The organism is Streptomyces sp. NPDC057694 (assembly GCF_042799415.1).
GTDB lineage: Bacteria > Actinomycetota > Actinomycetes > Streptomycetales > Streptomycetaceae > Streptomyces.
Window position 1 is genome coordinate 83,581 of the sequence record NZ_JBHVIX010000006.1, and the last position, 56,080, is coordinate 139,660.

Sequence of the window (56,080 nt, forward strand, 5' to 3'; positions counted from 1 at the left end):
GAGAAGGGGGGGGGTTTGGGGGGAGAAACAGGCGAACACGAGTGGTGGGGAGGGGGTGTGTTCGAGGGGAAAGGTGGTGTGTTCCGGGGGGGGGGGGGGCCGTCGCACGGGGGGGGTGCGGCGCCCCTCGCCCCGTTCTCAGTCGCGTACGGCAGGATGTGCGGCATGCCCAGTGCAGAGACGACGCGTGTGAACCCGCAGCAGCCGGAGCCCGTACGGCCGACCAGAGAGGACGAGGTCGCCACGGCCGGCAGCGAGTTCATCGGCGGGCCCATCGGGCGGCGAGCGCTGCTCGGCGGCTCCTGGTGGACCCCCGTACGCGTCGTCGTGCTCGTCATGCTCGGCATGTTCGCGCTCGGCATGGTGCAGAAGTTCCCCTGCTACGACGGTGCCTGGTTCTACGGCGCGAGCTCCCAGTACACGCACGCGTGCTACTCGGACATCCCGCACCTCTTCCAGGGGCGCGGCTTCGCCGACGGCCTCGTGCCGTACTTCGACAAGCTGCCCGGCGACATGGACTACCTCGAATACCCGGTCCTCACCGGTGTGTTCATGGAGGTCGCCGCGTGGCTGACGCCCGGCGGCGGCACCATCCAGCACCAGGAGCAGGTGTACTGGATGGTCAACGCCGGGATGCTGATGATCTGCGCGGCGGTCATCGCCGTGTGCGTCGCCAGGACCCACCGCAGGCGCCCCTGGGACGGCCTCCTGGTCGCTCTGGCGCCCGCGTTCGCGCTGACGGCCACCATCAACTGGGATCTCTTCGCAGTGGCCCTCACAGCCGCCGCGATGCTCATGTGGTCGCGCGGCCGTGCGCTCGCCTTCGGCGTGCTGCTGGGACTCGCGACCGCCGCCAAGCTCTATCCCTTCCTGCTCCTGGGACCGCTGCTCGTGCTGTGCTGGCGGGCGGGCAAGTGGCGGGAGTTCGGCGTCGCGACGCTCGGCGCGGTCGTCTCGTGGCTGGTCGTGAACCTGCCGGTGATGATCCTCGCGCCCGAGGGCTGGTCGAAGTTCTACACGTTCAGCCAGGAACGCGGTGTCGACTTCGGTTCGTTCTGGCTGATCCTCTCCCAGCACATGGACACACCGCTCAGCACGGACGTGGTCAACACCCTGGCCACGGCCCTGATGGTGCTGTCCTGCCTCGGTGTCGCGGTCCTGACGCTCACCGCCCCGCGGCGGCCCCGTTTCGCGCAGCTCGCCTTCTTGGTGGTCGCCGCCTTCATCCTCACCAACAAGGTCTACTCGCCGCAGTACGTACTGTGGCTGATCCCGCTCGCCGCCCTGGCGCGGCCCAAGTGGCGCGACTTCCTTATCTGGCAGGCCTGCGAGGTCGCGTACTTCCTCGGGATCTGGCTGTACCTCGCCTACACGACCAGCGGCGACAAGCACCAGGGACTGCCGACCGACGGCTACCAACTGGCCATCGCCGCCCACCTGGTGGGCACGCTGTACCTGTGCGCCGTCATTGTGCGGGACATCTGGCTGCCCGAGCGGGACGTGGTGCGGCGGTCCGGCGACGACGATCCCTCGGGCGGTGTTCTGGACGGCGCGGAGGACGTCTTCGTCCTCGGCTACGCGGCCCATCCCCCGCGGCACGCCGCCCACGACTGGGAGCAGCAGCCCGCGGCGGTGGACTGGGGCAAGAGCCCCGACGGGTCGCACTGACGGAACGGAACACACGGCGGGCCGGGCACTTCGTGAGTGCCCGGCCCGCCGTGTGTCTGTCGCGTACGGAGCGTCCGTCGTGCGCGGATCCGCCTCAGCGGTCCACGATCCGGTCGAACTGCGTGGTGGTGTGCCGCAGATGGGCCACCAGTTCCTCGCCGACCGTCGGCTCGGCCGCGTCCGACGGCACGAAGAGGATCGACACCTGCATGTGCGGCGGCTCGGCGAACCAGCGCTGCTTGCCCGACCAGACGTACGGCGCGAGGTTGCGGTTCACGGTCGCGAGGCCGGCCCGGGCGACGCCCTTGGCGCGCGGCATGACGCCGTGCAGGGCCTTGGGGGCCTCCAGGCCCACACCGTGCGACGTGCCGCCCGCGACGACCACCAGCCAGCCGTCGGAGGCCGCCTTCTGCTGGCGGTAGCCGAACCGGTCGCCCTTGGCGACGCGCGTGACGTCCAGGACGGCGCCGCGGTACTCGGTCGCGTCGTGGTCGCCCAGCCACAGGCGCGTACCGATGCGCGCGCGGAAGCGGGTCTGCGGGAATTGCTGCTGCAGCCGCGCCAGTTCGGCCGCCTTGAGGTGGCTGACGAACATGGTGTGCAGCGGCAGGCGGGCCGCGCGCAGCCGGTCCATCCAGCCGATGACCTCCTCGACGGCATCGGAGCCGTCGGTGCGGTCCAGCGGCAGGTGGATCGCGAAGCCTTCCAGGCGCACGTCCTGGATGGCGTGGGCGAGCTGCGGCAGATCCTGCTCGGTCACACCGTGCCGCTTCATCGAGGACATGACCTCGATGACGACGCGGGCGCCGACCAGGCCGTGCACGCCGTCGACGGAGGAGACGGAGCGGATGACGCGATCGGGCAGCGGAACCGGTTCTTCGCCGCGCCGGAACGGGGTCAGGACCAACAGGTCACCGCTGAACCAGTCCTTTATCCGGGCGGCTTCATAGGTGGTCCCCACAGCGAGGATGTCGGAGCCGAGGCGCGTGGCCTCCTCCGCCAGCCGTTCGTGGCCGAAGCCGTAGCCGTTGCCCTTGCAGACGGGGACGAGCCCCGGAAACTGCTCGAGCACGTGCTTGTGGTGTGCCCGCCAGCGCGCGGTGTCGACGTAGAGCGTGAGCGCCATGGCCGGTCCCGGAACCTTTCTCGTGGCTGCGGTGTAGCAGAGGTATGAAGAAACTTTGGAGCTACATGAATTGTGCCGGGTCCGCCGGGCGGACGGAGCACGAAGTGCCGTACCGGGCCCGTCAGCGGCCTTTTCCGACTCCGGTCAGCGCCGCGACATGTAGATGTCGAGGGCCTTGTGGAGCAGCTTGTTGAGCGGGAAGTCCCACTCTCCGAGGTACTCGGCGGCCTGTCCGCCCGTGCCGACCTTGAACTGGATCAGGCCGAAGAGGTGGTCGGTCTCGTCGAGCGAGTCGGAGATGCCGCGCAGGTCGTAGACGGTGGCACCGAGCGCGTAGGAGTCGCGCAGCATCCGCCACTGCATCGCGTTCGAGGGCCGGACCTCACGGCCGATGTTGTCGGAGGCGCCGTAGGAGTACCAGACGTGCCCGCCGACGACGAGCATCGTCGCGGCCGACAGGTTCACCCCGTTGTGCCGGGCGAAGTACAGCCGCATCCGGTTGGGGTCCTCGGAGTTGAGGGCCGTCCACATGCGCTGGAAGTACGAGAGCGGGCGCGGCCGGAAGTGGTCGCGCTCAGCGGTGATCTCGTACAGGCGCTGCCACTCGGCGAGGTCCTGGTAGCCACCCTGGACGACCTCGACACCGGCCTTCTCGGCCTTCTTGATGTTGCGGCGCCACAGCTGGTTGAAGTTCTTGTGGACCTCTTCGAGGGAGCGATTGGCGAGCGGCACCTGGTACACGTAGCGCGGCTGCACGTCGCCGAAGCCGGCGCCGCCGTCCTCGCCCTGCTGCCAGCCCATGCGGCGCAGCTTGTCGGCCACCTCGAAGGCGCGGGGCTCGATGAAGTCCGCCTCGATGTCGCGCAGGCGCTTCACATCGGGGTCCTGGATGCCCTTCTTGATGGAAGGGGCCTCCCAGCGGCGAATGATCACCGGCGGGCCCATCTTCACGGAGAAGGCGCCCTGCTGCTTCAGATGCGCCAGCATCGGGCGCAGCCACTCTTCGAGGTTCGGTGCGTACCAGTTGATGACCGGGCCCTCGGGCAGGTACGCGAGATAGCGCTTGATCTTGGGCAGCTGGCGGTACAGGACGAGGCCCGCGCCGACCATCTCGCCGTTCCTGTCGTCGAACCAGCCCAGGCTCTCCGAGCGCCATTCAGCCTTCACATCAGCCCAGGCCGGGACCTGCATGTGGCTCGCCGACGGCAGGCTCTGGATGTACGCCAGATGCTGCTCTCGGCTGATGGTCCTCAGGGTCAGGCTCATTCGGGGCGCTCCTCGGGCTGGTGTGTCCCCATGGATACAGGGGCTCCGGCTCTCGCGCCGAAGCCTACTGTGCCCTGTGAGCGCCCCGACTGGCCGTATCGGAGGTAAGTCCTCGCCGGTGGTCCGGCTCAGCCGATGATCCCGCCGAACAGGCCCCCGTGGGCCATGCCGATGAAGAAGCCGACGGCCGACGCTCCGAGGCCGAGGATCAGGCCGAACCGCTCCCGTGTCGTCTCCGAGACGTACTGGCCGTAGGCCCCGGTGAAGATCCCTACGAGCCCGGCCCAGGAGCTGAGGAGATGGAGGTTGCTCCAGATCGACGTGATGAGGGCGAGGATGCCGAGCACCGCGGTCACGTAGAGCAGGGTGTCGGGGAGCGGATGGGGCTTGCCGTCGCTGGCGAAGAGAGAGCCGGCGCTCGTGCTGTTGGGTCGCATTGCTTGTGCCATGAGGCACCTCCTGCGGAAGGTGGCGCGTTGTAGCGCCATACACACCCGATGTGTACAGACTGCGGTCGATCGCTGTCGGATTTCAACCGGAAGCCGGGGTGCGGGTAGTCTGTACCGTCTGCATCAGTGTCTGCCCGTGTCCCGACAAGGGATGGATACCCACTGAACTGCGCGGTTCTCCTTCGGAGGACCGATTGTCAGTGGTGGCCGATACCGTTGCTCACGCATAACAACCCTCCTGCCACGGAACGACCGTGGCCGCTGAGTCCAAAGGAGGTGGGTTCCACATGCGTCACTACGAGGTGATGGTCATCCTCGACCCCGATCTGGAGGAGCGCGCTGTCGCCCCCCTGATCGAGAACTTCCTCTCCGTCGTCCGTGAGGGCAACGGAAAGGTCGAGAAGGTCGACACCTGGGGCCGTCGTCGTCTCTCGTACGAGATCAAGAAGAAGCCCGAGGGCATCTACTCGGTCATCGATCTGCAGGCTGAGCCCGCGATCGTCAAGGAGCTCGACCGCCAGATGAACCTGAACGAGTCGGTCCTCCGGACCAAGGTCCTCCGCCCCGAGACCCACTGAACCTCCCGGTTCAGCCACTCGGGATTCGAGTAGCAGCAAGCAGTCCGCAGCAAACCCGCCGAGAGGTACCCCATGGCAGGCGAGACCGTCATCACGGTCGTCGGCAATCTTGTCGACGACCCCGAGCTGCGCTTCACCCCCTCCGGTGCGGCGGTCGCGAAGTTCCGTGTCGCGTCCACTCCCCGCACCTTCGACCGGCAGACCAATGAGTGGAAGGACGGCGAGAGCCTGTTCCTGACCTGCTCGGTCTGGCGTCAGGCGGCGGAGAACGTCGCGGAGTCGCTCCAGCGAGGCATGCGCGTCATCGTGCAGGGCCGGCTGAAGCAGCGGTCCTACGAGGACCGTGAGGGCGTCAAGCGCACGGTCTACGAGCTGGACGTCGACGAGGTCGGCGCCAGCCTGCGCAGCGCCACGGCCAAGGTCACCAAGACCAGTGGCGGTGGCGGTCGCGGTGGCCAGGGCGGCTACGGCGGCGGTGGCGGCGGCCAGCAGGGCGGCGGCGGTGGCGGCTGGGGCGGAAGCTCCGGCGGCTCCGGCGGCGGCCAGCAGCAGGGTGGCGGCGGCGGTGCTCCCGCCGACGACCCCTGGGCGACCGGTTCGCCCGCAGGCGGCGGCCAGCAGGGCGGCAGCGGTGGCGGCTGGGGCGGAAGCTCCGGCGGCTCCGGCGGCGGCTACTCGGACGAGCCCCCCTTCTAGGGACGCGCCCCTCGGGGCCGGGCTCGCACCCACACTTCTTGATCACACAGGAGAAACACCATGGCGAAGCCGCCTGTGCGCAAGCCTAAGAAGAAGGTCTGCGCTTTCTGCAAGGACAAGGTCACGTACGTGGACTACAAGGACACGAACATGCTGCGGAAGTTCATTTCCGACCGCGGCAAGATCCGTGCCCGCCGCGTGACCGGCAACTGCACGCAGCACCAGCGTGACGTCGCCACGGCCGTCAAGAACAGCCGTGAGATGGCGCTGCTGCCCTACACGTCCACCGCGCGATAAGGGAAGGGTGACCGAATAATGAAGATCATCCTGACCCACGAGGTCTCTGGCCTCGGCACCGCCGGCGACGTCGTCGACGTCAAGGACGGGTACGCCCGCAACTACCTGGTCCCGCGTGGTTTCGCGATCCGCTGGACCAAGGGTGGCGAGCAGGACGTGGCGCAGATCCGCCGCGCCCGCAAGATCCACGAGATCGCGACGATCGAGCAGGCCAACGAGATCAAGGCCAAGCTCGAGGCCGTCAAGGTCCGTCTGGCCGTCCGCTCCGGCGACGCCGGTCGTCTCTTCGGCTCCGTCACCCAGGCCGACGTCGCTTCGGCGATCGAGACCGCGGGTGGCCCGAAGGTCGACAAGCGCCGTGTCGAGCTCGGCTCCGCGATCAAGACGCTGGGCGCCCACGAGGCGACCGTGCGTCTGCACCCCGAGGTGTCCGTCAAGGTCAACGTCGAGGTCGTCGCTGCCTGAGCACTGCCCTGAGCAGCGCTGAAGCGACATGTGGGGCCGCACCCTTCGGGGTGCGGCCCCACATGCTTGTCGTGGTGCGGGCGGCGGGTGGCGGGCTGATGCTGAAGCGTCCCCGTTCGTCGTTCGTCGTTCGCTGATTCGCCGTTTCACGTGAAACGGCGTGCCGCGGTCAGTGCCTTGTGATCAGCGCGTCGCGATCAGCGCGTCGCGCCGGTGACGGCCCAGCGTCCGGAGCGGTAGCGGACCCAGAGCGTCGCCATCCGGACCGCCATCATCAGCGTCATCGCACCCCAGACCGCCGTCAGACCTCCGCCCAGTGCCGGGACCAGGAGCGCGACCGGCGTGAAGACCGCCAGGGTGATCAGCATGGCCCAGGCCAGATACGGGCCGTCGCCGGCGCCCATGAGGACTCCGTCGAGTACGAAGACGATGCCGCAGATCGGCTGGGAGAGCGCGACCACGATGAGGGCGGGCAGCGCCGCGTCCTGGACGATCGGGTCGCTCGTGAACAGCGGGACGAAGAGCGGGCGCGCGACGACGACCAGGATGCCCAGGACGACTCCTGCCGCAATGCCCCACTGGACCATGCGGCGGCAGACGTCGCGGGCCCCGTCGGCGTCGTCGGCCCCGAGATAGCGGCCGATGATGGCCTGACCCGCGATGGCGATGGCGTCGAGGGCGAAGGCCAGCAGGCTCCAGAGGGACAGGATGATCTGGTGGGCGGCGACGTCCGCGTCCCCGAGGCGGGCCGCGACCGCCGTGGCGATCATCAGGACCGCGCGGAGTGCGAGGGTGCGGACGAGGAGCGGGGTGCCTGCCTGGGCGCAGGCGCGTATGCCTGCCAGATCCGGCCGTAGCGAGGCACCGTGCCGACGGGCGCCGCGGACGACGACGATCAGATAGATCGCGGCCATGCCGAACTGGGCGATGACGGTTCCCCAGGCGGAGCCCGCGATGCCGAGTCCGGCGCCGTAGACCAGCGCGACGTTGAGCACGCCGTTGGCGACGAAGCCGGCGACGGCCACGTACAGCGGGGTTCTGGTGTTCTGGAGGCCGCGCAGGACACCGGTGGAGGCCAGGACCACGAGCATCGCGGGGATGCCGAGGGTGGAGATGCGCAGATAGGTGGTCGCGTACGGTGCGGCGGTGTCCGAGGCGCCGAACAGGCTGACGAGACCCGGTGCGGTGGGCAGCACGACCGCGACGACGGCGGCGCCCAGGAGCAGTGCGAGCCAGATGCCGTCCATGCCCTGCTGGATCGCGGACCGGGTGTCGCCCGCTCCGACCCGGCGGGCCACGGCGGCGGTGGTGGCGTAGGCGAGGAAGACGAAGACGCTGACCGCGGTCGTCAGCAGCGCCGAGGCGACGGCGAGCCCTGCCAGCTGGGAGGTGCCGAGGTGGCCGACGATGGCGCTGTCGGCCATGAGGAAGAGCGGCTCCGCGACGAGTGCGCCGAAGGCCGGAACGGCGAGAGCCACGATCTCTCGGTCGTGCCGGCGTCTGGCGGCATGGGGCGTCACGGGAGCCTGTGTCATGGGCACCAATCTAATCTTCCACAGGTAAGAGATGCAATGGCATTGTGACCCTTACTTCGGACTGGTTCGCGGATGGTGTGAAACACCACTCGCAGAGATCTTGGGCCGACTGGGAAAGTTTTTCTCCTGCACAGCCAGTGGATGGGATATGAGCAGGTCAAGTGTGGTGTGTGGGAACGGCTGAGGGCTTGTTCACAGGCCTGTCCACCGAGCCGTGCACAGGTTTTCCCGGGTTCTCCACAGGGAGAGGGCCGTCTTCCACAGGGCCTGTGGATAACCAGATTGGCTGACGGTGCGGACACGCCTACGGTGGAGCGGCGCCCCCTGTGTCCGCCGGCCTCGGAAACCTGCACATATCCGACGCGTCAGAACCGGAATCGGGCCCCTGGATTTGTCAGTGTCGTGCCGTAGGAATGAAGTGCACGGCGAGGTCCGCTCGGCGGACGGGAGGAGGTGGCCCGGTGAGTATCTCCGAGCCGTTGGACGACCCCTGGGCCGACAGCGGTCCCAGCGATCGCCTGCCCCCTTCCAAGCCGCGCCGGAACGGCGGGCGCCAGGGAGACCAGCACGACCGGGGCCGGGAGGACAGCGGCTGGGACGACGGGCCCGCCACGTTCGAGCGCGTACCGCCGCAGGATCTCGACGCCGAGCAGTCCGTGCTCGGTGGCATGCTCCTGTCCAAGGACGCGATCGCGGACGTCGTCGAGGTCCTCAAGGGCGCCGACTTCTACAAGCCCGCCCACGAAATGATCTTCCAGGCGATCCTCGACGTCTACGCCAAGGGCGAGCCGGCCGACCCGATCACCATCGCCGCCGAGCTGACCAAGCGCGGCGAGATCAACAAGGTCGGCGGCGCATCGTATCTGCACACCCTCGTCCAGACGGTCCCGACGGCGGCGAACGCCGAGTACTACGCGGAGATCGTCCATGAGCGGGCCGTCCTGCGCCGCCTCGTCGAGGCGGGTACGCGGATCACGCAGATGGGATACGCGGCCGACGACGACGTCGACGAGATCGTCAACAGGGCGCAGGCCGAGATCTACGCCGTCACCGAGCAGCGCACCAGTGAGGACTACCTCCCGCTCGGCGACATCATGGAGGGCGCGCTCGACGAGATCGAGGCGATCGGCTCGCGCAGCGGCGAGATGACCGGTGTGCCGACCGGCTTCACCGACTTCGACTCGCTCACCAACGGTCTGCACCCGGGCCAGATGATCGTCATCGCCGCCCGCCCCGCCATGGGTAAGTCCACGCTGGCGCTGGACTTCGCGCGCGCGGCGTCCATCAAGAACAACCTGCCCAGCGTCATCTTCTCCCTCGAAATGGGGCGCAACGAGATCGCGATGCGTCTGCTGTCGGCCGAGGCACGCGTGGCTCTGCACCACATGCGTTCCGGCACGATGACCGACGAGGACTGGACGCGGCTCGCGCGCCGGATGCCCGAGGTGTCGGCCGCGCCGCTCTACATCGACGACTCCCCGAACCTGTCGATGATGGAGATCCGGGCCAAGTGCCGCCGCCTCAAGCAGCGCAACGACATCCGGCTCGTGATCATCGACTATCTGCAGCTGATGCAGGCCGGTGGCTCCAAGCGTTCCGAGAGCCGTCAGCAGGAGGTCTCGGACATGTCCCGAAACCTGAAGCTGCTTGCGAAGGAGCTGGAGGTCCCGGTGATCGCGCTCTCGCAGCTGAACCGTGGTCCCGAGCAGCGCACGGACAAGAAGCCGATGGTGTCCGACCTGCGTGAGTCCGGCTCCATCGAGCAGGATGCCGACATGGTCATCCTGCTGCACCGCGAGGACGCCTACGAGAAGGAGTCACCACGCGCGGGAGAGGCCGACATCATCGTCGGCAAGCACCGTAACGGCCCGACGGCCACGATCACGGTCGCCTTCCAGGGCCACTACTCGCGCTTCGTGGACATGGCGCAGACGTGATGCTCCCGCACATTCGGCGCTGACCTCCGGGCCTTAATCAGGTTGACCGGGCAGCAGCGTCATGGGCAGGCTCCAGCACGAGCCGCCTGCCCCTGCTGGGAGACCACGGATGACTTCGCGCCTGCACGCTCTCTGTTTCGACGCGCACGACCCGCACCGCCTCGCGCGCTTCTGGGCGGACTTCCTCCGCTGGGAGACGTACGAGGAATCCTCCGACGGCGTCACGCTGCTGCCCGGCGACGAGACCGGGTTCCGGCTGCGCTTCGCGTCGGTTCAGGAGCCGAAGACCGGCCAGAACCACATGCACTTCGACCTCACGAGCACGTCGCTGGACGACCAGACGCAGGTGGTGGAGAAGGCGCTCGAACTCGGCGCCCGGCACATCGACATCGGTCAACGTCCGGAGGAGGGGCATGTGGTGCTGGCCGACCCCGAGGGCAATGAGTTCTGTGTCATCGAGCCGGGCAACAGCTTCCTCGCCGACTGCGGGTTCATCGGGGCGCTGTCGGGCGACGGTTCGCAGGAGGCCGGGTACTTCTGGAGCCGAGCGCTGGGCTGGCCCCTGGTCTGGGACCAGGACCAGGAGACCGCGATCCGCTCACCGCACGGCGGCCCGAAGGTCACGTGGGGCGGCCCGCCCCTGATGCCGAAGACGGGGAAGGAACGCCTGCACTTCGACCTCGCGCCACCGGCGGGCGGCGACCAGCAGGCGGAGGTCGACCGGCTCCTCTCGCTCGGGGCGACGCCTGTCGACATCGGCCAAGGGGACGTCGATTGGGTGGTGCTGGCCGACCCCGACGGTCACGAGTTCTGCGTGCTGGCGCCTCGGTAGCGTCGGGAGCGGGGCTTTCTCCGTCGGCCCATGACCGTCCCTCAGGCGGTAGCGTGCGGCCATGACGTGGCGGGGGCCGACCTATCGGATGGTGGACGGGGAGCGGATCGATGGGGCCTGGTGCCACATCTGGCGGCGGTATCGACCGGGTGATCCGTACTACGTCGACGATCTGATCGTCTTCGCCGACGGAGCGATCACCTGCGGAGACCGGACGGACCTGGCCGGTCTCAGGAAGATGCTGGAACAGGGCCGGCTGGCAGTGACCGATCCGGCACTGTCGCCGCCTCCCGACGAGCGGTCGAAGTGGTCCTCTCGTAGCGGCGGGCCGCTTACGTCCGATGGGTTTCTCCTGGAAGTCGCCGACCGCATCGAGGCGCTCGCTGAGCGACCCACTGCCGGACAGCGTTGCTGGGACGCGATCCGTCGTTTTCAGCAGGAGCCCTCGGAAGCCCACCGAGAGCTTCTGCGAGCGGCATATCTTGCGGTTCCACCCCATCTTCGGATCTATGTTCTCGGCGACATGGACCGACAGGACCGCCCCCTGCGGATCCTGCTCACGGACATCGGCGAAGCCGTCGACGGCGACGGTCCGGTCGTGACGGCGCAGATGCACCAGAGCGTCCTGGACTACTTCGACGAAGGAGATCAGGGGGTTCAGAGGGAGCAGGAGCGTCGAGCCGTTCAGTTCGCCGACGATCCTGCGGAACCTGGCCGACCGGCACTCGTCTCGCACGAAACCGTCTATCCGCGGGGCTGGCCCGAGGAGCCGGGCCTGTTCGTGCTCCGCAACGACTTCCCGGCACGGATCGTGTTCGCCGGCGAGTCCTACGCATCCGTCCTCCACGGGTACTGGGCGCTGTCGGCAGCCGAAGCCTCCGACAGAGCCGACATCCGGGACGCCGCCTCTGGCCGGGAAGCCCATGATCTGGGCGGCGGGGCAGCGCGCAGGAAGGACTGGCCCGACGTCCGGCTCGCCGTCATGGCGGGGCTCCTCCGAGCGAAATTCGCCCAGTATCCCGAACTCGCGCAGGTCCTGGTCTCCACGGGGGACGCCAGGATCAGCTACACGGGCTTCTCGGACGCGCCCTTCTGGACAGACGCCCCCGACAACCGGGGACGGAACTGGACGGGTCGCCTGCTCGAACTGATCCGCTCCGAGCTTGTCGCCCGGCAATTGCTCCTGCCCGAGAGCCCGAACGCGGTCGGCGCCGACGGTCTCTCCTGATCAGCCGTCGGCTCTCGTGATCAGCCGCTGGTGAAAACGGCTCGACGCGGGTGGGCCCCCGGGGTGGACTGTGCGTATGACGACCCCCTCGGAAGAGCTGTTGCCCAGTACCCGCCGTAGTCTCCTGCACCGCATCGCCGTCACGCAGAGCGAGGGACGTGCGCCCTCTCTCGTCGCCGCGGTGGCCCGGGACGGTGCGCTCGTGTGGAGCGGATCGCGTACCTCGGTGGACGGGCACGGGCCCGATGAGCATGTGCAGTACCGGATCGGATCGATCACCAAGACGTTCACGGCCGTGCTGGTGCTGCGGCTGCGTGACGAGGGGCTGCTCGATCTGGGCGACCCGCTGGAGAAGCACCTTCCCGGGACCGGCGCCGGGGACGTCACCATCGTCGAACTCCTGGCGCACACCGGAGGATTGGCGGCCGAGACGCCGGGTGAGTGGTGGGAGCGGTCGTCCGCCACGCTGCGTCCGACCCTCGCCGACGTCCTCGGCGAGCAGCCCTTCCGGCATCCCGTCGGACGGCGCCACCACTACTCCAATCCCGGCTACACGCTGCTGGGCGCCCTGGTCGAGGCGGTGCGCGGGGTCACCTGGGAGGAGGCCCTGCACAGCGAGGTCCTTGAACCGCTCGGGCTGACCCGCACCGGCGTCCATCCGCAGATGCCGCACGCCGGCGGCTGGGCCGTGCACCCGTACGCCGATGTGCTGCTGCCGGAGCCGAGCGAGGATCTCGGCCTCATGGCGCCGGCCGGTCAACTGTGGTCCACGGCCCGGGACCTGGCGGTCTTCGCGGCCTTCCTCACCACGGGCGACGACCGTGTGCTGAGCGCGGAATCCGTACGGGAGATGCGCACACCGGCCGCGCCGACCCTGCCCGGTGACTGGGAGACGTCGTACGGCCTCGGCATGCAGGTCGTGCGCAGGGACGGGCGGATTCTGGCCGGGCACACCGGCTCGCTGCCCGGGTTCGTGGCGGGCCTGTGGCTGAGCGAGGAGGAAGGGCTCGCAGCCGTCGTCCTGGCCAACTGCACGTCCGGGGTGGCCTCGGGGACCGTTTCCGCCGAACTGCTGGGCATCGTCGCCGACGCCGAGCCGCGCATCCCCGAGCCGTGGCGCCCGCTGCCGGAGGTCGATCCGTCGGTGCTGGAGCTGGCGGGCCCCTGGTACTGGGGCACACAGATCGTGGCGCTGCGCCTGGCGGCGGACGGTGCTGTCGTTCTCGGGCCGGTGTCCGGCGGGGGACGCCGCTCCCGGTTCCGGGCGAACGGGGACGGCACCTGGACCGGCCTCGACGGCTACTACGCGGGGGAGTCGTTGCGAGCAGTGCGGCGGCCCGACGGATCGGTGAGCCACCTGGATCTGGGGTCGTTCGTCTTCACACGGGAGCCGTACGACGCGGACGCGCCGGTGCCCGGCGGTGTGGACCCGGAAGGATGGCGGGGTCTCCCGGGCTGAGACCGCTCGCGGGGCTGTTTCACGTGAAACAGCCCCGCCCCACCACGACAGGCAGCGTCACAGCTGCAGCTTGAACCCCACGTGGGACGCCGTGAAGCCGAGCCGCTCGTAGAAGCGGTGGGCATCTGTGCGGGTGACATCGGAGGTCAGCTGCACCAACTCGCAGCCCAGGCGCCGGGATTCGTCGACGGCCCAGGTGACGAGCTGAGTACCGAGCCCGCTGCCCCGCTCATCGGCGTGAATGCGTACCGCCTCGATGATCGAGCGGGTGGCGCCCTTGCGGGAGAGCCCGGGGAGGACGGTGAGCTGAAGGGTGCCGACGACCCTGCCTTCGCGGACGGCGACGACCGGGTGCTGGTTCGGATCGGCGGCCAGCCGGGCGAACGCGGCCAGGTACGGCGCGAGGTCGTCCGGCGACTCGCGCTGCGCGCCCAGCGCGTCGTCCGCCAGCATCGCCACGATCGCCGGTACGTCCTCGGCCGCGGCCGCTCTTATCTCAAGATCTCCCATGCCCGCACCCTATGACCAGGCGAGGACCACCCGATGGCTAAGCGGGGACGCGCAGCTCCTCGACGGCCCTGACCAGCGGGGCGAGTTCGGGGTTCTCGGCCGCGGCGTCGAGGGCTTCGCGCAGGGCGGTCTGGTTGGTCGGACGGGCCTCGTCCAGGAGCTTCAGGCCGGCCTCGGAGACATTGGTGTAGATCCCGCGCCGGTCGGTGGGGCACAGGTAGCGCTGGAGCAGACCGCGGTCCTCCAGGCGCGTGACCAGACGCGTCGTCGCGCTCTGGCTGAGCACGACGGCGTCGGCGACCTGCTTCATCTGGAGGTGCCCGCCCTCGCCGTCGTGCTGGCGGCTGAGGACGTCGAGCAGTGAGTACTCGCGCACGCTCAGGCCGTGTCCGGCCTGAAGGGCGCGCTCGATGTGCGCCTCGATCCTTCCGTGGAGCAGGGAGAGGGCGCACCAGCCCTGGGAGAGGGCGGTGAGTGCGGGGTCTGTGGCGGTCATGCTCGTGGATCCTCCGTCCCGGAGTGGATGCGTACCAGGGTAGTCGATGGACCGAGATTGCCCGCGCTTGCAATTAACCAGCGTCTGCAATTATTGTGAGGTCTCGTTAAGCGCACCTGCAACAGTCTGGGAAGGTGAACCCCCATGCCTCTCGCGCTTCTGGCTCTCGCGATCGGGGCCTTCGGGATCGGAACCACGGAATTCGTGATCATGGGACTCCTCCCACAGGTCGCGGGTGACTTCGGCGTCTCCATCCCCACGGCAGGCTTCCTGGTGACCGGCTACGCCCTCGGCGTGATGTTCGGCGCCCCGCTGATGACCGTCCTGGGCACCCGTATCCCGCGCAAGCGGATGCTGATGGTGCTGATGGGCTTCTTCATCGTCGGCAATCTGCTCTCCGCCGTGGCGCCCGTCTTCGCCGTCATGCTGATCGGCCGCGTGGTCGCCTCGCTCGCCCACGGCGCGTTCTTCGGCATCGGCTCGGTCGTCGCCGCGGAACTGGTGGCCCCGGCCAAGAAGGCCGGAGCGATCGCCATGATGTTCACGGGCCTGACCGTGGCCAACGTCGTCGGCGTCCCGCTCGGCACCCTCATCGGCCAGTCCGTCGGCTGGCGCGTCACGTTCGCGATCGTCGCCGCGCTCGGCCTGATCGGGCTCGCCGGTATCGCCAAGCTCGTACCGGACCTGCCCAAGCCGGAAGGTGTGCGACTGCGCCACGAGGTGGCCGCCTTCAAGAACGTGCAGGTCCTGCTCGCCATGGCGATGACCGTGCTCGGCTTCGGCGGTGTCTTCGCGGCCATCACCTACATCACGCCGATGATGACCCACGTCGCCGGATTCGCGGAGGGCTCCGTCACCTGGCTGCTCGTCCTCTTCGGGCTCGGCATGGTCGGCGGCAACCTGATCGGCGGCAGGTTCGCCGACCGCGCCCTGATGCCGATGCTCTACGTCTCGCTGGGCGCCCTCGCCCTCGTCCTCGGCCTGTTCACGATGACCGCGCACCACAAGATCCTGGCCGCGATCACCATCGCCCTGATCGGCGCGCTCGGCTTCGCGACGGTGCCGCCGCTGCAGAAGCGGGTCCTGGACCAGGCATCCGGCGCCCCGACGCTCGCCTCGGCCGTCAACATCGGCGCCTTCAACGCCGGCAACGCCCTCGCCGCCTGGCTCGGCGGCCTGGTGATCACCGCCGGGCTCGGCTACACCGCCCCCGACTGGGTCGGTGCCGTCCTCGCGGCGAGCGCCCTCGTGCTCGCGATCCTGTCGGCCTTCCTGGAGCGCCGCACGCCCGCCCCGGGCCCCGCCGCCGCGGCCGCCGAACAGCGGCACGCCGAGCCGGTCCACATCTGACCCCCGGGCCGGCCCACGACCACCCTCCCCGTCCCACGAAGCAATCAGCACCACCTCGCAAGGAGCATCACCTCATGAGCACCCCCACCGCAGTCGCCCCGCTGACCATCGACGACGCGGAGACGCTCGTCTCCGCCGCCCGCCGCGCCGCCGAGGCGGCCGGAGTCACCGTCAGCGTCACCGTCCTCGACGCGGGTGGCCATCTCCTGGCCTTCCGCCGTGACGACCGCGCCGTCCTCATCTCCGGCGAGACCAGCACCCGCAAGGCCTACACCGCGCTCCAGCTGAACGCCCCCACCGCCGACCTCGTCGACCTGGTCAAGCCGGACGGGCCGTTCCACACCCTGCCCACCGCTCTCGACCAGCCGCTGCTGTTCATCGCCGGAGGCGTGCCGGTCCACCGCGACGGCCGTCTCATCGGTGCCGTCGGTGTCGGCGGCGGCGCCCCCGAGCAGGACCACGGGTTCGCCACGGAGGCCGTCGGCACGCTCGCCTGAGCCCCCCCCACAGCCGGATCAGCCCCCAGGCCGTCGCACAGCGGCGGTGCCTGGGGGCTGATCCGTGTCCGGTCCGTGCCGGGGGCCGCGGGCGCCGCCTCAGCCCGCCGCGACCGTGAGCGGGGCGAAGCGGCGGGTCCAGTCGCCGGGCAGGTCCGGCGCGCCGTGGTTCATCACCGCGTTGAAGGCGACGCCTTCGAGGCCGCGCTCCTTCAGCCACGCGAGCAGTTCTTCGTGGCGTACGTCGATGTCGGTGCGCAGCGGCCGGTCCGTGCCCGCCGCGAGAGAGGCGACGAGAGCCTTCGCGGTCTCCGTGTCGCGGGCGATCAGCGGGCCGACGACATGGGTGTCCATGTTGGGCCAGAGCGCCGCGTAGCCGATGAGCCGGCCATCCTCCTCCGCCACGCGCAGCCGGTCCGAGAAGGCCGGAAGGCGGGTGATGACATGCGTGCGGTCGGGGCCGAACACCTCCGCGTCCAGGCGCAGGATCGCCGCGAGGTCCTCGGCGGTGGCCGGGCGGGTGGCGATGCCGGAAGCGGCGCCGCCGGGGGCGAAACGGCCGCGGACCATCTCGGCCCGGCCGGTGACCTTGAACCCCAGCTCCTCGTAGAGCGGCTGTCCGTTCGGTGTCGCGTGCAGGGTCAGCGGAGTCGTGCCCGCCTGCTCGGCGACGTAACTCATCAGACGTCGGCCGACCCCTTGCCGCGCATGGCGTTCGGCGACCAGGACCATGCCGATCGCGCCGAGTTCGGGCCGCTCATGGGGCCCGTACGAGGTCACCACGCAGGCGGCGACGAGTCCGCCGTCGGGGTCGTCGATGCCGTAGCCGGTGCCGGCGGTCAGCAGCAGGCCCCATTTGTGTTCTTCGCGGGGCCAGCCGCGGTCCTCCGAGAGATCGGCGCAGGCGAGGACGTCGCCGCGGGTGAGACGGCGAATGGGCAAATCGGAGAGGGAAGGTGTCGACACGCAGGTCAGGCTGTCGGACTTGCCCCCGTGCCGTCCACCACTTTGCCCGCAGTGACGTGGTGCTTTCGGCCACGTCGAGTGGCCCCGGCCCTGTCCCGGTCGTCGGGAACAGGCCGAAGTTTCACGTGAAACGGGCATCGACGCCCTGCCGCCGAGAAGATGGAGTACTGACTCCGCCTTGTGGAGCGTGCCGCGCATCTCTTGCCGGGCTGCGATCTGCGGAAGACGTGCGAATTGGTGCGGCGCGACCTGGAATTGAGTGAATTGCATTGACCGCGAGATCCGGCAAATCGGTAGTGAGGCCGGGAGGTGCTTGTGGCAGCGGCGGCTGCCGGTAGGGTCGTCCCCGGTTCCTGTCCGGACCGGATGGGCCAAGGCGGGAGCGGTAGGCCGCGGCACACGCAGGCCGACGCAGCCTAACCGCGCGGAGAGATCGAAGACCTGCGCTTTCCTCTTTGCACTCCGTGCAATGAAGTCGGATGGCACGCTGCGAAGAGGGGACTGCGGGCAATGTCACACTCTTGCCTTACTTGTCCGTAGCAGGTCGAAATGCAGTGTTCAATGTGGGCCGCATTGACTAGTCGAACCACACGGGGGAAACCGCAAGGCTTCAGCTCACGAAGCGCTCGGGAGAGCGCCGACGAGCGGGGAAGCACGTAGACCGACCGAATGATGTTCGAGGCGAGGCACAGCATGGACGCTCCGACCACTACGTCGGCCGATTCCGGTTCGGACGGCGGGGGCGGCTGGTTCACCCCGCGCAAAACCCCTGATCCGGAGACCAGCGGTCCCCAGCGACAGGCCGCCGAAGGTCGCCGGGTCGCCCCCGTACGTCCCGTGGGCAGGCCCGAGCCCGACCCCTCCGGGCAACGCGCGGAGGAGGGCCGAATACCCGAGCCCCGCAGCCACCGTGAGCCGCCGCGCACGGCCCCCGCGGCACCCGCTGCCCCCTCCGGTCACGCAGACCCTTCCGGTCACGCAGCTCCTTCCGGCCCCGCCGCGGAACCCCGCCCCCCGCGCTCGCTGCGCGACAACGCCTCGCCCGACGCGATCCTCGTGCGCCGCACGATGGAGGAGGTCGGCCCCGTCGCCGACCAGGTCACCTCGTACTTCTACGCCCTGCTCTTCGTGCGCCACCCGGAACTGCGCCAGCTCTTCCCCGCCGCGATGGACACCCAGCGCGACCGGCTCCTGCGGGCGCTGCTGACCGCCGCCGAGCACGTCGACAACAAACTCGTCCTGGTCCCGTACCTGAAGAACCTGGGCCGCGGCCACCGCAAGTACGGCACGCACGCCGCGCACTACCCGGCCGTCGGCGAATGCCTCATCGCGGCGCTCACCCAGTACGCGACGACCACCTGGAGCGCCGAGGCGGAGGCCGCCTGGGTCCGTACGTACACGACGATCTCCCAGGTGATGATCGACGCGGCGGCCGAGGACGAGCTGAAGGCCCCCGCCTGGTGGCTCGCCGAGGTCGTCTCGCACGATCTGCGCACCCCCGACATCGCTGTCGTCACCGTCCGGCCGGACCAGCCCTACCCGTTCCTGGCCGGGCAGTACACGACGCTGGAGACACCGTGGTGGCCGCGGATCTGGCGGCACTACTCGTTCGCGTCGGCGCCCCGCTCCGACGGACTGCTCTCGTTCCACGTGAAGGCGGTCCCGGCCGGCTGGGTCTCCAACGCGCTGGTGCACCACGCCCGTCCCGGTGACGTCCTGCGGCTCGGTCCGCCCGCCGGCTCGATGACGGTCGACCACAACACCGACAGCGGCATGCTCTGTCTGGGCGGCGGTACCGGCATCGCCCCGATCAAGGCGCTGGTGGAGGATGTCGCCGAGCACGGCCGACGGCGCCCGGTCGAGGTGTTCTACGGCGCCCGTACCGACCACGACCTGTACGACATCGACACCATGCTGCGCCTTCAGCAGAGCCATCACTGGCTCTCGGTCCGCCCGATCATCGACCGGCAGGCTCGTCTCCAGCTGCCGGACGCGGTCCGCGAGTACGGCCCCTGGAACGAGTACGACGCCTATCTCTCGGGCCCGCCCGGCATGATCCGCAGCGGTGTCGACGCGCTGCGCTCCGTCGGCGTACCCGGCGACCGCATCCGGCACGACTCGATCGAGGACCTGGTCGCGACCGCGACCTGATCCCCGTACGACAGCCGTGCCCGGCGCGGCACCCCTGGCGGTGTCAGCCCAGATCGGGCGCGTGCATCGCCCGTACGCCCTCGATGTTGCCGTCCAGGAAGTGGCGCAGCGAGAGCGGCACCAGGTGGACCGAGGCGATGCCGACGCGGGTGAACGGCACCCGCACGATCTCGTACTCGCCGCAGGGCTCGTCGATCTCGGGGCCGTGCCGCTGGCCGAGGTCCATGGATTCCAGACGGCAGACGAAGAAGTGCTGGACCTTCACGCCGGTGGCGCCGCCGTCCTCGCCGATGTGCTCGATGGTGTCCACGAAGCAGGGCACCACGTCGGTGACCTTGGCGCCGAGTTCCTCGTGCACTTCACGGTGCAGGGCGTCCACGACGGTCGTGTCCTCGGGTTCCACCCCGCCGCCGGGGGTCACCCAGTACGGATCCACGCCAGGCTTGGTCCGCTTGATCAGGATCAGGTCGTCGCCGTCGAGCAGAACGGCGCGTGCGGTGCGCTTGACCACGGGTCGGACGGTCATGGGAGAAATGTGGCCCGGTTGGTTCCACGTGAAACATTCCTACCGCTTGCCGCTCCGCTCACGACCAGTCGACGGCAGCGCGCAGCAGCCACTCGTGCGCCCGCGCGATGTGCGGCAGGGCGAACGTGCCGGTGCGTACGACCAGGAAGTACGTACGCAACGGGGGCACCGGAGGATCCAGCAGCGCGACGATCTCGCCCCGGTCCAGGGCCGGGTCGCACAGATAGCGCGGCAGGACGGCCAGCCCGGCCCCCGCGATCACGCACGACAGCACCGCCCGCAGATCGGAGACGACGACCGTGCCGGAGACGGCGGGCCGGGAGTCGAAGACCGCGGACCAGTACCGCGTGATCAACGGCAGCGACTCGTGCACCTCGACCACCGGGAACCGCTCCAGGGAGGGCGCCGCGTCGCGGTGCAGCCGGCCGGAGCCGACGCGGGCGGCCCAGCGCGGAGCGGCGACCAGGACGTGCTCCTCGTCGCAGAGCGGAGTCGCCGTGAGCAGTGTGCCCCGCGGACGGGCCGTCGCGATGGCCAGATCATGATGTCCGGCTGCCAGGCCCTCCAAGGTCTCCTCCGCCGTGCCGAACGTCGCCCGCAGCGCGATGCTCTGTCCGTCGTCCCTGGTCAGCGCGGTAAGAGCGGGGAGAGCGCGCTCCGCCGTGAACTCCGGCGGGCCCGCGAGGTGCAGTGTGCGGACGCTGGACTCCTCGTCGAGCCCGGTCTCGGCGATCTCCACGAGCGCGTCGAGATGCGGCGCCGCCTTGTGCGCCAGCTCGTCGCCGATCGTCGTGGGCGTCACGCCGCGCGCCTGGCGCAGGAACAACGGACGCCCCAACTGCCGCTCCAGCGTGCGTATCTGGGACGTCACAGCCGGCTGCGAGAGACCGAGCAGCGCGGCGGCCCGGGTGAACGACCCAGCGCGATGAACTGTCACGAAGGTGCGCAGCAGGGCGAGATCCATGGCGGTACCCCTTCCCTCCCGGCCGCCGGGCCGCGCCCAACTATAAATAAGTCGATAGCTTTCTGTCGCTACGGTGATTGGACACTGACACAGAGTCAACTAGCCTTGTTTGTGCGGTTCTTGCGCGCAGAACCGGGGGCGGTCCGAGCCACGAGGGGGGAGGCTCGGACCGTCCGTTGTACGTAGCCCGGTACTAGACGGCGGCGCCGTCGGTGTGGACGGATGTCAGTGCGCGCTCTCCTCCAGTGCCCGCAGCACGTCCGCCACCAGGTCCTCGGTGTCCTCGGCGCCCGCCGAAAAGCGGATGAAGCCGTCCGCGACGGCGTCCCCGCCCCAGCGGCCACGGCGCTCGGCGGTCGACCGGACACCGCCGAAGCTCGTCGCGTCGTCGACCAGGTCCAGGGCGTCGAGAAAGCGCTCGGCCCGCGCGCGCGTGGGCAGTTCGAAGGAGACCACGCAGCCGAAGCGCCGCATCTGACGGGCGGCGACGGCATGCGACGGGTCGTCGGGCAGCCCGGGATGGCGCAGGCCCGTGACGCGTCCGCGCAGCGCCTGTGCCACGGCCAGCGCGTTGGCGTTCTGCCGTGCCACCCGCAGCTCCAGCGTGGCCAGCGACCGGTGTGCGAGCCAGGCTTCCATCGGTCCGGGAATCGCCCCGATGATCTTGCGCCAGCGCTTCACGGAAGCGGCCCTCTCGGCGTCCGTGCAGGCGACGTAACCGAGCAACAGGTCCCCGTGCCCGGTGAGCTGCTTGGTGGCGCTGGCCACGGAGAAGTCCGCGCCGAGCTCCAGCGGGCGCTGTCCGAGCGGGGTGGCGAGGGTGTTGTCGACGGCTACCAGTGCTCCGCGCGCGTGGGCGGCGTCGGCGAGCCGGCGGATGTCGCAGACGTCGAGCCCGGGGTTGGACGGCGTCTCCAGCCACAGCAGCCGCGCCCCGTCCAGGACGTCGAGCTGGGCGTCACCGCCGGTCGGCGCGGTGCGCACCTCGATGCCGAAGGCGGTGAGCTGCTCGCGGACGAGCGGGAAGACCTGGTAGCCGTCGGAGGGGAGGACCACCGCGTCGCCCGCGCGCAGCTGCGAGAACAGCACGGCGGAGATCGCCGCCATGCCCGAGGCGAAGGTCAGACACGGGACGGCGGACGGTCCTGGTGCCTCCAACTCGCCGATGGCCCGCTCGAGATGGGTCCAGGTCGGGTTCTCGTCCCGCCCGTACGTGTAGGGCCCTGACACATCGCCGGGCAGGTGGAAGTGTGCGGCGAACACCGGCCCGGGGAGCGTGGGTTCGTTCTTCACCGGCTCGGGCAGGCCCGCTCTGACCGCCCGCGTCCCGTCACCGTGCCCCGTCGGCCGCCCCTGGCGTCCCGGCTGTCCCGTGTCCGTCACGCGGTCCGCCGCCCCTCGGCACCCTCGCGTACGGCGTCGAGGAGCCCGTCCGCCGCCGCCTCGACCATCCTCAGGCACTCCTCGAAACCGTCCATGGAGCCGTAGTACGGGTCGGGCACGTCGAGGTCGTCGGCAGCGGGATCGTAGGAACGCAACAACCGCACCTTCTCCGCGTCCCGCGGCGTCGGGGCGAGCCCGCGCAGCGTCCGCAGATGGCCGGAGTCGAGGGCGATCACCAGGTCGAGCCGGTCGAACCAGTCCCGGTGGAACTGCCGGGCCGTGTGCTCGCTGGTGTAACCGCCCTCCTGAAGCACGTGGACGGTGCGCGGGTCGGCGCCGTCGCCCTCGTGCCAGCCGTCCGTGCCCGCGCTGTCGACCTCGACGAGGCCGGCGAGCCCCGCCTCCTCGACGTGACGGCGAAAGACGTGCTCGGCCATGGGCGAGCGGCAGATGTTGCCGGTGCAGACGAAGCAGACGCGGAAGGGTGTGGTGGTCATGGCGGCGGCTCAGTCCTCGTCGGGCAGGACGAGGTTCAGCGCCCAGGAGACGACGGAGATGATCAGGCCGCCGAGGATCGCGGTCCACAGCCCGTCGACATGGAAGCTGACGTCCAGCTTCCCGGCCAGCCACGAGGTCAGCAGCAGCATCAGGGCGTTCACGATCAGCGTGATCAGGCCCAGCGTGAGGATGAAGAGCGGGAAGGTCAGCAGCTTCACGATCGGCTTCACGATGAAGTTGACCAGGCCGAAGAGGAGTGCGACGACGATCAGCGTGCCGACCTTCTTGGGCGTGCTGTCGCCGGTCAGCGTGATCTTGTCGAGCACCCAGACCGCCACGGCCAGAGCGCCCGCGTTGGCGATCGTCTTGACTACGAAATTCATCATGTGTCTGATCGTGGCAGAAGACACCGGTGACACGGCCGACGACAAGTGTGGACAGTGGGGAAGACAGGGCGATGAAGGCATTCCGGCTGGACGAACTGGAGGCGGAGCGCGCCGCCAACGACGGTGCGTACCTGCAGTTCCTGCGCGAACGGAACATGTCGGTCGGGCTCTACGCGCTGGACGCGGGGGAGCACGACCCGCAGCAGCCACACCAGCAGGACGAGGTCTACCTCGTGGTCAGCGGCCGTGCCTCGATCACCGTCGGTATGGAGACCACTCAGGTCGGACGGGGCAGCGTGGTCTACGTCCCGGCCGGAGTCGCCCACAAGTTCCACCACATCAGCGAGGATCTGCGGGTGCTCGTGGTGTTCTCCCCTCCGGAGGGCTGACCGCGGACCTGGGGATTCCCTAGGGGGCGGGTCAGGGGAGGACAAGGGCTCGCGGGCCCCCGTTCGCGGGCTCGGCGTGCCAGCATTCATGGCAGGAAGACAGAAGCGTCCCGACAAGGGGCATCGGAGGAGTCCCGGAGCGGGACACGGAGAAGGAGCGATGGCGATGCGAGAGATATTCGCGGGCATGCCGTGGTGGGTGAAGTGGGTCGCGGTGCCGGTCATCGCCCTGGTCGTGTTCGGCGGGCTGATCGCCAGCGTCGTCGGCTTCGTGGTCTGGCTGCTCTTCAAGGTGCTGATCTTCGCCGCGCTGGTCGGCGGACTGATCTATCTCGTACGGCGGTTCCTGACGGGCTCCTCGTCCTCGCGAGGCAGCGACTGGTGATCCCGGGGCGCGTCCCCGTGCGGTGAGACGGTTCGCACGACCGGGGGAAGTTTCGGTTCTGGGCCCGAACAGGCGGTGGCCAAGGGCTAAAGTCCAGAATCCGACTGCTTTGCCCCCGTGAGCCCCGGAAGCGCGGGGGGCCCATGCGCACCGGGAGTACACCTTGGCCACGGCTGATCCCGCACCCGCCACCTCGCAGACGACGCTCATCGGCTCGGTCCAGAGAGCGATGCGCCTGCTGGAAGCGGTCGCCTCGCACGATGAGGGGGCGCCCGCCAAGCAGCTTGCGAGGGAGGCGGGTCTCGCCCTGCCCACGGCGTACCACCTGCTGCGCACGCTCACCCACGAGGGATACCTCCGCAAGGAGAAGGGCGTCTTCGTTCTCGGGGCCGCAGCCGAGCGGCTGAGCAGCGGCGGAGTGCAGCAGAAACGTCGCAGCATGATCATCGAGGCCCTGGAGCACTGGCGCGACACGCTGGGCGTGCCGGTCTACTTCGCGGTCTACCGCGACGGCGAGATCGAGGTCGTCGCGGTCGCCGACACTCCGGCCAATCCGGCCGTCGAGGAATGGGCCGACTTCCGCGAGACCGGCCATGCCCACGCCATCGGCCAGTGCCTGCTCTCCCAGCTCGACGAGGAAGCGCGCAGTGACCATCTCGACCGCTATCCCGTCTCGTCCCTCACCCCGTACTCGGCCCGCGATGAGCGGGCGCTGCTGCGCAAACTGGGTTCGCTGGAGCGCATGGAGCCCGTCGTGGAGCGTCAGGAGTACGCGCTCGGCTCGGCCTGCGCCGCGTTCCCGATCACCGTCGGATCGGCCGCCGCGACTTTGGCCATTTCTCTCCCCTCACACCAGTTCGAGAAACTGCTTCCTACGGCCCGTCAGTTGCAGAGCGAGATCGGCAGGCTCGTAGGGACACTCGCCTTCTCTATCAGCATCTGAAAACTCACTCCTTGTGATCCTCCGTGTACGTTGAGCAAGATGCCAGCAGTGTCAGGAAGGTCATTCCTGGCCAATCGACGGCAAGTTGACGGGGTAGGCGATGCGCGAGTCGGTACAAGCAGTTCAGGCAGAGGTCATGATGAGCTTCCTCGTCTCCGAGGAGCTCGCTTTCCGCATTCCGGTGGAGCTCCGGTACGAGTCCACCGACCCGTACGCCGTGCGGCTGACCTTCCATCTTCCCGGCGACGCGCCTGTGACCTGGGCGTTCGGTCGGGAGCTCCTCGTCGACGGGGTCAATGGCGCGACGGGCGACGGCGATGTCCGGGTCTCCCCCGTGGAGCTGTCGGGCGACGGGATCACCACCGAGTTGCCGGGCGAGGTCCACATCAGGCTCCAAGTGGGCAGCGATCAGGCGCTGTTCCGGGCCGGGGTCGCGCCGATCATCGCGTTCCTCGACCGCACGGACAAGCTGGTCCCGCTCGGCCATGAGCAGGCCCTCGCCGACTTCGAGGCCGACCTCGACGAGGCGCTCGACCGGATTCTGGCCGAGGAGCAGAGCGCCGGCTGACTCCCCATCGGCCCGGCGCGACATCGACGTAACGCTTCAGCAGTGCGGTGCACCCGAGCAGTTCCGCGCTCACGCCTTACGTCGTCGGCCTCTGCCCCCGCGTGCAGGAGCGGTTGTGGCAGGGGCCTGAGGGCCCGCGCGGTCGGCGGAGACCACGAGGGCGGCCAACGCGGTCGTCACCGGCACAGAGGCGACCAGGCCGATCGAGCCGACCAGCGTGCGGACGATCTCCTCGGCCACCAGCTCGCTGTTGGCCACGTCCGACACGCTGCTCTGCGCGATCGAGAACAGCAGCAGCAGCGGCAGCGCCGCGCCCGCGTACGCCAGGACCAGGGTGTTCACGACCGACGCGATGTGGTCGCGGCCGATCCGGATGCCCGCGCGGTACAGCCCCCGCCAGCCCATCGAGGGGTTGGCCTCGTGCAGTTCCCAGACCGCCGACGTCTGGGTGACGGTCACGTCGTCGAGCACCCCGAGCGAGCCGATGATGACGCCCGCCAGCAGCAGGCCGCTCATGTCGATGTGCGGATACAGGCCATGGATCAGGCCGGTGTTGTCGTCCGTGTTGCCGGTCAGCGCGGCCCAGCCGATGAACAGCGAGCCGAGCAGGCCGATGAGCACGAGTGAGACCAGGGTGCCCAGGACGGCGACGGAGGTTCTGGCCGACAGACCGTGGCACATGTACAGCGCGATCAGCATGATGGCACTGGCTCCGACGACCGCCACCACCAGGGGATTCGAACCCTGGAGGATCGCGGGCAGGATGAAGAACGTCAGCACCATGAAGCTGACCGCGAGCGCGACCAGCGCCATGACGCCCCGCAGACGCCCGACCAGCACCACGGCCAGGGCGAAGATGCCGGCCAGCAGCACCATCGGGATCTTGCGGTTCACATCGGTGACCGAGTACTGCAGATTCTCCGGGGCGTCCGGCGCGTAGGCGACGATCACCTTCTGGCCCTCGTGCAGCTGCCGTGGCGAGTCCGGCTGGACGACCTCCGTGAACGTACGGCCCTTGTCCTTGCCGGTGGCGATGCGGATCGTCGCGTTCTCGCAGGTGCCGCGGGCCTGTTGCTGCGCGGCGGAGCCCTCGGCCGTCGAGGTGTCGCCGGTCGGGGTGTCCCCCGAGGCGTTCACGGACGCGCAGGAGACCTTGTCGACCTTGGTCACCGTGGCCTGCTGCGTCTGCCGGTCGAAGCCGACTCCGGTGCGCTCGTGGGGCGGGGCGCCGCCGGGCCACAGCACCGCCAGACCGACCACCACCGCCACCGAGAAGGGGATCAGGACCGCCGCGATGACCTTCCGCAGATGCCTGGAGACGGGCGCGGCCGGGCCATGGCTGTGGGAGTGGCCGTGCCCTCCCCCGGACGGGCCGTGTCCGTGGGGAGGTTGGGGCGGAGGAGGCGGCTGCTGGGTGGTGGTCACCGACCGATCATCGCAAGAACGACAGGGGCCCTCTGTTCAACGCGTCCGAAGGGGCGCTAGCGTGGAGGCACCTTTGCACACGCGGGAGCTCGGAGCACCGGGCTGAGAGGGCGCTGACCTTCGTCGCAGGACCTGTTTCACGTGAAACAGGCAGGACGAAGACGGCTGCGTCGACCGCCGAACCTGTTACCGGGTAATGCCGGCGTAGGGAGTAGGTCTCATGACCACAACGGACGCACGCACGCCTGCCTCCAACCAGGGTGAGAACCCTGACGAGGCCGGGAAGTCCATCGGCTGGCACAAGGGATATGTGACGGGCCCCGCGGGCTCGCGCCCCGATCTCAAGGTGCCGGTCCGTCAGGTGCATCTCACCAACGGGGAGTCGGTCACGCTGTACGACACCTCCGGCCCGTACACCGATCCGACCGTCGACACCGATGTCCGCCGGGGTCTCGCACCCCTCCGGGAGAACTGGATCATCGCCCGCGGCGACACCGAGGAGTACGCGGGACGCCCCGTCCGCCCCGAGGACGACGGCATCAAGCACACCTCACCGCGCGGCGGACTGCTCCGGAGCGGAGCGACTGATCTGCGCAACCTCGACGCGGTCTTCCCCGGCCGCCCGCGCCAGCCGCGCCGCGGCCGCGACGGACAGGCCGTGACCCAACTCGCGTACGCACGACGGGGCGAGATCACCCCGGAGATGGAGTTCGTGGCCCTCCGGGAGAACGTCGAGCCCGAGGTCGTCCGCGAGGAGATCGCGGCGGGCCGCGCGGTGCTGCCCGCCAACGTGAACCACCCGGAGATCGAGCCGATGATCATCGGCAAGCGGTTCCTGGTGAAGGTCAACGCCAACATCGGCAACTCCGCGGTGACCTCGTCCATCGAGGAGGAGGTGGACAAGATGACGTGGGCGACCCGTTGGGGCGCCGACACCGTCATGGACCTCTCCACCGGCCGCAACATCCACACCACGCGCGAGTGGGTGCTGCGCAACTCCCCCGTCCCCATCGGCACCGTGCCGCTCTACCAGGCCCTCGAAAAGGTCGACGGCAGGGCCGAGGAACTGACCTGGGACATCTACAAGGACACGGTGATCGAGCAGGCCGAGCAGGGCGTCGACTACATGACGGTTCACGCCGGTGTCCGTCTCCCGTACGTCCCGCTGACCGCCAACCGCAAGACCGGCATCGTCTCGCGCGGTGGTTCGATCATGGCCGCCTGGTGCCTCGCGCACCACAGGGAGAGCTTCCTCTACGAGCACTTCGAGGAGCTGTGCGAGATCCTCGCGGCGTACGACGTCACGTACTCGCTCGGCGACGGTCTGCGCCCCGGCTCCATCGCGGACGCCAACGACGAGGCGCAGTTCGCGGAGCTGCGCACGCTCGGTGAGCTGAATACGATCGCCAAGCGGCTGGGCGTGCAGACGATGATCGAGGGGCCGGGCCATGTCCCGATGCACAAGATCAAGGAGAACATCGACCTCCAGCAGGAGATCTGCGAGGAGGCGCCGTTCTACACGCTCGGCCCGCTGACCACGGACGTCGCCCCGGCGTACGACCACATCACGTCCGGGATCGGTGCCGCGATGATCGCCTGGTGGGGCACGGCGATGCTCTGCTACGTCACGCCCAAGGAGCACCTGGGCCTGCCGAACCGGGACGACGTGAAGACCGGCGTCATCACGTACAAGATCGCGGCGCACGCGGCCGACCTCGCCAAGGGGCACCCGGGCGCGCAGGAATGGGACGACGCGCTGTCCGACGCCCGCTTCGAGTTCCGCTGGGAGGACCAGTTCAACCTGGCCCTCGACCCGGACACGGCACGGGAGTTCCACGACGAGACGCTGCCCGCCGAGCCCGCCAAGACCGCGCACTTCTGCTCGATGTGCGGTCCGAAGTTCTGCTCGATGAAGATCTCGCAGGACATCCGGCGCGAGCACGGCACGGCCCTGTCGGAGAAGTCCGAGATCGAGGCGGGCATGGAGCAGAAGTCGAAGGAGTTCGCGCAGGCGGGCAACCGCGTGTATCTGCCGATCGCCGACTGAGCCGTACCGGCGCACGACTACGGCTCGGGGCCCGTGCACATCGCCCCGAGCCGAGGTCACGGCTCCGTGCTCCGGCGGACGGTCAGTCCGGCCGGTGCTCGGGGCCGCCGAAGTCCGGGCTCGTGAAGTCCGGACTGGAGAAGCCGGCGCGCTGTCCGGTGGCGGTGCCGCCACCGTCCGGGCTGCTGAACCCCGGCCTGTTGTAGCCGAGCTGGGGCATCCGGCTCGTGGCGCCGGCCCGGCCGGCGCCCAGTGAGCCACCGCCCGCGGGCGGATCGGCGAGGGCCTCCCGCAGGAACGGCAGGATGCCCCGCTCCAACAGCGCCTTGCCCCAGGCTTCCCTGGCCCGTGCCACCGCCTCGTTCGCCTCGCCGTGCGCGCTCGCCTGGAGCGAGGTCGCTCCGTTGCGCAGAGCGGCCAGCAGCAGGCACACCGCCGCGACGAGGATGCCCGCCGCGGCGAGCGTGCCGAAGACCCAGCCGGCCGTGAGCAGGGTGCCGGCGAAGTCCGGTGGCGGGTTGAGCATCTTCAGGATGTAGCCGACCAGCAGAAAGATCGCGGCGGCCGTCCCGGCGAGCACCGGGAAGAGGACGACGGCGACCGCGGCGATACCGGGCCCTGTCGTCTCCGCGACTTCACTCACGGTGGCGGCGAAGCCCAGGGGATTGCCGCCGCCGGATTCCGAGGTCGTGCCGGAGGTGCCTCCTTCTTCGAGCGGTTGGGGCCGCGGGGAGGTACGCAGATCCTCACGGACCGATATGTAGTGCTGGTACTCGGTCGCCGCGGCGGCAGTGATCAGAGCTGCCGCGTTGAGCGCCATGGTGCGCAGCTGTTCGGGGTTGAGCCGCTGGCCCACTGCGGCGAGATCAGGCCGGTTCGGTGCGGTACGCAGCGCCTCATCGAGGATCCGCTCGAACTCGGGGCGGTCCTCGTTCAGCAAATGCGGAGCGCTGTTCATGTGCATCCCCCGATGCTCCGTAGGGCTTGGTGGCCCGCATGGGTACGAGCCGTCGGGCAGAAACGGAGGGGAGCCTGCTACGGATAAGCCGATGGTAGAGCTGCCACGGCGCGCGGTGACAGGGGGTTTCCGGAAATTGGCCTTGCGGCCGGTGGAATCCTCCGTTTACCGCGCCTGCCCGATCAACTCTCAGATATCCATCGGAAGTTGCTGGACCAGGAGCTTTCCGGCCATGGTCACACCGCCGTCCATGGCGATGGCGAGTCCGCCCGCGTACACGTGCGGTCCCTCGACGGCCGGCCGGCCGGATCCTTCCTCGCCGTCGTCGCCGCCGGACTCGCCGCCGACCTGACCCAGGAGGTACGGGATCGGGCTGTGGCCGTGCACCACGCGGCTGCCGCCGAAGGCGCCGAGCAGCTCGCGCACGGTGTCGGGGCCGGACTCCTCGTCGCGGAAGGCGAACCGCTTGGTGAACTTGCGGAACAGGTCCCAGCACTCGTCCGCGTCGTTGCGCGTGAGCGTCTCGCGGATCGTGTCGTTGACGGCCTCGATGGAGTCGCCGTAGTCGAGGTACGACGTGGTGTCGGAGTGCATCAGCAGGTGGTCGTCCTCGATCTCGATCGCGTCGAGTCGGGACATCCACTGCAGATGGACGTCCTGGAGGCGGTCCATGTCGGACTTCTGCCCGCCGTTGAGGAGCCAGGCGGCCTGGAAGGTGGCGGTGCCCGCTCCCGAGTTGACGTGGGTGTCGCCGAACCGCTTGGCGCCGAGGAGCAGCAGCTCGTGGTTGCCCATGAGCGCCTTGCAGTAGCCGCCCGCCGCCGCTGCCTCCGCCGAGAGCCGCATCACCAGGTCGATGACGCCGATCCCGTCGGGCCCGCGGTCGGTGAAGTCGCCGAGGAACCACAGGCGCGCGGTGCCCGCCGCCCAGTTGCCCTCGGCGTCGATCAGGCCCTTCTCCTGGAGGGCGGCGATCAGCTCGTCGAGATAGCCGTGCACGTCGCCGACGACGAACAGCGGGCCGGGCCCCTCGGCCGCCGCCGGGGCGGGAGCCGACGCGGGCTGCGGGATGTCGGCCGGGGCCGGGTCGGCCCGGTTGACGACCGGCAGATCGCGCTCTGTCGGCGTGTAGCCGTCCGGGTACGGATCGGGATTCTCCGCTCCGGGGGCGGGCTCGGTCGTCATCACATTCGCCGGTACGTCATGGACGTACGCGGGAACGCGGAAATCACGCAGCGTCTCTGTGCGCGCTGCGGGTCCCTGACCGGCCCCCTGAGTCATCGACCCCTCCACCATTGCGCCGCCTGTGCACCGGATCGGACTGCCTGGTCGCAGCGGCCCGCGGTGTCGTGCGCCCATCATAGGAATGCGGCTCGCGCTGTGTGATGCACCAGGGGTGGTGAATCGGTGACGGGGGGCTGTTCGCCCCTCATTTCTCCCGAATTGGTGCGGACTTTTCCTTGCTGAATCCCGGGCCGTCCCGCGCTCGCGGGGCGGCCCGGGGCGGTCAGCCCTGCTTCGGGGAGCGCGGTGGGCTGACCGTGGTGCGGGACGGGCGGCGCTGTGAGGACGTCCGCACGATGAGTTCCGTCGGTATCACCTGCTCGACCGGCTGGTCGGATTCGAGGCCCTCGATGGCGTCGATGAGCAGTTGGACGACGGCCGTGCCGATGCGTCGCGGTTTGAGGGACAGGGTGGTGATGGGCGGCTCGGTGTTCGCGTACACGGTCGACTCGCTGCAGCACACGAGGAGCAGGTCCTCGGGGACGCGCAGGCCGTAGCGGCGGGCGGCGGCGAGCAGATCCGTGCCGTTGGGGTCGAAGAGGCCGTACACCGCGTCGGGGCGGTCGGGCCGGGCGAGCAGTCGGTCGGCGGCGACGGCACCCGCGCACGGATCGTGCGCGGGGTACGACTCGTAGACCGGCTCCTGCCCGATCCGCTCGCACCAGCGCAGGTACGCGGAGGTGGAGAGGTGGGTGTACGTGTCGGTGGTGGTGCCCGTGAGCAGGCCGATGCGGCGTGCGCCCGCCTCGGCGAGGTGGTCGAGGATGCCGAGCACGGCGGCCTCGTGGTCGTTGTCCACCCAGGCGGTCACGGGCAGGGTGCCCCCGGGGCGTCCGTCCGAGACGACGGGCAGGCCCTGGCGGACCAGCTCGCTGACGACCGGGTCGTGGTCGGAGGGGTCGATGACGACGGTGCCGTCGAGTGCGACGTTCGACCACACGTCGTGGCGTGAGGTGGCGGGCAGGATGACAAGGGCGTAGCCGCGGGCGAGCGCGGCCGAGGTCGCGGCTCTGGCCATCTCCGCGAAGTACGCGAATTCGGTGAAGGTGAAAGGTTCATCCCCGTAGGTCGTCACGGTCAGGCCGATGAGGCCGGACTTGCCGGTACGGAGCGTTCGGGCCGCCGCGGAGGGGCGGTAGCCCAACCTGTCGGCGACCTCGCGGACGTGGCGTCGGGTGGCGTCGGGGAGCCGGCCCTTGCCGTTGAGTGCATCGGAGACAGTCGTGATCGAGACCCCGGCGGCGGCGGCGACATCTCTGATGCCTGCGCGGCTCGGCCGGGTGCCTCTGCGGGTCGTCTCCGCCCGGCTCACCTGGTGCTTCCCTGCTGCTGTCATGGCGAGCCGATAGTAGGGCTCATGCGGCTGCATGGCGGGGGCGCATATGCCGGGGTTGACAGGCACGTTTCTGCAAGGTGATGAACCGTCAATGACCTTGGAATGTAGGAGAGTTGATGGCCATCACACTAGTACGTCACTTGTCGGCACGCATGAGCCTGCCAAGTCGACGATGTTGCGAACAGGTCTCAACTCACCTTCACGGGTGATGCGCGCCACGGCGCGAGCCACCGGCGCGCGCCAGGGTGTGGAGCGCTCCCCCTTCGCCGTACGCCTCACAGGTTCATGTGAGTCGCGGTGCGACGGCCCCATTGGGGCGGACGGCCAATCCTCTTAAGGTGAGCAGTATTGGAACGGTGGCCACAAGGAGGACTGCGGTGAGCGAGACCAACCCCAAGCTGCGTGCGGAGCTGGCGGGGATCCCCGCCTACAAGCCGGGCAGGCCCGCGGCCGTGGGGGGCCCGGTGGCGTACAAGCTGTCCTCCAACGAGAACCCGTATCCGCCGCTCCCGGGCGTCATGGAGAGCGCGATCGCCGCGGCCGGGGCGTTCAACCGCTACCCGGACATGGCCTGCACCGGTCTCATGAACGAGCTGGCGGACCGTTTCGGGGTGCCGGTGACGCATCTGGCCACCGGTACCGGCTCGGTCGGTGTCGCCCAGCAGCTGCTCCAGGCGACCAGCGGTCCGGGCGACGAGGTCATCTACGCGTGGCGGTCCTTCGAGGCGTACCCGATCATCACGCAGATCAGCGGCGCGACCTCGGTGCGGGTGCCGCTCACGCCGGACGAGGACCACGACCTCGACGCCATGGCCGACGCGATCACCGAGCGCACGCGCCTCATCTTCGTGTGCAACCCCAACAACCCCACGGGCAACGCCATCCGCCGCGCCGAGCTGGAACGGTTCCTCGACCGGGTGCCCTCCGACGTCCTGGTCGTGCTCGACGAGGCGTACCGGGAGTTCATCCGCGACGCCGAGGTGCCGGACGGCGTGGAGATCTACCGGGACCGGCCGAACGTGGCGGTGCTGCGGACCTTCTCCAAGGCGTACGGCCTCGCGGGCCTGCGCGTCGGCTTCGCCATCGCGCACGAGCCGGTGGCGGCCGCGCTGCGGCAGACGGCGGTGCCGTTCGGCGTGAGCCAGCTCGCGCAGGACGCGGCGGTCGCCTCGCTGCGCATGGAGGACGAGCTGCTCGGCCGGGTCGGCTCCTTGGTGGCCGAGCGCACCCGGGTCGTCGACGCGCTGCGGGCGCAGGGCTGGACGGTGCCCGAGACGCAGGCCAACTTCGTGTGGCTGCGGCTGGGGGAGCGGACCCTGGACTTCGCGGCGGCGTGCGAGGCGGCCGGGGTGGTCGTCCGGCCGTTCGCCGGCGAGGGGGCGCGGGTCACGATCGGCGAGACCGAGGCCAACGACATCTTCCTCCAGGCGGCGCAGGCGTTCCGCAAGGAGCTGTAGCGAGCGGTCGGCAGGACCGGGCGACGACGGCCGGCCGGAGGGCGAGAACGGCGCTCTCCGGCCGGCCGTTCGCTGTCTCCGGGCGTGCGCCTGTGGCGTTGCTCGCAGTATGGGGACCCCCCCTTCGGATCCCGACAACCAGTACGACATAATGCTTGTGAATGTGAACGCGTTCACAAGCGTGTCCCGGTTCCTCCCGGGATTTGTGGGATTAAAGGGGCAAACTGCCGCTGTGACCACAGCGATGTAAGGAGAGACGCAGTGGACTCCACCTTGTCTGCCATGGCACCGGAGACCTTGGCGCGATGGCAGTTCGGCATCACCACCGTCTACCACTTCCTGTTCGTGCCGCTGACGATCTCTCTGGCCGCGCTCACGGCCGGACTGGAGACGGCATGGGTACGCACGGGCAAGGAGAAGTACTTCCACGCCACGAAGTTCTGGGGGAAGCTCTTCCTGATCAACATCGCGATCGGGGTGGCGACCGGTCTCGTGCAGGAGTTCCAGTTCGGCATGAACTGGTCGGACTACTCGAAGTTCGTCGGTGACGTCTTCGGTGCTCCGCTCGCGATGGAGGCGCTGATCGCCTTCTTCTTCGAGTCCACCTTCATCGGTCTGTGGATCTTCGGCTGGGACAAGCTGCCCAAGAAGATCCACTGTGCGTGCATGTGGATGGTCGCGATCGGCACGCTGGCCTCCGCCTACTTCATCCTCGCGGCCAACTCCTGGATGCAGCACCCCGTCGGCTACGAGATCGACAAGAAGACCGGGGTGGCCCGGCTCAACGACATCTGGCACGTCCTCTTCCAGGACACGGCGATCTACCAGTTCGCCCACACCATCTCCTCCGCCTTCCTGACCGGCGGCGCGTTCATGATCGGTATCGCCAGCTACCTGCTCTGGAAGATCAAGAGGAAGAAGGACGCCGGCGAGGAGGTCGACCGCAAGCGCGTCATCACGCTGCGCACCTCGCTGCGGCTCGGCCTGGTCACCGCGATGATCGGCGGGGTTCTCGTCGCCTTCTCCGGCGACTCCCTGGCCAAGGTGATGTTCAAGCAGCAGCCGATGAAGATGGCCGCGGCCGAGGCGCTGTGGAGCACCGAATGTCCCGCACCCTTCTCGATCTTCGCCGTCGGTGACGTGACCAAGGGGCACAACTCCGTCGAGATAGAGCTTCCGGGCCTGCTGTCCTTCCTCGCCGACAACAACTTCACCAGTTGCGTCCCCGGCATCAAGGAGACCGCCCAGGCCGAGGCCGACAAGTACGGCGGCAAGGCCGACGACTACATCCCCAACATCTTCATCACCTTCTGGGGCTTCCGCCTGATGATCGGCATCGGGCTCACCGCGGCCGTCGCCGCGGGCGCCGGATTCTGGCTGACACGGAAGAAGAAGTGGCTGTTGCCCGAGCATCGGACGGCCGAGGACGAGTTGCCGAAGCTGATGCTCACCAACAAGAAGGAACTCGGCCCGACGCTCACCAAGTGGGGCTGGCGGGTCGGCATGGCCTCGCTGATCTTCCCCTTCATCGCCAACTCCATCGGCTGGATCTTCACCGAGATGGGGCGTCAGCCCTGGGTCGTCTTCGGCCTGTTCAAGACCGAGGACGCGGTCTCCCCCGGCGTCAGCCAGACCGAGATGGCGATCTCGCTCGCCGCGCTGACCCTGCTGTACGGGGTGCTGTTCTGGATCAACGTACGGCTGATGAAGAAGTACGCCCTCATGGGACCGGACACGGACGAGGAGCCGCCCACCAAGGATCCGACGCTGCGCGGGCCGTCGTCCGGAGACGACTCCGATGATGACGACGACGCCGACAAGCCCCTGACCTTCGCGTACTGAGAGGAGAGACGCCATGGGCCTCAACGACTTCTGGTTCCTTCTGATCGCCGTTCTGTGGACCGGCTACTTCTTCCTCGAAGGCTTCGACTTCGGGGTCGGCATTCTGACGCGGACGCTGGCACGCGACCGCACCGAGCGGCGGGTGCTGATCAACATCATCGGGCCGGTCTGGGACGGCAACGAGGTCTGGCTGCTCACCGCCGCCGGCGCGATGTTCGCCGCGTTCCCCGTCTGGTACGCGACGTTCTTCAGCGGCTTCTACATGCTGCTCGTGCTCGCTCTGCTGCTGCTGATCGTGCGCGTGCTGTCCTTCGAGTACCGGCACAAGCGACCGGAGGAGAACTGGCAGCGCAACTGGGAGCTGGTGCTGTTCGTCAGCTCGCTGCTGCTGCCGTTCCTGTGGGGAATGATGTTCGCCAACCTGGTGAAGGGCGTGCCGATCAACTCGCGGCAGGACTACGCCGGTTCGTTCGCCGACCTGCTGAACTGGCAGGCGCTCCTCGGCGGTCTCGCCTTCACCGCGATCTGCGCACTCCACGGAGCGGTGTTCACCGCACTGAAGACGACGGGCGACATCCGGGTGCGGGCGCGTGCGTTCGCCACCAAGGCGGCCGTGGCCACCCTGCTGCTGGGCGGCGGGCTGCTGGTCTGGATCCAGGCCGAGCGCGGTACGGCATGGACCGCGGTGGCGCTCGCCGTGGCGGTCGTCGGGCTCCTCGGAACCCTGGCGACGAACGCCAAGGGGCGCGAGGGATGGGCGTTCACCTGCACCGGGATCGCGATCGCGGCCGTCGTGGCGGCGATCTTCCTGGCCCTCGCGCCGGACGTGATGCCGTCCTCGCTCAATGAGGCGTGGAACCTGACCATCGACAACACGTCGTCGGGCGCGTACACGCTGAAGGTGATGACCTGGGTCGCGGGGATCATGACGCCGCTGGTCCTGCTCTACCAGGGCTGGACCTACTGGGTGTTCCGCAAGCGGCTGGGCACGAACCACATTCCGGCCGACGCCCACTGAGCCTGCCCGGCTCGACTCGCTCGATGTGAGGGTGTGTTTCACGTGAAACCGATCGACCAGCGCCTGTTCCGGTACGCCCGGGCCACTCGTGTGTTCCTGATCGCGGTGGTCGTCCTCGGTGCCGTCGGGGCGGGCCTGGTCATCGCCCAGGCGATGCTCATCGCCGAGGTGGTGGTGGGTGCCTTCCAGCACGGGTTCGACGCGGGGCGGCTCGCCACCCCGCTGCTGCTCCTCGCGGTGGTCGCCGCCGGGCGCGGCCTGGTGGCCTGGGTGACGGAACTGGCCGCGCACCGGGCGAGCGCGGCGGTGAAGTCCGAGCTGCGGGGGCGGCTGCTCGAGCGCGCCGCGCTGCTCGGCCCCGGGTGGCTCGCGGGGCAGCGCACCGGTTCGCTGGTGGCGCTCGCCACGCGGGGCGTGGACGCCCTGGACGACTATTTCTCGCGCTATCTGCCGCAGTTGGGGCTCGCGGTGGTGGTTCCGGTGGCGGTGCTCGTCCGCGTCGTCACCGAGGACTGGGTGTCGGCGGCGATCATCGTCGGCACGCTGCCTCTCATCCCGGTCTTCATGATGCTCATCGGCTGGGCCACCCAGTCCCGGATGGACCGTCAGTGGCGGCTGCTGTCGCGCCTGTCGGGGCACTTCCTGGACGTGGTCGCGGGCCTGCCGACCCTGAAGGTGTTCGGGCGCGCCAAGGCGCAGGCCGACTCCATCCGCAAGATCACCGGCGAGTACCGCCGGGCGACGATGCGCACCCTGCGGATCGCCTTCCTGTCGTCGTTCGCGCTGGAGCTGCTCGCGACGCTGTCGGTCGCGCTGGTGGCCGTCACCATCGGCATGCGGCTCGTGCACGGCGAGATGGACCTGTACGTGGGCCTGGTGATCCTCGTCCTCGCGCCCGAGGCGTATCTGCCGCTGCGCCAGGTGGGCGCCCAGTTCCACGCGGCGGCCGAGGGACTCGCGGCGGCGGAGGAGATCTTCGCCGTGCTGGAGACCCCGCTGCCCGAGTCCGGCACGCAGGACGTCCCTTCGGGCCGTGGCATCGCCTTCGACCGGGTGTCGGTCCGCTACGAGGGAAGGGACGCGGACGCGGTCTCCGGTCTCTCCTTCGAGGTGGCCGAGGGGGAGACGGTCGCGCTCGTGGGGCCCAGCGGGGCCGGCAAGTCGACCCTGCTGACCGCGCTGCTCGGCTTCGTCCGTCCCTCGGGCGGGCGGGTCCTGGTGGGCGGCGCCGATCTGGCGGACGTGTCGCGGGAGGCGTGGCACGCGCGCGTGGCGTGGGTTCCGCAGCGCCCGCAGCTGTACGCCGGGTCGATCGCCGACAACGTACGGCTCGCGCGACCCGACGCCGACGACGCGGCGGTGCTGGATGCCCTGCGGGACGCCGGCGCCCTGGAGTTCGTGGAGGAGCTGCCCGCGGGTGTGGCCACCGTGCTCGGCGAGGACGGGGCCGGGCTCTCGGCAGGACAGCGGCAACGGCTCGCGCTGGCCCGTGCGTTCCTCGCCGACCGGCCCGTGGTGCTGCTCGACGAGCCGACGGCCGCGCTGGACGGCGGCACCGAGGCGGGCATCGTCGAGGCGGTGCGCAGGCTCGCCGTGGGACGGACCGTGCTGCTCGTCGTGCACCGGCCGGCGCTGCTCGCGGTCGCCGACCGGGTGGTGCGGATCGAGGCACCGGGCACGGAGCCGACCGGCCCGGCCGCGGCTGCCCCGGCGTCCGCGGCGGTGCCCGCGCAGGTGGTGCGGCAGGTCACCGAGCAGGCCCGGGAAGTGCGGGACGAGCAGGCGGCGCGCGGTCACGTCCTCGCCCGGCTCCGGGCCGCCGCCCGCCCCCGCCGCTCGCGGCTGCTGCTCGCGCTGCTGCTCGGCGCCCTCGCGCTCGGCAGTTCCGTCGGCCTCATGGCCACCTCGGGATGGCTGATCTCGCGGGCCTCGCAGCAGCCGCCCGTGCTGTACCTGATGGTCGCGGTGACGGCCACGCGCGCGTTCGGCATCGGCCGGGCCTGCTTCCGGTACGCGGAGCGGCTCGTGTCGCACGACGCGGTGCTGCGCATGCTGGCCGACACCCGGGTCGCCGTCTACCGGCGCCTGGAGCGGCTCGCGCCCGCCGGGCTGCGCACCCAGCGGCGCGGTGACCTGCTCTCCCGGCTCGTCGCCGACGTGGACGCCCTCCAGGACTACTGGCTGCGCTGGCTGCTGCCCGCGTCCGTGGCCGCCCTGGTCGGCGTGGGATCGGTGGCCTTCACCACCTGGATGCTGCCCGCCGCCGGCGCCGTGCTCGCGGTCGGACTGCTGCTCGCCGGGGTCGGTGTGCCGCTGCTGTCCGGGGCCGTGTCCCGCCGCGCCGAACGGAAACTGGCTCCCGCGCGGGGCGTCCTCGCCACCCGGGCCGCCGAACTGCTCACCGGCACCGCCGAACTGACCGTCGCGGGCGCGCTGCCGCGCCGCACGAGGGAAGCCCGCGAGGCCGACTCCGTGCTGACCGGGATCGCCTCCCGCGCCGCTGCCGCGACCGCGCTCGGCGACGGCCTCTCCGCGCTGATCACCGGCCTGACCGTGGCCGCCGCTGCGCTCGTCGGCGTCCAGGGCGTGCGCGCCGGACAACTCGACGGGGTCTCGCTCGCCGTCGTCGTGCTGACCCCCCTCGCGGCGTTCGAGGCGGTGCTCGGGCTGCCGCTCGCCGTGCAGTACCGCCAGCGGGTCCACAAGAGCGCCGAGCGGGTCTACGAGGTCCTGGACGCCCCCGAGCCCGTACGGGAGCCCGAGCGGCCCGCACCGGCGCCGCAGGACCCCTTCCCGCTCGTCGTGCGTGACCTCGGCGCGCGATACCCGGACGGGGCGGACGGGGCGCGGGCCGCGCTCGCGGGCGTCGGCCTGACCCTGGAGCGGGGCCGCAGGGTCGCCGTCGTCGGCCCGTCCGGTTCCGGGAAGACCACGCTCGCGCAGGTGCTGCTGCGCTTCCTCGACGCGGAGAGCGGGACGTACACGCTCGGCGGGACGGACGCGTACGCCCTCGAAGGCGATGCCGTACGACGTCTGGTCGGGCTCTGCGCCCAGGACGCCCACCTCTTCGACAGCTCCCTGCGCGAGAACCTGCTGCTCGCCAAGAAGGACGCGGGCGAGGACGAACTGCGGGCCGCGCTGAGGCGCGTACGGCTCCTGGAGTGGGCGGACGCGCTGCCGGACGGGCTCGACACTCTGGTGGGCGAGCACGCGGCCCGGCTCTCCGGCGGGCAGCGGCAGCGGCTCGCGCTGGCCCGCGCGCTGCTCGCCGACTTCCCCGTCCTCGTGCTGGACGAGCCCGCCGAGCACCTGGACCTGGAGACGGCCGACGCGCTCACCGCGGACCTGCTGGACGCGACCCGGGGACGGGCGACCGTGCTGATCACGCACCGGCTCGCCGGTCTGGACGCCGTGGACGAGGTGCTCGTGCTCGACGGCGGGCGGGTCGTGCAGCGCGGCGCCTACGCCGAGCTGGCCGCCGTCGACGGCCCGCTGCGGCGGATGCGGGAGCGGGAGGGCGAGACGGAACTGCTGGTCGGTGCGGGGCCGACGACCGGCTCCGCCGGATGACCCCGACTTTCCTCGCGAAATATGACTAACTACTCTCAAGGTCATGGCAGCTCCCCCGGACCCCGCCGCGCCCGACGCCGACGCCGAATCCGATGGCGGCATCGACTCCGACGCCGCTGTTGCCGCGGCGGCCCTGGCCACCCGCGGTCTGCAAGGTCTGTCGGCCGAGCTGACCGCGCGCGTGCCGCAGCTTCTCGAAGCGATGCGGTCGGTGGGGACCGGCCTGGAGCTGCACTCCACCCTGGACCGGATCTGCGAGACGGCGGCCGAGCTGGCGGACGCCACGTACGCGGCGATCGGTGTCGTCTCGGAGAGCGGCGACGGGCTCTCCGACTTCGTCTACCACGGCGTCGACGCGGAGACCGCCGCGCGCATCGGGCGGCTGCCCGACGGGCACAAGGGGCTGCTCGGCGCGCTCATCCGCGACCCCGGGCCGGTGCGCCTCGCCGACCTCTCGGACGACCCGCGCGCGTGCGGCTTTCCCGCGCACCACCCGCCGATGCGGACGTTCCTGGGCGTCCCCATCCGCGTACAGGGGGAGATCTTCGGAAACCTCTATCTCACGGAGAAGCGCGGCGGCGGCGAGTTCAACGACTACGACCTGAACATGGTCCGGGTGCTCGCCACGGAGGCGGGCATCGCCATCGGCAACGCGCGCCTCTACGAAGCGGCCCGACAGCGCGAGCGGTGGATCGACGGATCGGTGGCCGTGACCACCGCGCTGCTCTCCGGGGGCGACGCCGACGACGCGCTCCAGGTGGTCGCCGAGCAGGCGCGCCAGCTGTCCGACTCGGCCGCCGGGATCGTGCTGCTGCCCGCGGAGGAGGGCGGCATGGAGATCGTCGCCGTCGCCTCCGACGGGCCCAGCGCCATGCTCGGCGTCGTCGTCCCGCCGGAGAGCGAGATCGTCGCCGAACTCCTCGACGGGCAGGCCGTTTTCATCGACGACGTGGCGAGTGACCCGCGCGTGATGACCAGATTCGCGAGCGGCTACGGACCGTCCATGATGCTGCCCCTGCAGAGCGACGGCCGCGTCCTGGGCACATTGGTGACGCCCCGCGCGCGTGGGGCGCGGCCGTTCACCGAGGCGGAGCGCACCCTCGCCACACAGTTCGCCTCGCAGGCCGCGCTCGCGCTGATGATGGCCGAGGCACAGCGCGACCGGGAGCGGCTCGCCGTCTTCGAGGACCGGGACCGGATCGCGCGCGATCTGCACGACCTCGTCATCCAGCGGCTCTTCGCCACCGGGATGATGCTGGAGACCGCGCAGCGCCGCTCCGTCGTGCCCGAGGTGCAGGCCGGGATCGGCAAGTCCGTCGACGAGCTCGACACCACCATCCAGGAGATCCGCACCGCCATCTTCGCCCTCCAGCAGGGTCCCGCCGAGGCGCCCTCGGGGCTGCGCACGCGCGTCCTGCGGGAGATCAACACGGCGTCCGTGCCGCTGGGCTTCAAGCCCTCGCACCGCTTCCTGGGGCCGGTCGACACGGTCGTCGGCGAACTCACCGGGAAGAACCTCATCGCGGCTCTGAGGGAGGCGCTCTCGAACGCGTTCCGGCACGCGCGTGCCGACCACATCGACGTCGTCGTGGACGCCGGCGTGACCCTGCCCGACGGGCGGCAGGGGGTGCGGCTGACGGTCGCCGACGACGGTGTGGGGATCCCCGAGGGCGGTCGGCGCAGCGGCCTGAAGAACCTCAAGAGGCGCGCGGAGTCGCTCGGTGGCGACAGTTGGTACGGGCCGGGGCTCGGGGACGACGGGGGCGGGACGACGGTGGTGTGGCAGGCGCCGCACTGAGCAACACAGGCAGGTCGGTCCCTGGTTCGGCGGTACGTTTCTGCGCCGTACGGGGCAAGGCGTACCCCGCCCGTACCAGTCCTGCGTGAGGGCGCGTGCGGGGCGGGTGACGATCCGGGACATGCGTCCAGGACCCCGCCGCTCCAGCCGCTCGCTCGTCGTACCTGCGCTGTTGTTCTGCCTGCTTGTCGCCCTGGGCGGCACGCCCGCGCTCTCCGCGGGGGCGGAGGGCCCGGAGCCGAGCGCCGAGGTGGCCCGCCTTCTCGAGGAGGCGTCGGCGGCCTCGCTCCACTACGAGCAGGGGCGCAGGGCGGCGGCCGTCCAGCAGGCGCGGGCGCGGAGGCTGGAACGGCTGCTCGCGCGGGAGCGGCGCGAGATCGCCGCGCTCCACGACGACCTCGGCCGGATCGCCCGGGCCCAGTACCGCAGCGGCGGCGACATCCCGCTCACGGCGCAGATGCTGCTCAGTGACCGCCCCGAGGAGCTGATGCACGGTCAGCGCGCGGTGTGGCAGGCCGACCTGGCGGTGAACAACGCCGTGGAGAAGAGCCGGCGGGCCGAGCTGCGGCTGGCGGCGGGGCAGCGCACGGCGGCGGCCGCGTGGCACTCCCTCCGGGCGCGCAATGTGCGCCTCGCGCGTCTCAAGGAGAGCATCGGGACGAAGCTGGAATCGGCCCGGGCGCAGTTGCAGAGCGAGGCCGACGGGTCGGTCGCGGCAGGGCAGTGCCGCGGTCCCGTACGGCTGCGTCAGCCGAAATTCCGCACTACGCGCGCGTGGCTGCCTCCGGTGGCGTCGTACCAGCTGTCCGCGGGCTTCGACAGCGCGGGCGCGCACTGGGCGCACCGGCACACCGGGCAGGACTTCGCGGTCGGCATCGGCACCCCGGTGCGGGCGGCCGGGGCCGGGCGGGTGGTGAGCGTGTCCTGCGGCGGCGGCTTCGGCATCGAGGTCGTCGTGCGCCACCCCGGCGCCTACTACACGCAGTACGCGCATCTGGCGGCCGCCGCCGTCGACCAGGGGGAGAAGGTCGCGGCGGGCCAGTGGCTCGGGCAGGCCGGCACCACCGGCAACTCGACGGGACCGCACCTGCACTTCGAGGTGCGGCTCACGCCGTATCTGGGGTCGGGGATCGACCCCGTGAAGTGGTTCGCCGAGCGGGGCGTCAGGCTGTAGCGCCGTCCGGACGACGGGACCGGGGCGTCAGGCTGTGGCGCGGGCGGCCAGCAGCTCCTCGATGACGCGGGCGACGCCGTCCTCGTTGTTGGTCCCCGTCACGCCCGTCGCGGCGGTGAGCACGTCGGGGTGCGCGTTGCCCATCGCGTAGGACCTGCCCGCCCACGCGAGCATCTCCATGTCGTTGGGCATGTCGCCGAACGCGACGACGTCCGCCGCTGAGATGCCGCGCTCTTGGCAGCACAGTTCGAGCGTGCTCGCCTTGGAGACCGTGCGTGCGCTGATCTCCAGCAGGGCGCTCGGGCTGGAGCGGGTGACGGCCGCCAGGTCGCCGACCGCGGTGCGGGCCAGCGTCAGGAACGCGTCCGGGCCGAGCTCGGGGTGGAACGCGAGCAGCTTGAGAACCGGCTGGTCGGCGACGTCCGGACCGGCGAAGTCCTCGGCGAGCAGCTTCTCCGCTGGGGCGACGCTCTCCCCCGGCTCCACGTGCAGCGGGGGATACGTCGGCTCGTGGTGCAGGCCACCGGTCCGCTCGACCGCGAACGAGGTGCCGGGCGCCGCGGCGCGCAGGATCCGGACGACCTCCAGGGCGTCCGGGACCGTCAGCTCGCGGATCTTGACGAAACGATGCTTCCCGGGGCCGCCGTGCAGATCCACGACGGCCGCGCCGTTGCCGCAGATCGCCAGGCCGTGGCCGTGGACGTGGTCGCTGACGACGTCCATCCAGCGAGCGGGCCGGCCGGTCACGAAGAAGACCTCGATCCCCGCCTCCTCGGCGGCGGCGAGCGCGGCGACCGTCCGCGGGGAGACGGTCTTGTCGTCGCGCAGCAGCGTGCCGTCGAGGTCCGTGGCGATCAGCCGGGGCGCGGAGAGGGCCGGGATCCGGGGCCCTGGAGTCGATGAGGTCACCGCCCCATCGTCGCGCATATGCGCGCACGGCCGTGCGGCGGGGCGCGCAGATGAGTACCCTGCCGGCCCACGGGCCCCACCGGGCCCATGGCGTCACGGCATCGGTTTCAGCCGAGCTGGGCGAGCGCCTCGGTGGCGATCCGCTCGAAGGTCTTCTGGTCGGCGGCGAAGGGAGTCTCCGGGATCGGCCAGTGCACGACGATCTCGGTGAAGCCCAGCTCCCGGTGGGTGCCGGCGAAGTCCACGAAGGCCTCCACGGACTCCAGCGGACCGGTCCGGTCCGGGGTGAATCCGGTGAGCAGGATCTTGTCGAGCTCGGCCACGTCCCGGCCGATGGCCTCGCAGGCCGCACCGAGCTTCTCGACCTGTCCGCGAATGGCCTGAATCGACTGCTCGGGTGTGCCCGTCTCGAAGAGTTTCGGGTCGCCGGTGGTCACCCAGGCCTGACCGTGGCGGGCGGCCAGCTTGAGGCCGCGCGGCCCGGTGGCGGCCACCGCGAAGGGCAGCCGGGGGCGCTGCACACAGCCCGGGATGTTCTGCGCGCCGCCCGCCGAGTAGAAGTCGCCGTCGTACGAGACGGTGTCCTCGGTGAGCAGCCGGTCCAGGAGCGGCACGAACTCGGCGAACCGGTCCGCACGCGCGCGCGGGGACCACGGTTCCTGTGCGCTGTGGGCGAGGGCGGTCGCGTCGAAGCCGGTGCCGCCCGCGCCGATGCCCAGCGTGATCCGGCCGCCGGAGATGTCGTCGAGGGAGATCAGTTCCTTGGCGAGGGTGACCGGGTGGCGGAAGTTCGGCGAGGTCACGAGGGTGCCCAGGCGCAGCCGCTCGGTGGCCGTGGCGGCGGCGGTCAGGGTGGGGATCGCGCCGAACCACGGCCCGTCGCGGAACGGCACGCGCCAGGACAGGTGGTCGTACGTGTAGGCGGTGTGGAAGCCGAGTTCCTCGGCGCGCACCCATGTCTCGCGGGCGCCCTCGTGCCAGCGGCGGTGGGGCAGGATCACGGTGCTCAGGCGGAGCGGAGGCTGGGGCGTGCGGGCCTTGTCGGTCATGCTTGTGAGCGTATGCGCAGCGCTGGGCCCGTGCTCGGGGGGTGTGCGGGGGTACGGACGGGGTGGGTGCCGGGCCGTGGGTGCGGCCGGGCGGAGCGCCGGGCCGTGGCCGGGCGGGGTGCTGTCACGCGGGCACGGCGGTCAGCGCACGCGGCTGCTCAGCCACCGGGTGAGGCCGATCATCGGCAGGAACTCCTTGTACGTGCGGTCGCCGGGCAGCGGCACGACGAGCCGGTAGCCGGGCGGGAAGCGCCGGCCGCGGACGTGGGCGAGGCCGCTGTGGCAGGACCGCAGGAACGCCGGGACCTCGTCGCGCGGTATGTCGTGGAACTCGACGCCCTCGACCGTGATCCGCGCGTCGCCCTCGGGGAAGAGCCGCACGTCGATGCGGGGTGTGCCGCCCAGTTCCACGTAGGCCTCGTGGGGCAGCGAGCCGTTGGGGTCGGTGGTGACGCCCATTCCCGCGTGGCTGCGGCGGGAGGTCCGGTCCGCGCCGATGTCGTGCGTGACCTCGATCTCCAGGTTGAGCTCACGGGCGACCTCGCGCAGGGCGGCGACGGCCTGCTCCGTGGTGGACAGGTGGGGAAACGAGTGGTCCATACCCATTGATGATGCCTCTGCGGGCCCTGAGGTTGCGCCGGTCCGTCAGGAGAAGCGCAGATAGCGCGGGGGAACGGCCGCGGTGAGCCAGACGCCGTTGGCACTCAGGTGGAAGACGTGGCCGTCGCGGTGCATCGCGCCCGCGTCCACCGGCAGCACGACCGGGCGGCCTCGCCGGGCGCCGACGCGGGTGGCGGTCTCGCGGTCCGCCGACAGGTGCACGTCGTGCCGGTCCATGGGGCGCAGGCCCTCGGCGCGGATCGCGTCGAGGAAGCGGGCGACGGTGCCGTGGTACAGGTACGCGGGCGGCTCGGCCGGGGCGAGCCCCAGGTCGACGTCGATGGTGTGGCCCTGGTTGGCGCGGATCCGGGTGCCGTCGATCGTGAAGCGCTGCTTGTCGTTCGTGGTGACGACGTGGTCGAGCTCGGCGCGGGTGATCCGGAACCGGTGCGCGGCCGTGGCGGCGAGCAGGTCGTCGATCTCCACCCAGCCCGCGTCGTCGGGTGCGAGACCGAGGCGCTCGGGCTGGTGGCGCAGGTGTTTCGAGAGGTACTTCGACACCTTCACGGTGCGTTGTTCATCCATGGCGTCAGGGTGCCGGACGGTCCGCCAAATCTCTCTCGGATTTTCTGGCTCGCATGTTTGATCCACAAGCAAGTCCAGTTATCCACAGGGTAATTGACGAATCTGTGGACAACTGACTTACAGAACGCCCGACTTGAGCAACAAAGTCTTATTCGTTGTGACTTGCCGTCAATGCGTCCAATGTCCGCGCTTGTACCTCGCGTTGGGCGGCCGCCGCGACGAACGCCGACACGTTTTCCGCCCCAACGAGCGCGCTGACGGCCCGCATTGTCTCCGACGGCACGGCGACGGACTGCGGTTCGTCGGCAGGTGGAGCGACCGGTCCCGCGGACAGATGCCGATGCAGATGACGGGTCGCGAACAACCGCATGGCCCGCGCCAGTTCGGCATCCACCGACTGCTGCGCGAGCGGCCGCAGGCGACGGACCAGCGCGGCGGCCTCGGCCGCTTCGGCGTCGGTCGGCGGCTGCGGACCGAGATAGCGCGCGAAGACGTGCTCGGTGGTGAACTCCAGGAAACGCGCCGCTATATGTTCCACCTGTCCCCTCAACTCCCGCAGATGGCTGGAGATCGCCGACAGCGGCACACCGGCGGCGTACAACTCGACCGCAACGGAGAGCTCTTGGGGGCTCGGGACGAGGAACTCGTCGTCGCTGTCCGGTGCGCGCTCCAGCACACCCAGCTCGATGGCGTCCCGCACGGCGGCCTCGTCGGGGTCGCCGCCGAACCGCTCGTCGAGCTCGGCCCGGGTGATGCGGCCCGCCCGCTCGTCCGTCCACGGCTTGTCGACCTCGGCGACCAGGCCGAGGACGCCGCCGAGGCCGCGCCCCGCGTCCCACGCCTCCAGGAGTTCCTTGATGGAGGCCAGCGTGTAGCCCCGGTCGAGGAGATCGGCGATCTGGCGCAGCCGGGCCAGATGCGTGTCCGTGTACACATTGGCGCGGCCGCGGCGCTCGGGGCGCGGCAGCAGTCCGCGGTCCTGATAGGCGCGGATCGTGCGGACCGTGGCACCGCTGTGGTGGGCCAGGTCCTCGATCCGGTACTCGGCGGCCGGCTGTCCCGCTCGCTCCGTCACACCCCACGTCCCTCGGTCGTACCCGGTCACTCGGCGGAAGGCCCCGGTCCGCTCACGCGACGGCCATACGCGGCGCACCCTCCTTCGAGGGATGGTACGACCGGCGCAGACGGCGGGGTATGGCCGCACCCAGGTCGTGCCAGGCGGGCAACAGGCCCTCGCGCACCGCCTGGCTGTGCTCCGCCGCCCCGCTCACAGCGGGGGCTCCAGCCGTGCCACGGCACGCAGGGCCCTGGGGGTGAAGCGCGACATCAGGTGGGCGCCGCGGGCCTCCGGGGTGACCGGGACGACCGCCTTGTTGTGCACGACGGCGGCGAGGATCGCGTCGGCGACCTTCTCCGGCGGGTAGTTGCGCAGGCCGTACAGGCGTGAGGACTTCTTCTGCCGGCGCTCCTCCTCGGCGCTGTCGGCGCCGACGAACCGGGCCGTCGACGTGATGTTCGTGTTCACCAGGCCCGGGCAGATCGCGGAGACGCCGATGCCCTGCCCGGCCAGCTCCGCGCGCAGGCACTCGCTGAGCATCAGGACCGCGGCCTTGGAGGTGGAGTAGGCGGGCAGCGCCTTGGAGGGCTGGTACGCGGCCGCGGACGCGGTGTTCACGATGTGGCCGCCCTGCCCGCGCTCGGCCATCTGCCCGCCGAACAGCCGGCAGCCGTGGATCACCCCCCACAGGTTCACGTCCAGGACCTTCTTCCAGTCCTCGGGGGTGGTGTCGAAGAACGAGCCGGACAGGCCGATCCCCGCGTTGTTCACCAGAACGTCGACCACTCCGTACTCGGCGGCGACCTTCTCGGCGAGCTTCTCCATCGCCTGCGCGTCGGCGACGTCGACGACCTCCGCCCATGCCTCGGGGGCCCCGATGAGCCGTGCCATCTCGGCGGTGCGTGTGGCGCTCTCGGCGTCCCGGTCGACGGCGATCAGCCGCGCGCCCGCCTCGGCGAACGCGAACGCGGTGGCCCGCCCGATCCCGCTGCCCGCCCCGGTGACGAGCACCAGCTGACCGCCGAACCGCTCCGCGTACTTGCCGTCGGCCTGCTTCTGCTGCGCGGGCACCCCGCCCTCCTGCTCCTCGGTCGCGGTGACGAACTCGCCGATCCAGGCGGTGAGCTGGTCGGGCCGGGTGCGCGGCACCCAGTGCTTGGCGGGCAGCGTGCGGCGGGTCAGCTGCGGCGCCCACTGCTCCAGCTGGTCGTACAGGCTCGGCGACAGGAAGGCGTCGCCGAGCGGCGTGATGAGCTGCACGGGCGCGTGCGCGTACGCGTCCTCGCGCGGGTGGCTGAGCCGCGGCCGGACGTTGTCCCGGTAGAGCCAGGCGCCGTGCGCGGCGTCCGAGGGCAGTGACGCCGTCGGATAGTCACCGGCCGGGACCCGCTCCATGCGCTCCAGGATCTTCGGCCAGCGCCTGCCGAGCGGCCCGCGCCAGGCCAGCTCCGGCAGTACGGGCGTGTGCAGCATGTACACGTACCAGGACTTGGCGCCCTGTCCGAGCAACTGGCCGACCTTGCGCGGTGTGGGCCGCTTCATGCGCTGCTTGATCCAGTGCCCGAAGTGGTCGAGGGACGGGCCCGACATCGAGGTGAAGGAAGCGATCCGGCCCTCGGTGCGCCGCACCGTGACGAACTCCCACGACTGCACCGAACCCCAGTCGTGCCCCACCACATGGACCGGCCGGTCGGGGCTCACCGCGTCGATGACCGCCACGAAGTCGTCGGTCAGCTTCTCCAGGGTGAAGCCGCCGCGCAGCGGCTTCGGCGCGGTGGAGCGCCCGTGGCCGCGGATGTCGTAGAGCACCACGTGGAAGCGGTCCGCGAGGCGCGTGGCGACCTCCGACCAGACCTCCTTGGAGTCGGGATAGCCGTGCACGAGCACGACGGTCGGCCGTGCCGTGTCGCCCAGCTCCACGACGCACAGCTCGACGCCGCCCGTGTGCACCAAGCGCTCGCGCGCGCCGTGGATCGTCGTCAGGTCCGTCATCAGATGCCCTCCGCCCAGCGCCGCACGTGCGGCAGATCGTCGTCCAGCCAAAAGGCGCTCTCCTCGGGGTCCGCGGAGTCCGTGACCACGAGGATCTCCTCGAACTTGGCGCCCGTCCCCCGGAATCCGAGGTGGGGTTCCACCGCCCACAGGCCGGGCTGCGGCGGGTGGTCGGAGAACCGGTACGGCGACCACAGCGGCGACCAGCCGTCCCGGTGTCCGTGCAGCGCGTCGCTCGCGAGGCCCTTGAGCGACTGGGTGCCGAAGCCGAAGAGCGTCGGGTTGAGGCGGCGCTCCCTGACCCGGTCGACCTTGTGCGCGATCACGCCGAACGGATAGGCACGGTGCCGGTTCGCATACCCCTGGCGCACCATCAGCCGGTCGACGCTCTCGTAGATCTCCCGCAGCGGGCGCCGCTCGCGGACCTCGCGCAGGAGCAGCTCGCGGTGCGCCTCCAGATCGGCGAGCAGCTTGTCGTGCAGGGGATTGAGCCCGAGACAGCCCGAGTAGCCGATGTCCGCCGTGTATCCCTTGAAGACCGGGGCCATGTCGAGGATGAACGGCATCCCCGCCTCCAGCCTGCGGTTCGTGGGGAAGAACTGCAGCGGTACCCGGAAGTTCACGAACGCCGTGCGGTCCCCGAACCAGGCGAAGGGCAGATGGAACCAGTCCCGCACCCCGCGCTCGCGCAGCCACTCCCGCTGCATCCGCGCCGCCTCGCGCTCGGTCACCCCGGGCTTCAGCTGCGCCGCGACGGCTTCCGCGCACTCGTACGCGAGCGTCTGCACTTCCCTGAACCCCCGCAGCTCCGCCGAGAGTTCACGTACCACGCTTGAGGTCATGCCACCGTCCGTCCGTGTCACGGCCACCCGGACCCGGTGAGGGGGGCCGTCGCCGTACGCGCTCGTAACTTGACACTGATGAATGTGACAATGGCTGACGGCGACGTCAAGGGGCCTGCGCACATCTGTGGACAACCTCCGGGTTGTGGACAACGCCGCTCCCCGGGGCGGGTGAACGCCCCGGGCCCGAGGGGCTACTCGGGGATGACCCCTACGGACCCGTAATACTCAGGTCTCATACGAGGTCGACACCCTGGTCTGACGTCTCGTGTGGCGTGCGCCACTACCTTCGAAGACGTGACTGTGATCGCGACAGAAAGCCTGAGCAAGCGGTTCCCACGGGTGACCGCGCTTGACCGGCTGACCATGGACATCGGGCCCGGAGTGACCGGGCTCGTGGGTGCCAATGGAGCCGGCAAGTCCACCATGATCAAGATCCTGCTGGGTCTGTCCCCGGCGACGGAGGGCCGTGCCGAGGTGCTCGGGCTCGACGTCGCGACGAAGGGTGCCGAGATCCGCGAGCGGGTCGGGTACATGCCGGAGCACGACTGCCTGCCGCCCGACGTCTCGGCCACCGAGTTCGTCGTCCACATGGCGCGCATGTCCGGCCTGCCGCCCACCGCGGCGCGCGAGCGCACGGCGGACACGCTGCGCCACGTCGGCCTGTACGAGGAGCGCTACCGCCCCATCGGCGGCTACTCGACGGGCATGAAGCAGCGCGTGAAGCTGGCCCAGGCCCTCGTCCACGACCCGCAGCTGGTCTTCCTGGACGAGCCGACGAACGGCCTGGACCCGGTCGGCCGCGACGACATGCTCGACCTGATCCGTCGGGTGCACAGCGACTTCGGCATCTCGGTGCTCGTCACCTCGCACCTGCTCGGCGAGCTGGAGCGCACCTGCGACCACGTCGTCGTCATCGACGGCGGCAAGCTGCTGCGCTCCAGCTCCACGACTGACTTCACCCAGTCCACGGCGACGCTCGCGATCGAGGTCACCGACAGCGACGAACATCCGGACGGGACCGGCGCGTTGCGCGAGGCGTTCGCCCGGCGCGGCATCGAGACCAGCACCGGCGGCGAGCTGCCCGGCGCCGGCCACACGGTGCTCATCACCGCGCAAGGAGACGAGACGTACGACATCGTGCGCGACGTCGTCGCCGACCTCGGCCTGGGCCTCGTCCGCATGGAGCAGCGCAGGCACCACATCGCGGAGGTCTTCCGGCCCACGGCCGAGGCCGCGACCGGGGCCGCCGCCGAGGAGCCGGTCACCGAGCGCGCCGCGGCCTGGGCCGCCACCGCCGCCGCACAGCAGACGGGAGGCCCGCGCGATGAGCGTTGAGCCCTTGAGCACCCAGATCCACAACATCGGCTACCGCCACTACGACGGCCCGCGCCTGGGCCGCGCCTATGCCCGGCGCTCGCTCTTCTCGCAGAGCCTGCGCGGCGCGTACGGCCTGGGCCGCTCGGCCAAGTCGAAGGTGCTGCCGATGCTGCTCTTCGTCGTGATGTGCGTCCCCGCGCTGATCATGGTCGCAGTCGCCGTCGCCACCAAGGCGAAGGACCTCCCGCTCGACTACACGCGCTACGCGATCGTCCTCCAGGCGGTGATCGGCCTCTACGTCGCCTCCCAGGCACCCCAGGCCGTCTCCCGCGACCTGCGCTTCAAGACGGTCCCGCTCTACTTCTCGCGCCCCATCGAGCGCGTCGACTACGTGGCGGCGAAGTACGCGGCCATGGCGTCCGCCCTGTTCATCCTCACGGCGGCGCCGCTGATCGTCCTCTACGTGGGCGCTCTGCTCGCCAAGCTCGACTTCACCGACCAGACCAAGGGATTCGGCCAGGGACTGGTGTCCGTGCTGCTGCTGTCGCTGCTCTTCGCCGGGATCGGCCTGGTCGTCTCCGCCATCACCCCGCGCCGCGGCTTCGGCATCGCCGCCGTCATCGCCGTCCTGACCATCTCCTACGGAGCGGTCTCCACGGTCCAGGCGATCGCGGACGCGCAGGACAACGGCGGCGCGGTGTCCTGGCTCGGACTGTTCTCCCCGATCACCCTCATCGACGGCGTACAGACCGCCTTCCTCGGGGCCACGTCCGCCTTCCCGGGAGTGCACGGCCCCTCCGCAGGCCAGGGCGTGGTCTATCTGCTCGTCGTCCTCGGACTCATCGCCGGCTCCTACGGCCTGCTGATGCGCCGCTACCGGAAGGTCGGACTGTGACCGCCATCGAAATCGACCACGTCTCCCGGTGGTTCGGCAACGTCGTCGCCGTCAACGACGTGACGATGACCATCGGCCCCGGCGTCACCGGCCTCCTCGGGCCGAACGGGGCGGGAAAGTCCACGCTGATCAACATGATGGGCGGCTTCCTCGCCCCGTCGAACGGGACGGTCACGCTCGACGGCCAGGCGATCTGGCGCAACGAACAGATCTACCGCCACATCGGCATCGTCCCCGAGCGCGAGGGGATGTACGACTTCCTCACGGGAAGCGAATTCGTCGTGGCCAACGCCGAGTTGCACGGCCTCGGTAAGAAGGAGGCGCAAGCGGCGCTCGCCACGGTCGAGATGGAGTACGCGCAGGACCGCAAGATCTCGACGTACTCCAAGGGCATGCGGCAGCGCGTGAAGATGGCCTCCGCACTCGTCCACAACCCGTCGGTGCTGCTCCTGGACGAGCCGTTCAACGGCATGGACCCGCGGCAGCGCATGCAGCTGATGGACCTGCTGCGGCGCATGGGCGGCGAGGGCCGCACGGTGCTGTTCTCCTCGCACATCCTCGAAGAGGTCGAGCAGTTGGCCTCCCACATCGAGGTGATCGTCGCCGGCCGGCACGCGGCCAGCGGTGACTTCCGCAAGATCCGCCGCCTGATGACCGACCGGCCGCACCGCTATCTGGTCCGCTCCAGCGACGACCGGGCCCTGGCGGCCGCGCTGATCGCGGACCCGTCGACGGCCGGTATCGAAGTCGACCTGAAGGAAGGCGCGTTGCGCATCCAGGCCGTCGACTTCGGCCGGTTCACGGCGCTGCTGCCGAAGGTCGCGCGGGAGCACGGCATCCGCCTGCTCACCGTCTCGCCGTCCGACGAGTCCCTCGAGTCCGTCTTCTCTTATCTGGTCGCGGCCTAGTCACGGCACAGGAGGCCCTGATGTACGACCCCACTGTCGCCCGGCTCACCTACCGGGCCCTGCTCGGCCGCCGCCGGGCCCTCATCCTCTTCGCGCTGCCCCTGCTGCTCATCGTGATCTCCGGCCTGGTCCGCGGGCTCACCGGAGCCGACGACCAGACCGCCGCCGACGTGCTCGGCGGGTTCGCGCTCGCCACGATGGTGCCGCTGATCGGCGTCATCGCGGGCACCGGCGCGATCGGCCCCGAGATCGACGACGGCTCGGTCGTCTATCTGCTCTCCAAGCCGGTCAAGCGGCCCACGATCATCTTCACCAAGCTGATCGTCGCCGTCGCCGTGACCATGGTGTTCTCGGCCGTACCGACACTGATCGCGGGCCTGATCCTGAACGGGAACGGGCAGCAGATCGCCGTCGCCTACACGGTCGCCGCGCTCGTGGCCTCGATCGCGTACGCCGCGATCTTCCTGCTGCTCGGCACGGTCACCCGGCACGCGGTCGTCTTCGGCCTCGTGTACGCCCTCGTCTGGGAGGCGCTCTTCGGCTCGCTGGTCGCCGGGGCACGCACGCTCAGCGTCCAGCAGTGGTCCCTCGCCGTCGCCCACAAGGTGACCGGCGGCGACCTCGTCACCTCGGACGTCGGGCTGCCGCTCGCGACGGTGCTGCTGGTGGGCGTCACCGTGCTGGCGACCTGGTACGCGGGGCAGAAGCTGCGGTCGCTGACGCTGGCGGGGGAGGAGTAGGCCCGGCCCCGCTCCGGTCTTCACGCCGCTTTCACCCTCCCACTTGCACACTGGTGGGAGGGTGCGCCGTCCGATATGTACCCGTCACCCTGATACGACACCCGAGGAGGGACCCGCCATGGCCGCCGATCACGACGCCTGGGACGACGTGGTCCTGGATGCCGACTTCATACGCGACGCGGAGACGGCCGAGCCGTCCGCGCGGGCCCGCATGCTCACGGCCCGGTGGAGCAGGGAAGCCCCCGAGCCGGAGCCCTGGCGGTCCGACAAGCCTCCGGCGGGATGGTTCTTCAGCAAGGCGCGGCGCAGGAAGTGGCGCCGCCGGTGATCAGCGGCCATTAATTCGGTGGCGGTGAACCGGGCGGCGGAGCACAGTAGTTGTGTCACCGCGCCGGTTCCGCTCGGACACCGGCGCCCGTCCACTGGGAGAGGAGCGCGACGATGTTGATCAGTAGTCCGTCGAGCTCCCGACAGGGCAGCCCGAGGCGGGTTCCGGAGTAGTCACTGCACTCCGTCGAACCCTGCCCCTGGGGGCGCTGCCCGGGGCGGCCGCTTCGAGCACGCGCCCTCTGCGGCGCGTGGGCCGCCCACCCGGAGGATTGGCCGAGTGGTAAGGCAGCGGCTTGCTAAGCCGTCGTCGGGGTTGGTAGCCCCGCGCGCGTTCGATCCGCGCATCCTCCGCAAGTACGCTGCGCCGGTTTGGCCGGTGCGTTGGCAGGCCTGCGGCCTGCTTGTGGCTGCTAGCCGTTGGCGGTCCCGGTTGGTTGCCGAGTGCGCGTCGTGTGTGGTTGCTCGCGCAGTTCCCCGCGCCCCTGGCGGGGCGGGGATCAGGCCCCCAGCAGGCGCTCCAGCACCACCGCGATGCCGTCGTCCGCGTTGGACGTCGTCACCTCGTCGGCGACGGCCTTGAGCTGGCTGTGGGCGTTGGCCATCGCCACGCCGTGGGCCGCCCAGCCGAACATCGGGATGTCGTTGGGCATGTCGCCGAACGCGATGGTTTCCGCGGCCTTCACGCCCAGCCGGCGGGCCGCCAGCGACAGGCCCGTGGCCTTCGACAGGCCCAGCGGAAGCAGCTCCACGATGCCCTCGCCCGCCATCGTGACGCCCACCAGATCGCCGGCCGTCGCGAGCGCGACCTCCGCGAGCTGGTCGTCGGTGAGGCCGGGGTGCTGCACGTACACCTTGTTCAGCGGCGCCGCCCACAGCTCGGAGACGTCCGTGAAGGGGATGGCCGGGAGGTGTCCCTCGCCCACCTCGTAGCCGGGGCCGACGATGACCTCGCCGTCGAGCCCGTCCCGGCTGGCGGCGAGCGCCAGCGGGCCGAGCTCCGCCTCGATCTTGGAGAGCGCGAGGCCCGCCAGTTGCCGGTCGAGCGTCACGGACGTGAGCAGCCGGTGCTCCCCCGCGTGGTACACCTGCGCGCCCTGGCCGCACACCGCGAGTCCCTCGTAGCCGAGGTCGTCGAGGATGTGGCGGGTCCAGGGCACCGCCCTGCCGGTCACGACGATGTGCGCGGCGCCCGCCGCGGTCGCCGCGAGGAGTGCCTCACGCGTGCGCTCGGAGACGGTCTCGTCGGGCCGCAGGAGCGTTCCGTCGAGGTCCGTCGCGACGAGCTTGTACGGGAAGGCGGGGGCGGGGGGAGCGGGGTGACTCACGTGGCGTTCGGCTCCAGGCTGTACAGGTGTGCAGGTGCGGGCCGCCGCGGAGTGCCGCGGCCCGCCGGGGT

General features: G+C 70.2%; 52 protein-coding genes, 1 tRNA gene, 1 pseudogene and 1 riboswitch. Of the genes and pseudogenes, 29 read left to right on the top strand and 25 right to left on the bottom strand.

Annotated features, from left to right (window positions below; genetic code table 11):
* Positions 1-165: 165 nt before the first annotated feature.
* The gene (locus ACFVDP_RS16590) at positions 166-1,668 is read left to right on the top strand and encodes a glycosyltransferase family 87 protein (protein WP_383489772.1); all 1,503 of its coding nucleotides are present in this window, start codon (positions 166-168) and stop codon (positions 1,666-1,668) included.
* A 94-nt stretch (positions 1,669-1,762) separates the two neighbouring features.
* Here the strand turns inward: ACFVDP_RS16590 and ACFVDP_RS16595 are convergent, their stop codons facing one another.
* From ACFVDP_RS16595 to ACFVDP_RS16605, 3 genes are all read right to left on the bottom strand, one after another.
* Entirely contained in the window at positions 1,763-2,794 is a 1,032-nt protein-coding gene (locus ACFVDP_RS16595; RefSeq protein ID WP_383489775.1) for an alanine racemase, read from the bottom strand.
* 144 nt (positions 2,795-2,938) lie between these two features.
* The gene (femX, locus tag ACFVDP_RS16600; protein WP_383489778.1) at positions 2,939-4,060 is read right to left on the bottom strand and encodes a peptidoglycan bridge formation glycyltransferase FemX; all 1,122 of its coding nucleotides are present in this window, start codon (positions 4,058-4,060) and stop codon (positions 2,939-2,941) included.
* Between the two features lie 128 nt (positions 4,061-4,188).
* Positions 4,189-4,509: a hypothetical protein gene (locus ACFVDP_RS16605; protein WP_383489781.1), complete on the bottom strand. Its 321-nt coding sequence runs from the start codon at positions 4,507-4,509 to the stop codon at positions 4,189-4,191.
* A 287-nt stretch (positions 4,510-4,796) separates the two neighbouring features.
* Here ACFVDP_RS16605 and rpsF point away from each other — a divergent pair, with 287 nt between their 5' ends.
* From rpsF to rplI, 4 genes are all read left to right on the top strand, one after another.
* Positions 4,797-5,087, top strand: coding sequence for a 30S ribosomal protein S6 (gene rpsF / locus ACFVDP_RS16610; RefSeq protein ID WP_010353482.1), 291 nt, complete (start codon positions 4,797-4,799; stop codon positions 5,085-5,087).
* Between the two features lie 72 nt (positions 5,088-5,159).
* Complete coding sequence (locus tag ACFVDP_RS16615; protein ID WP_383489784.1) at positions 5,160-5,783, top strand: single-stranded DNA-binding protein; 624 nt, start codon at positions 5,160-5,162, stop codon at positions 5,781-5,783.
* A 60-nt stretch (positions 5,784-5,843) separates the two neighbouring features.
* Positions 5,844-6,080, top strand: coding sequence for a 30S ribosomal protein S18 (gene rpsR, locus ACFVDP_RS16620; protein WP_003949403.1), 237 nt, complete (start codon positions 5,844-5,846; stop codon positions 6,078-6,080).
* An 18-nt stretch (positions 6,081-6,098) separates the two neighbouring features.
* Entirely contained in the window at positions 6,099-6,545 is a 447-nt protein-coding gene (gene rplI / locus ACFVDP_RS16625; protein ID WP_383489786.1) for a 50S ribosomal protein L9, read from the top strand.
* Between the two features lie 197 nt (positions 6,546-6,742).
* Here rplI and ACFVDP_RS16630 read toward each other — a convergent pair whose 3' ends face one another.
* Positions 6,743-8,080 carry an MATE family efflux transporter gene (locus tag ACFVDP_RS16630; RefSeq protein WP_383489789.1) on the bottom strand — a complete coding sequence of 446 codons (1,338 nt, stop codon included), beginning with the start codon at positions 8,078-8,080 and terminating at the stop codon, positions 6,743-6,745.
* A gap of 461 nt (positions 8,081-8,541) precedes the next feature.
* Here ACFVDP_RS16630 and dnaB point away from each other — a divergent pair, with 461 nt between their 5' ends.
* From dnaB to ACFVDP_RS16650, 4 genes are all read left to right on the top strand, one after another.
* On the top strand, positions 8,542-10,017 hold the full coding sequence (gene dnaB, locus ACFVDP_RS16635) for a replicative DNA helicase (RefSeq protein ID WP_383489792.1): 1,476 nt from the start codon (positions 8,542-8,544) through the stop codon (positions 10,015-10,017).
* 109 nt (positions 10,018-10,126) lie between these two features.
* On the top strand, positions 10,127-10,849 hold the full coding sequence (locus tag ACFVDP_RS16640) for a VOC family protein (RefSeq protein ID WP_383489795.1): 723 nt from the start codon (positions 10,127-10,129) through the stop codon (positions 10,847-10,849).
* A 61-nt stretch (positions 10,850-10,910) separates the two neighbouring features.
* Positions 10,911-12,077 (top strand): NADAR family protein, encoded by a 1,167-nt coding sequence (locus tag ACFVDP_RS16645; protein WP_383489797.1) that lies wholly within the window; start codon positions 10,911-10,913, stop codon positions 12,075-12,077.
* Positions 12,078-12,153: 76 nt separating this feature from the next.
* Complete coding sequence (locus tag ACFVDP_RS16650) at positions 12,154-13,536, top strand: serine hydrolase domain-containing protein (RefSeq protein WP_383489800.1); 1,383 nt, start codon at positions 12,154-12,156, stop codon at positions 13,534-13,536.
* A gap of 57 nt (positions 13,537-13,593) precedes the next feature.
* Here ACFVDP_RS16650 and ACFVDP_RS16655 read toward each other — a convergent pair whose 3' ends face one another.
* Both ACFVDP_RS16655 and ACFVDP_RS16660 read right to left on the bottom strand, forming a co-directional pair.
* On the bottom strand, positions 13,594-14,046 hold the full coding sequence (locus tag ACFVDP_RS16655) for a GNAT family N-acetyltransferase (RefSeq protein WP_383489803.1): 453 nt from the start codon (positions 14,044-14,046) through the stop codon (positions 13,594-13,596).
* A gap of 37 nt (positions 14,047-14,083) precedes the next feature.
* Positions 14,084-14,542 carry a MarR family winged helix-turn-helix transcriptional regulator gene (locus ACFVDP_RS16660; RefSeq protein WP_383489806.1) on the bottom strand — a complete coding sequence of 153 codons (459 nt, stop codon included), beginning with the start codon at positions 14,540-14,542 and terminating at the stop codon, positions 14,084-14,086.
* Between the two features lie 144 nt (positions 14,543-14,686).
* Between ACFVDP_RS16660 and ACFVDP_RS16665 the strand changes: the two genes are divergently transcribed.
* Together ACFVDP_RS16665 and ACFVDP_RS16670 are read left to right on the top strand one after the other, a co-directional pair.
* A complete protein-coding gene (locus tag ACFVDP_RS16665; RefSeq protein WP_383489809.1) occupies positions 14,687-15,892 on the top strand; it encodes an MFS transporter in 1,206 nt (401 codons plus the stop codon).
* A 74-nt stretch (positions 15,893-15,966) separates the two neighbouring features.
* A complete protein-coding gene (locus ACFVDP_RS16670) occupies positions 15,967-16,389 on the top strand; it encodes a heme-binding protein (protein WP_351449402.1) in 423 nt (140 codons plus the stop codon).
* Positions 16,390-16,488: 99 nt separating this feature from the next.
* Here ACFVDP_RS16670 and ACFVDP_RS16675 read toward each other — a convergent pair whose 3' ends face one another.
* Positions 16,489-17,355, bottom strand: coding sequence for a GNAT family N-acetyltransferase (locus ACFVDP_RS16675; protein ID WP_383489813.1), 867 nt, complete (start codon positions 17,353-17,355; stop codon positions 16,489-16,491).
* A gap of 693 nt (positions 17,356-18,048) precedes the next feature.
* Between ACFVDP_RS16675 and ACFVDP_RS16680 the strand changes: the two genes are divergently transcribed.
* Positions 18,049-19,506, top strand: a complete 1,458-nt coding sequence (locus ACFVDP_RS16680; RefSeq protein ID WP_383489815.1) for a globin domain-containing protein — start codon at positions 18,049-18,051, stop codon at positions 19,504-19,506.
* 43 nt (positions 19,507-19,549) lie between these two features.
* Here ACFVDP_RS16680 and ACFVDP_RS16685 read toward each other — a convergent pair whose 3' ends face one another.
* The 5 genes from ACFVDP_RS16685 to ACFVDP_RS16705 all read right to left on the bottom strand — a co-directional run bounded on the left by ACFVDP_RS16685 (position 19,550) and on the right by ACFVDP_RS16705 (position 23,263).
* The gene (locus ACFVDP_RS16685) at positions 19,550-20,032 is read right to left on the bottom strand and encodes an NUDIX domain-containing protein (RefSeq protein WP_383489818.1); all 483 of its coding nucleotides are present in this window, start codon (positions 20,030-20,032) and stop codon (positions 19,550-19,552) included.
* Positions 20,033-20,090: 58 nt separating this feature from the next.
* Entirely contained in the window at positions 20,091-20,996 is a 906-nt protein-coding gene (locus ACFVDP_RS16690; RefSeq protein WP_383489821.1) for a LysR family transcriptional regulator, read from the bottom strand.
* 225 nt (positions 20,997-21,221) lie between these two features.
* On the bottom strand, positions 21,222-22,379 hold the full coding sequence (locus ACFVDP_RS16695; RefSeq protein ID WP_383489824.1) for a cystathionine gamma-lyase: 1,158 nt from the start codon (positions 22,377-22,379) through the stop codon (positions 21,222-21,224).
* Positions 22,376-22,876 (bottom strand): low molecular weight protein-tyrosine-phosphatase, encoded by a 501-nt coding sequence (locus tag ACFVDP_RS16700; protein WP_383489826.1) that lies wholly within the window; start codon positions 22,874-22,876, stop codon positions 22,376-22,378. Before ACFVDP_RS16700 ends, ACFVDP_RS16695 begins: the two co-directional genes overlap by 4 nt.
* A gap of 9 nt (positions 22,877-22,885) precedes the next feature.
* A complete protein-coding gene (locus ACFVDP_RS16705) occupies positions 22,886-23,263 on the bottom strand; it encodes a phage holin family protein (protein ID WP_383489828.1) in 378 nt (125 codons plus the stop codon).
* Between the two features lie 71 nt (positions 23,264-23,334).
* Here ACFVDP_RS16705 and ACFVDP_RS16710 point away from each other — a divergent pair, with 71 nt between their 5' ends.
* From ACFVDP_RS16710 to ACFVDP_RS16725, 4 genes are all read left to right on the top strand, one after another.
* On the top strand, positions 23,335-23,652 hold the full coding sequence (locus ACFVDP_RS16710; protein ID WP_111663088.1) for a cupin domain-containing protein: 318 nt from the start codon (positions 23,335-23,337) through the stop codon (positions 23,650-23,652).
* Positions 23,653-23,818: 166 nt separating this feature from the next.
* Positions 23,819-24,037: a DUF5326 family protein gene (locus ACFVDP_RS16715; RefSeq protein WP_383489830.1), complete on the top strand. Its 219-nt coding sequence runs from the start codon at positions 23,819-23,821 to the stop codon at positions 24,035-24,037.
* A gap of 163 nt (positions 24,038-24,200) precedes the next feature.
* The gene (locus tag ACFVDP_RS16720) at positions 24,201-24,980 is read left to right on the top strand and encodes an IclR family transcriptional regulator (protein WP_383489832.1); all 780 of its coding nucleotides are present in this window, start codon (positions 24,201-24,203) and stop codon (positions 24,978-24,980) included.
* A 100-nt stretch (positions 24,981-25,080) separates the two neighbouring features.
* Positions 25,081-25,548 (top strand): SsgA family sporulation/cell division regulator, encoded by a 468-nt coding sequence (locus ACFVDP_RS16725; protein ID WP_383489834.1) that lies wholly within the window; start codon positions 25,081-25,083, stop codon positions 25,546-25,548.
* A gap of 69 nt (positions 25,549-25,617) precedes the next feature.
* Here ACFVDP_RS16725 and ACFVDP_RS16730 read toward each other — a convergent pair whose 3' ends face one another.
* Positions 25,618-26,973 (bottom strand): YibE/F family protein, encoded by a 1,356-nt coding sequence (locus ACFVDP_RS16730; RefSeq protein WP_383489837.1) that lies wholly within the window; start codon positions 26,971-26,973, stop codon positions 25,618-25,620.
* Between the two features lie 71 nt (positions 26,974-27,044).
* A riboswitch (TPP riboswitch) is annotated at positions 27,045-27,201 on the top strand.
* Between ACFVDP_RS16730 and thiC the strand changes: the two genes are divergently transcribed.
* Positions 27,194-29,020: a phosphomethylpyrimidine synthase ThiC gene (gene thiC / locus ACFVDP_RS16735; RefSeq protein ID WP_383489839.1), complete on the top strand. Its 1,827-nt coding sequence runs from the start codon at positions 27,194-27,196 to the stop codon at positions 29,018-29,020. (Overlaps the previous riboswitch by 8 nt.)
* An 82-nt stretch (positions 29,021-29,102) precedes the next feature.
* Here thiC and ACFVDP_RS16740 read toward each other — a convergent pair whose 3' ends face one another.
* The 3 genes from ACFVDP_RS16740 to ACFVDP_RS16750 all read right to left on the bottom strand — a co-directional run bounded on the left by ACFVDP_RS16740 (position 29,103) and on the right by ACFVDP_RS16750 (position 32,598).
* On the bottom strand, positions 29,103-29,984 hold the full coding sequence (locus ACFVDP_RS16740; RefSeq protein WP_383489842.1) for a hypothetical protein: 882 nt from the start codon (positions 29,982-29,984) through the stop codon (positions 29,103-29,105).
* 183 nt (positions 29,985-30,167) lie between these two features.
* On the bottom strand, positions 30,168-31,259 hold the full coding sequence (locus ACFVDP_RS16745; RefSeq protein WP_383489844.1) for a metallophosphoesterase: 1,092 nt from the start codon (positions 31,257-31,259) through the stop codon (positions 30,168-30,170).
* A gap of 226 nt (positions 31,260-31,485) precedes the next feature.
* Positions 31,486-32,598 carry a LacI family DNA-binding transcriptional regulator gene (locus tag ACFVDP_RS16750; RefSeq protein WP_383489847.1) on the bottom strand — a complete coding sequence of 371 codons (1,113 nt, stop codon included), beginning with the start codon at positions 32,596-32,598 and terminating at the stop codon, positions 31,486-31,488.
* 377 nt (positions 32,599-32,975) lie between these two features.
* On the opposite strand from ACFVDP_RS16750, the gene hisC reads away from it, so the two are divergent.
* From hisC to ACFVDP_RS16780, 6 genes are all read left to right on the top strand, one after another.
* Entirely contained in the window at positions 32,976-34,055 is a 1,080-nt protein-coding gene (hisC, locus tag ACFVDP_RS16755; protein WP_383489850.1) for a histidinol-phosphate transaminase, read from the top strand.
* Positions 34,056-34,337: 282 nt separating this feature from the next.
* Complete coding sequence (locus ACFVDP_RS16760; RefSeq protein ID WP_383489852.1) at positions 34,338-35,897, top strand: cytochrome ubiquinol oxidase subunit I; 1,560 nt, start codon at positions 34,338-34,340, stop codon at positions 35,895-35,897.
* A 13-nt stretch (positions 35,898-35,910) separates the two neighbouring features.
* Positions 35,911-36,915 (top strand): cytochrome d ubiquinol oxidase subunit II, encoded by a 1,005-nt coding sequence (gene cydB, locus ACFVDP_RS16765; RefSeq protein WP_383489855.1) that lies wholly within the window; start codon positions 35,911-35,913, stop codon positions 36,913-36,915.
* 42 nt (positions 36,916-36,957) lie between these two features.
* Entirely contained in the window at positions 36,958-40,485 is a 3,528-nt protein-coding gene (gene cydD, locus ACFVDP_RS16770) for a thiol reductant ABC exporter subunit CydD (protein ID WP_383489858.1), read from the top strand.
* 43 nt (positions 40,486-40,528) lie between these two features.
* Positions 40,529-42,283, top strand: a complete 1,755-nt coding sequence (locus ACFVDP_RS16775) for a GAF domain-containing sensor histidine kinase (RefSeq protein WP_383489861.1) — start codon at positions 40,529-40,531, stop codon at positions 42,281-42,283.
* Between the two features lie 121 nt (positions 42,284-42,404).
* Positions 42,405-43,457: a M23 family metallopeptidase gene (locus tag ACFVDP_RS16780; RefSeq protein WP_383489864.1), complete on the top strand. Its 1,053-nt coding sequence runs from the start codon at positions 42,405-42,407 to the stop codon at positions 43,455-43,457.
* Between the two features lie 27 nt (positions 43,458-43,484).
* Here the strand turns inward: ACFVDP_RS16780 and ACFVDP_RS16785 are convergent, their stop codons facing one another.
* The 8 genes and pseudogenes from ACFVDP_RS16785 to ACFVDP_RS16820 all read right to left on the bottom strand — a co-directional run bounded on the left by ACFVDP_RS16785 (position 43,485) and on the right by ACFVDP_RS16820 (position 50,491).
* Positions 43,485-44,366, bottom strand: a complete 882-nt coding sequence (locus ACFVDP_RS16785) for a Cof-type HAD-IIB family hydrolase (protein ID WP_383489867.1) — start codon at positions 44,364-44,366, stop codon at positions 43,485-43,487.
* 107 nt (positions 44,367-44,473) lie between these two features.
* The gene (locus ACFVDP_RS16790; protein ID WP_383489870.1) at positions 44,474-45,415 is read right to left on the bottom strand and encodes an LLM class flavin-dependent oxidoreductase; all 942 of its coding nucleotides are present in this window, start codon (positions 45,413-45,415) and stop codon (positions 44,474-44,476) included.
* A 141-nt stretch (positions 45,416-45,556) separates the two neighbouring features.
* On the bottom strand, positions 45,557-46,015 hold the full coding sequence (locus ACFVDP_RS16795) for a hypothetical protein (RefSeq protein WP_383489873.1): 459 nt from the start codon (positions 46,013-46,015) through the stop codon (positions 45,557-45,559).
* Between the two features lie 45 nt (positions 46,016-46,060).
* Positions 46,061-46,600: an RNA 2'-phosphotransferase gene (locus ACFVDP_RS16800; protein ID WP_383489876.1), complete on the bottom strand. Its 540-nt coding sequence runs from the start codon at positions 46,598-46,600 to the stop codon at positions 46,061-46,063.
* Positions 46,601-46,748: 148 nt separating this feature from the next.
* On the bottom strand, positions 46,749-47,675 hold the full coding sequence (locus tag ACFVDP_RS16805; protein WP_383489879.1) for a MerR family transcriptional regulator: 927 nt from the start codon (positions 47,673-47,675) through the stop codon (positions 46,749-46,751).
* Between the two features lie 52 nt (positions 47,676-47,727).
* Positions 47,728-47,856, bottom strand: a pseudogene (locus tag ACFVDP_RS16810) (metal-dependent hydrolase); the annotation flags it as partial.
* Between the two features lie 11 nt (positions 47,857-47,867).
* A complete protein-coding gene (locus tag ACFVDP_RS16815) occupies positions 47,868-49,649 on the bottom strand; it encodes an SDR family oxidoreductase (RefSeq protein WP_383489882.1) in 1,782 nt (593 codons plus the stop codon).
* Positions 49,649-50,491 carry a M24 family metallopeptidase gene (locus ACFVDP_RS16820; protein WP_383489885.1) on the bottom strand — a complete coding sequence of 281 codons (843 nt, stop codon included), beginning with the start codon at positions 50,489-50,491 and terminating at the stop codon, positions 49,649-49,651. The genes ACFVDP_RS16815 and ACFVDP_RS16820 overlap by 1 nt, the downstream gene beginning before the upstream one ends.
* Before the next feature lie 297 nt (positions 50,492-50,788).
* Between ACFVDP_RS16820 and ACFVDP_RS16825 the strand changes: the two genes are divergently transcribed.
* The 6 genes from ACFVDP_RS16825 to ACFVDP_RS16850 all read left to right on the top strand — a co-directional run bounded on the left by ACFVDP_RS16825 (position 50,789) and on the right by ACFVDP_RS16850 (position 55,035).
* On the top strand, positions 50,789-51,829 hold the full coding sequence (locus tag ACFVDP_RS16825; protein WP_383489888.1) for an ABC transporter ATP-binding protein: 1,041 nt from the start codon (positions 50,789-50,791) through the stop codon (positions 51,827-51,829).
* A complete protein-coding gene (locus ACFVDP_RS16830) occupies positions 51,819-52,706 on the top strand; it encodes an ABC transporter permease subunit (protein ID WP_383489890.1) in 888 nt (295 codons plus the stop codon). Before ACFVDP_RS16825 ends, ACFVDP_RS16830 begins: the two co-directional genes overlap by 11 nt.
* Complete coding sequence (locus ACFVDP_RS16835; protein ID WP_383489893.1) at positions 52,703-53,614, top strand: ABC transporter ATP-binding protein; 912 nt, start codon at positions 52,703-52,705, stop codon at positions 53,612-53,614. The genes ACFVDP_RS16830 and ACFVDP_RS16835 overlap by 4 nt, the downstream gene beginning before the upstream one ends.
* Before the next feature lie 20 nt (positions 53,615-53,634).
* Entirely contained in the window at positions 53,635-54,354 is a 720-nt protein-coding gene (locus ACFVDP_RS16840; protein ID WP_383489895.1) for an ABC transporter permease subunit, read from the top strand.
* Positions 54,355-54,472: 118 nt separating this feature from the next.
* Positions 54,473-54,682, top strand: coding sequence for a hypothetical protein (locus ACFVDP_RS16845; protein ID WP_383489898.1), 210 nt, complete (start codon positions 54,473-54,475; stop codon positions 54,680-54,682).
* 265 nt (positions 54,683-54,947) lie between these two features.
* A tRNA-Ser gene (locus ACFVDP_RS16850) sits at positions 54,948-55,035 on the top strand.
* Between the two features lie 146 nt (positions 55,036-55,181).
* On the opposite strand, the gene ACFVDP_RS16855 is transcribed toward ACFVDP_RS16850, so the two are convergent.
* Positions 55,182-56,009 (bottom strand): HAD family hydrolase, encoded by an 828-nt coding sequence (locus ACFVDP_RS16855; RefSeq protein ID WP_383489900.1) that lies wholly within the window; start codon positions 56,007-56,009, stop codon positions 55,182-55,184.
* Positions 56,010-56,080: the final 71 nt, after the last annotated feature.

Excerpts from the sequence above, each read along its gene's own strand:
- ACFVDP_RS16650 (WP_383489800.1), top strand. The coding sequence starts at position 12,154 with ATGACGACCCCCTCGGAAGAGCTGTTGCCCAGTACCCGCCGTAGTCTC.
- ACFVDP_RS16775 (WP_383489861.1), top strand. The coding sequence starts at position 40,529 with ATGGCAGCTCCCCCGGACCCCGCCGCGCCCGACGCCGACGCCGAATCC.
- ACFVDP_RS16615 (WP_383489784.1), top strand. The coding sequence starts at position 5,160 with ATGGCAGGCGAGACCGTCATCACGGTCGTCGGCAATCTTGTCGACGAC.
- ACFVDP_RS16640 (WP_383489795.1), top strand. The coding sequence starts at position 10,127 with ATGACTTCGCGCCTGCACGCTCTCTGTTTCGACGCGCACGACCCGCAC.
- ACFVDP_RS16840 (WP_383489895.1), top strand. The coding sequence starts at position 53,635 with ATGTACGACCCCACTGTCGCCCGGCTCACCTACCGGGCCCTGCTCGGC.
- ACFVDP_RS16590 (WP_383489772.1), top strand. The coding sequence starts at position 166 with ATGCCCAGTGCAGAGACGACGCGTGTGAACCCGCAGCAGCCGGAGCCC.
- ACFVDP_RS16760 (WP_383489852.1), top strand. The coding sequence starts at position 34,338 with ATGGCACCGGAGACCTTGGCGCGATGGCAGTTCGGCATCACCACCGTC.
- ACFVDP_RS16655 (WP_383489803.1), bottom strand. The coding sequence starts at position 14,046 with ATGGGAGATCTTGAGATAAGAGCGGCCGCGGCCGAGGACGTACCGGCG.
- ACFVDP_RS16595 (WP_383489775.1), bottom strand. The coding sequence starts at position 2,794 with ATGGCGCTCACGCTCTACGTCGACACCGCGCGCTGGCGGGCACACCAC.
- ACFVDP_RS16815 (WP_383489882.1), bottom strand. The coding sequence starts at position 49,649 with ATGACGGACCTGACGACGATCCACGGCGCGCGCGAGCGCTTGGTGCAC.
- ACFVDP_RS16845 (WP_383489898.1), top strand. The coding sequence starts at position 54,473 with ATGGCCGCCGATCACGACGCCTGGGACGACGTGGTCCTGGATGCCGAC.
- ACFVDP_RS16710 (WP_111663088.1), top strand. The coding sequence starts at position 23,335 with ATGAAGGCATTCCGGCTGGACGAACTGGAGGCGGAGCGCGCCGCCAAC.
- femX (WP_383489778.1), bottom strand. The coding sequence starts at position 4,060 with ATGAGCCTGACCCTGAGGACCATCAGCCGAGAGCAGCATCTGGCGTAC.
- ACFVDP_RS16830 (WP_383489890.1), top strand. The coding sequence starts at position 51,819 with ATGAGCGTTGAGCCCTTGAGCACCCAGATCCACAACATCGGCTACCGC.
- ACFVDP_RS16795 (WP_383489873.1), bottom strand. The coding sequence starts at position 46,015 with ATGGACCACTCGTTTCCCCACCTGTCCACCACGGAGCAGGCCGTCGCC.
- ACFVDP_RS16715 (WP_383489830.1), top strand. The coding sequence starts at position 23,819 with ATGCGAGAGATATTCGCGGGCATGCCGTGGTGGGTGAAGTGGGTCGCG.
- ACFVDP_RS16800 (WP_383489876.1), bottom strand. The coding sequence starts at position 46,600 with ATGGATGAACAACGCACCGTGAAGGTGTCGAAGTACCTCTCGAAACAC.
- ACFVDP_RS16750 (WP_383489847.1), bottom strand. The coding sequence starts at position 32,598 with ATGACAGCAGCAGGGAAGCACCAGGTGAGCCGGGCGGAGACGACCCGC.
- ACFVDP_RS16790 (WP_383489870.1), bottom strand. The coding sequence starts at position 45,415 with ATGACCGACAAGGCCCGCACGCCCCAGCCTCCGCTCCGCCTGAGCACC.
- thiC (WP_383489839.1), top strand. The coding sequence starts at position 27,194 with ATGACCACAACGGACGCACGCACGCCTGCCTCCAACCAGGGTGAGAAC.
- ACFVDP_RS16745 (WP_383489844.1), bottom strand. The coding sequence starts at position 31,259 with ATGACTCAGGGGGCCGGTCAGGGACCCGCAGCGCGCACAGAGACGCTG.
- cydB (WP_383489855.1), top strand. The coding sequence starts at position 35,911 with ATGGGCCTCAACGACTTCTGGTTCCTTCTGATCGCCGTTCTGTGGACC.
- ACFVDP_RS16700 (WP_383489826.1), bottom strand. The coding sequence starts at position 22,876 with ATGACCACCACACCCTTCCGCGTCTGCTTCGTCTGCACCGGCAACATC.
- ACFVDP_RS16660 (WP_383489806.1), bottom strand. The coding sequence starts at position 14,542 with ATGACCGCCACAGACCCCGCACTCACCGCCCTCTCCCAGGGCTGGTGC.
- ACFVDP_RS16665 (WP_383489809.1), top strand. The coding sequence starts at position 14,687 with ATGCCTCTCGCGCTTCTGGCTCTCGCGATCGGGGCCTTCGGGATCGGA.
- ACFVDP_RS16680 (WP_383489815.1), top strand. The coding sequence starts at position 18,049 with ATGGACGCTCCGACCACTACGTCGGCCGATTCCGGTTCGGACGGCGGG.
- rpsR (WP_003949403.1), top strand. The coding sequence starts at position 5,844 with ATGGCGAAGCCGCCTGTGCGCAAGCCTAAGAAGAAGGTCTGCGCTTTC.
- ACFVDP_RS16630 (WP_383489789.1), bottom strand. The coding sequence starts at position 8,080 with ATGACACAGGCTCCCGTGACGCCCCATGCCGCCAGACGCCGGCACGAC.
- ACFVDP_RS16690 (WP_383489821.1), bottom strand. The coding sequence starts at position 20,996 with ATGGATCTCGCCCTGCTGCGCACCTTCGTGACAGTTCATCGCGCTGGG.
- ACFVDP_RS16670 (WP_351449402.1), top strand. The coding sequence starts at position 15,967 with ATGAGCACCCCCACCGCAGTCGCCCCGCTGACCATCGACGACGCGGAG.
- ACFVDP_RS16820 (WP_383489885.1), bottom strand. The coding sequence starts at position 50,491 with ATGACCTCAAGCGTGGTACGTGAACTCTCGGCGGAGCTGCGGGGGTTC.
- ACFVDP_RS16705 (WP_383489828.1), bottom strand. The coding sequence starts at position 23,263 with ATGATGAATTTCGTAGTCAAGACGATCGCCAACGCGGGCGCTCTGGCC.
- ACFVDP_RS16780 (WP_383489864.1), top strand. The coding sequence starts at position 42,405 with ATGCGTCCAGGACCCCGCCGCTCCAGCCGCTCGCTCGTCGTACCTGCG.
- ACFVDP_RS16685 (WP_383489818.1), bottom strand. The coding sequence starts at position 20,032 with ATGACCGTCCGACCCGTGGTCAAGCGCACCGCACGCGCCGTTCTGCTC.
- ACFVDP_RS16725 (WP_383489834.1), top strand. The coding sequence starts at position 25,081 with ATGCGCGAGTCGGTACAAGCAGTTCAGGCAGAGGTCATGATGAGCTTC.
- ACFVDP_RS16645 (WP_383489797.1), top strand. The coding sequence starts at position 10,911 with ATGACGTGGCGGGGGCCGACCTATCGGATGGTGGACGGGGAGCGGATC.
- ACFVDP_RS16740 (WP_383489842.1), bottom strand. The coding sequence starts at position 29,984 with ATGCACATGAACAGCGCTCCGCATTTGCTGAACGAGGACCGCCCCGAG.
- rplI (WP_383489786.1), top strand. The coding sequence starts at position 6,099 with ATGAAGATCATCCTGACCCACGAGGTCTCTGGCCTCGGCACCGCCGGC.
- rpsF (WP_010353482.1), top strand. The coding sequence starts at position 4,797 with ATGCGTCACTACGAGGTGATGGTCATCCTCGACCCCGATCTGGAGGAG.
- ACFVDP_RS16605 (WP_383489781.1), bottom strand. The coding sequence starts at position 4,509 with ATGGCACAAGCAATGCGACCCAACAGCACGAGCGCCGGCTCTCTCTTC.